The sequence below is a fragment of the Micromonospora salmantinae genome (genome assembly GCF_022230905.1).
GTDB lineage: Bacteria > Actinomycetota > Actinomycetes > Mycobacteriales > Micromonosporaceae > Micromonospora > Micromonospora salmantinae.
The window spans coordinates 629,587-687,257 of the sequence record NZ_JAKKFG010000004.1; the positions used below are offsets into that span (position 1 = coordinate 629,587).

General features: G+C 69.6%; 51 protein-coding genes (2 of these 51 only partly in view). 37 read left to right on the forward strand and 14 right to left on the reverse strand.

All coding sequences use genetic code 11. The annotated features are described in order from the left end of the window. A protein-coding gene (locus PSH03_RS05085) for a TetR/AcrR family transcriptional regulator (RefSeq protein ID WP_238688403.1) crosses the window boundary here: on the forward strand, positions 1-125 show its end. The gene continues 613 nt to the left of window position 1, outside the view; only the last 125 of its 738 coding nucleotides appear in the window; the start codon falls outside the window, past its left edge; its stop codon occupies positions 123-125. A 32-nt stretch (positions 126-157) separates the two neighbouring features. Here the strand turns inward: PSH03_RS05085 and PSH03_RS05090 are convergent, their stop codons facing one another. The 7 genes from PSH03_RS05090 to PSH03_RS05120 form a co-directional block, all read right to left on the reverse strand. Then, positions 158-817: a response regulator gene (locus PSH03_RS05090; protein ID WP_210780565.1), complete on the reverse strand. Its 660-nt coding sequence runs from the start codon at positions 815-817 to the stop codon at positions 158-160. Further along, a complete protein-coding gene (locus PSH03_RS05095; protein ID WP_210780564.1) occupies positions 814-1,974 on the reverse strand; it encodes a sensor histidine kinase in 1,161 nt (386 codons plus the stop codon). Before PSH03_RS05095 ends, PSH03_RS05090 begins: the two co-directional genes overlap by 4 nt. Next, on the reverse strand, positions 1,971-2,807 hold the full coding sequence (locus tag PSH03_RS05100) for a CPBP family intramembrane glutamic endopeptidase (RefSeq protein ID WP_238688404.1): 837 nt from the start codon (positions 2,805-2,807) through the stop codon (positions 1,971-1,973). The genes PSH03_RS05095 and PSH03_RS05100 overlap by 4 nt, the downstream gene beginning before the upstream one ends. 405 nt (positions 2,808-3,212) lie before the next feature. Then, complete coding sequence (locus PSH03_RS05105; RefSeq protein ID WP_238688405.1) at positions 3,213-4,001, reverse strand: hypothetical protein; 789 nt, start codon at positions 3,999-4,001, stop codon at positions 3,213-3,215. A gap of 384 nt (positions 4,002-4,385) precedes the next feature. Continuing rightward, positions 4,386-4,589, reverse strand: coding sequence for a transcription antiterminator/RNA stability regulator CspE (gene cspE, locus PSH03_RS05110; RefSeq protein WP_013283833.1), 204 nt, complete (start codon positions 4,587-4,589; stop codon positions 4,386-4,388). A gap of 354 nt (positions 4,590-4,943) precedes the next feature. After that, positions 4,944-5,504 (reverse strand): hypothetical protein, encoded by a 561-nt coding sequence (locus PSH03_RS05115; RefSeq protein ID WP_210780561.1) that lies wholly within the window; start codon positions 5,502-5,504, stop codon positions 4,944-4,946. A gap of 28 nt (positions 5,505-5,532) precedes the next feature. Beyond that, on the reverse strand, positions 5,533-6,780 hold the full coding sequence (locus PSH03_RS05120) for a S1 family peptidase (protein WP_238688406.1): 1,248 nt from the start codon (positions 6,778-6,780) through the stop codon (positions 5,533-5,535). A 668-nt stretch (positions 6,781-7,448) separates the two neighbouring features. Here PSH03_RS05120 and PSH03_RS05125 point away from each other — a divergent pair. From PSH03_RS05125 to PSH03_RS05135, 3 genes are all read left to right on the forward strand, one after another. Further along, entirely contained in the window at positions 7,449-8,177 is a 729-nt protein-coding gene (locus PSH03_RS05125) for a hypothetical protein (RefSeq protein WP_238688407.1), read from the forward strand. Positions 8,178-8,299: 122 nt separating this feature from the next. Continuing rightward, complete coding sequence (locus PSH03_RS05130) at positions 8,300-8,818, forward strand: SigE family RNA polymerase sigma factor (protein WP_238684233.1); 519 nt, start codon at positions 8,300-8,302, stop codon at positions 8,816-8,818. Further along, complete coding sequence (locus PSH03_RS05135) at positions 8,818-9,315, forward strand: hypothetical protein (RefSeq protein WP_210780556.1); 498 nt, start codon at positions 8,818-8,820, stop codon at positions 9,313-9,315. Before PSH03_RS05130 ends, PSH03_RS05135 begins: the two co-directional genes overlap by 1 nt. 96 nt (positions 9,316-9,411) lie before the next feature. On the opposite strand, the gene PSH03_RS05140 is transcribed toward PSH03_RS05135, so the two are convergent. Continuing rightward, positions 9,412-10,911: a serine/threonine-protein kinase gene (locus PSH03_RS05140; protein WP_238688408.1), complete on the reverse strand. Its 1,500-nt coding sequence runs from the start codon at positions 10,909-10,911 to the stop codon at positions 9,412-9,414. 206 nt (positions 10,912-11,117) lie between these two features. On the opposite strand from PSH03_RS05140, the gene PSH03_RS05145 reads away from it, so the two are divergent. Beyond that, positions 11,118-11,615, forward strand: a complete 498-nt coding sequence (locus PSH03_RS05145) for an LURP-one-related/scramblase family protein (RefSeq protein ID WP_238688409.1) — start codon at positions 11,118-11,120, stop codon at positions 11,613-11,615. 113 nt (positions 11,616-11,728) lie between these two features. On the opposite strand, the gene PSH03_RS05150 is transcribed toward PSH03_RS05145, so the two are convergent. Beyond that, positions 11,729-13,081 (reverse strand): FAD-binding oxidoreductase, encoded by a 1,353-nt coding sequence (locus PSH03_RS05150; protein WP_238688410.1) that lies wholly within the window; start codon positions 13,079-13,081, stop codon positions 11,729-11,731. 47 nt (positions 13,082-13,128) lie between these two features. Here PSH03_RS05150 and pdxR point away from each other — a divergent pair, with 47 nt between their 5' ends. After that, positions 13,129-14,553, forward strand: a complete 1,425-nt coding sequence (gene pdxR / locus PSH03_RS05155; RefSeq protein ID WP_238688411.1) for a MocR-like pyridoxine biosynthesis transcription factor PdxR — start codon at positions 13,129-13,131, stop codon at positions 14,551-14,553. 177 nt (positions 14,554-14,730) lie between these two features. After that, positions 14,731-15,408, forward strand: coding sequence for a hypothetical protein (locus PSH03_RS05160; protein WP_210780551.1), 678 nt, complete (start codon positions 14,731-14,733; stop codon positions 15,406-15,408). Between the two features lie 123 nt (positions 15,409-15,531). Here the strand turns inward: PSH03_RS05160 and PSH03_RS05165 are convergent, their stop codons facing one another. After that, a complete protein-coding gene (locus tag PSH03_RS05165) occupies positions 15,532-16,251 on the reverse strand; it encodes a TIGR03943 family putative permease subunit (protein ID WP_238688412.1) in 720 nt (239 codons plus the stop codon). Continuing rightward, positions 16,248-17,189, reverse strand: coding sequence for a permease (locus PSH03_RS05170; RefSeq protein ID WP_372494707.1), 942 nt, complete (start codon positions 17,187-17,189; stop codon positions 16,248-16,250). The genes PSH03_RS05165 and PSH03_RS05170 overlap by 4 nt, the downstream gene beginning before the upstream one ends. Before the next feature lie 719 nt (positions 17,190-17,908). Between PSH03_RS05170 and PSH03_RS05175 the strand changes: the two genes are divergently transcribed. Beyond that, positions 17,909-18,325: a Fur family transcriptional regulator gene (locus PSH03_RS05175; protein WP_203118058.1), complete on the forward strand. Its 417-nt coding sequence runs from the start codon at positions 17,909-17,911 to the stop codon at positions 18,323-18,325. A gap of 69 nt (positions 18,326-18,394) precedes the next feature. On the opposite strand, the gene PSH03_RS05180 is transcribed toward PSH03_RS05175, so the two are convergent. Together PSH03_RS05180 and PSH03_RS05185 are read right to left on the reverse strand one after the other, a co-directional pair. Then, a complete protein-coding gene (locus tag PSH03_RS05180) occupies positions 18,395-18,655 on the reverse strand; it encodes a type B 50S ribosomal protein L31 (RefSeq protein WP_238688414.1) in 261 nt (86 codons plus the stop codon). Further along, positions 18,652-19,947 (reverse strand): CobW family GTP-binding protein, encoded by a 1,296-nt coding sequence (locus PSH03_RS05185; RefSeq protein WP_238688415.1) that lies wholly within the window; start codon positions 19,945-19,947, stop codon positions 18,652-18,654. The genes PSH03_RS05180 and PSH03_RS05185 overlap by 4 nt, the downstream gene beginning before the upstream one ends. Positions 19,948-20,147: 200 nt before the next feature. Between PSH03_RS05185 and rpmB the strand changes: the two genes are divergently transcribed. The 23 genes from rpmB to PSH03_RS05300 all read left to right on the forward strand — a co-directional run bounded on the left by rpmB (position 20,148) and on the right by PSH03_RS05300 (position 41,165). Next, entirely contained in the window at positions 20,148-20,384 is a 237-nt protein-coding gene (gene rpmB / locus PSH03_RS05190) for a 50S ribosomal protein L28 (protein WP_210780546.1), read from the forward strand. Then, positions 20,384-20,551, forward strand: a complete 168-nt coding sequence (rpmG, locus tag PSH03_RS05195) for a 50S ribosomal protein L33 (protein WP_013287204.1) — start codon at positions 20,384-20,386, stop codon at positions 20,549-20,551. The genes rpmB and rpmG overlap by 1 nt, the downstream gene beginning before the upstream one ends. Continuing rightward, entirely contained in the window at positions 20,551-20,856 is a 306-nt protein-coding gene (gene rpsN, locus PSH03_RS05200; RefSeq protein WP_238688416.1) for a 30S ribosomal protein S14, read from the forward strand. Before rpmG ends, rpsN begins: the two co-directional genes overlap by 1 nt. A 53-nt stretch (positions 20,857-20,909) precedes the next feature. Continuing rightward, positions 20,910-22,382, forward strand: a complete 1,473-nt coding sequence (locus PSH03_RS05205; RefSeq protein WP_238688417.1) for a choice-of-anchor M domain-containing protein — start codon at positions 20,910-20,912, stop codon at positions 22,380-22,382. Between the two features lie 129 nt (positions 22,383-22,511). Continuing rightward, positions 22,512-23,606, forward strand: coding sequence for a WxL protein peptidoglycan domain-containing protein (locus PSH03_RS05210; RefSeq protein WP_238688418.1), 1,095 nt, complete (start codon positions 22,512-22,514; stop codon positions 23,604-23,606). A gap of 30 nt (positions 23,607-23,636) precedes the next feature. After that, positions 23,637-25,235 (forward strand): TIGR03773 family transporter-associated surface protein, encoded by a 1,599-nt coding sequence (locus PSH03_RS05215; protein ID WP_238688419.1) that lies wholly within the window; start codon positions 23,637-23,639, stop codon positions 25,233-25,235. After that, a complete protein-coding gene (locus PSH03_RS05220) occupies positions 25,232-26,815 on the forward strand; it encodes an anchored repeat ABC transporter, substrate-binding protein (protein WP_238688420.1) in 1,584 nt (527 codons plus the stop codon). The genes PSH03_RS05215 and PSH03_RS05220 overlap by 4 nt, the downstream gene beginning before the upstream one ends. Positions 26,816-26,826: 11 nt before the next feature. Further along, the gene (locus PSH03_RS05225; protein ID WP_502361687.1) at positions 26,827-27,807 is read left to right on the forward strand and encodes a choice-of-anchor M domain-containing protein; all 981 of its coding nucleotides are present in this window, start codon (positions 26,827-26,829) and stop codon (positions 27,805-27,807) included. 26 nt (positions 27,808-27,833) lie between these two features. After that, on the forward strand, positions 27,834-28,547 hold the full coding sequence (locus PSH03_RS05230) for an anchored repeat-type ABC transporter ATP-binding subunit (RefSeq protein ID WP_372494708.1): 714 nt from the start codon (positions 27,834-27,836) through the stop codon (positions 28,545-28,547). Further along, positions 28,547-29,464 carry an anchored repeat-type ABC transporter permease subunit gene (locus PSH03_RS05235; protein WP_238688422.1) on the forward strand — a complete coding sequence of 306 codons (918 nt, stop codon included), beginning with the start codon at positions 28,547-28,549 and terminating at the stop codon, positions 29,462-29,464. The genes PSH03_RS05230 and PSH03_RS05235 overlap by 1 nt, the downstream gene beginning before the upstream one ends. 63 nt (positions 29,465-29,527) lie before the next feature. After that, the gene (locus PSH03_RS05240; protein WP_238688423.1) at positions 29,528-30,184 is read left to right on the forward strand and encodes a choice-of-anchor M domain-containing protein; all 657 of its coding nucleotides are present in this window, start codon (positions 29,528-29,530) and stop codon (positions 30,182-30,184) included. Continuing rightward, on the forward strand, positions 30,181-30,834 hold the full coding sequence (locus PSH03_RS05245; protein ID WP_210780537.1) for a choice-of-anchor M domain-containing protein: 654 nt from the start codon (positions 30,181-30,183) through the stop codon (positions 30,832-30,834). Before PSH03_RS05240 ends, PSH03_RS05245 begins: the two co-directional genes overlap by 4 nt. A gap of 465 nt (positions 30,835-31,299) precedes the next feature. Further along, entirely contained in the window at positions 31,300-32,748 is a 1,449-nt protein-coding gene (locus PSH03_RS05250; protein ID WP_238688424.1) for a type III PLP-dependent enzyme domain-containing protein, read from the forward strand. Further along, entirely contained in the window at positions 32,745-34,064 is a 1,320-nt protein-coding gene (locus PSH03_RS05255; RefSeq protein ID WP_210780535.1) for a pyridoxal-phosphate dependent enzyme, read from the forward strand. The genes PSH03_RS05250 and PSH03_RS05255 overlap by 4 nt, the downstream gene beginning before the upstream one ends. A 1-nt stretch (position 34,065) precedes the next feature. After that, complete coding sequence (locus PSH03_RS05260; protein WP_238688425.1) at positions 34,066-35,259, forward strand: aminotransferase class V-fold PLP-dependent enzyme; 1,194 nt, start codon at positions 34,066-34,068, stop codon at positions 35,257-35,259. A 112-nt stretch (positions 35,260-35,371) separates the two neighbouring features. After that, positions 35,372-36,133, forward strand: a complete 762-nt coding sequence (locus PSH03_RS05265; protein ID WP_210780533.1) for a methyltransferase domain-containing protein — start codon at positions 35,372-35,374, stop codon at positions 36,131-36,133. Between the two features lie 122 nt (positions 36,134-36,255). Continuing rightward, positions 36,256-37,245, forward strand: coding sequence for a metal ABC transporter substrate-binding protein (locus PSH03_RS05270; protein WP_238688426.1), 990 nt, complete (start codon positions 36,256-36,258; stop codon positions 37,243-37,245). 1 nt (position 37,246) lies between these two features. After that, positions 37,247-38,017 (forward strand): metal ABC transporter ATP-binding protein, encoded by a 771-nt coding sequence (locus PSH03_RS05275; protein WP_210780531.1) that lies wholly within the window; start codon positions 37,247-37,249, stop codon positions 38,015-38,017. Next, positions 38,014-38,901, forward strand: coding sequence for a metal ABC transporter permease (locus tag PSH03_RS05280; protein WP_210780530.1), 888 nt, complete (start codon positions 38,014-38,016; stop codon positions 38,899-38,901). Before PSH03_RS05275 ends, PSH03_RS05280 begins: the two co-directional genes overlap by 4 nt. Beyond that, positions 38,885-39,724, forward strand: coding sequence for a metal ABC transporter permease (locus tag PSH03_RS05285; protein WP_210780529.1), 840 nt, complete (start codon positions 38,885-38,887; stop codon positions 39,722-39,724). Before PSH03_RS05280 ends, PSH03_RS05285 begins: the two co-directional genes overlap by 17 nt. Beyond that, a complete protein-coding gene (locus PSH03_RS05290; RefSeq protein ID WP_210780528.1) occupies positions 39,721-40,029 on the forward strand; it encodes an ArsR/SmtB family transcription factor in 309 nt (102 codons plus the stop codon). The genes PSH03_RS05285 and PSH03_RS05290 overlap by 4 nt, the downstream gene beginning before the upstream one ends. 57 nt (positions 40,030-40,086) lie before the next feature. Then, the gene (locus tag PSH03_RS05295; protein ID WP_210780706.1) at positions 40,087-40,431 is read left to right on the forward strand and encodes an ArsR/SmtB family transcription factor; all 345 of its coding nucleotides are present in this window, start codon (positions 40,087-40,089) and stop codon (positions 40,429-40,431) included. Continuing rightward, entirely contained in the window at positions 40,431-41,165 is a 735-nt protein-coding gene (locus tag PSH03_RS05300) for a cation efflux transmembrane domain-containing protein (protein WP_210780527.1), read from the forward strand. The genes PSH03_RS05295 and PSH03_RS05300 overlap by 1 nt, the downstream gene beginning before the upstream one ends. 230 nt (positions 41,166-41,395) lie before the next feature. Here PSH03_RS05300 and PSH03_RS05305 read toward each other — a convergent pair whose 3' ends face one another. After that, entirely contained in the window at positions 41,396-43,666 is a 2,271-nt protein-coding gene (locus PSH03_RS05305) for a glycoside hydrolase family 44 protein (protein ID WP_210780526.1), read from the reverse strand. 527 nt (positions 43,667-44,193) lie between these two features. On the opposite strand from PSH03_RS05305, the gene PSH03_RS05310 reads away from it, so the two are divergent. The 6 genes from PSH03_RS05310 to PSH03_RS05335 form a co-directional block, all read left to right on the forward strand. Beyond that, positions 44,194-44,742, forward strand: coding sequence for a hypothetical protein (locus PSH03_RS05310; RefSeq protein ID WP_238688427.1), 549 nt, complete (start codon positions 44,194-44,196; stop codon positions 44,740-44,742). A 222-nt stretch (positions 44,743-44,964) separates the two neighbouring features. After that, positions 44,965-45,438, forward strand: a complete 474-nt coding sequence (locus PSH03_RS05315; RefSeq protein WP_238688428.1) for a cytochrome P450 family protein — start codon at positions 44,965-44,967, stop codon at positions 45,436-45,438. Between the two features lie 79 nt (positions 45,439-45,517). Next, a complete protein-coding gene (locus tag PSH03_RS05320; protein ID WP_238688429.1) occupies positions 45,518-46,192 on the forward strand; it encodes a cytochrome P450 in 675 nt (224 codons plus the stop codon). Then, complete coding sequence (locus tag PSH03_RS05325) at positions 46,189-46,416, forward strand: ferredoxin (protein WP_210780523.1); 228 nt, start codon at positions 46,189-46,191, stop codon at positions 46,414-46,416. Before PSH03_RS05320 ends, PSH03_RS05325 begins: the two co-directional genes overlap by 4 nt. A gap of 559 nt (positions 46,417-46,975) precedes the next feature. Then, positions 46,976-48,094 carry a transporter substrate-binding domain-containing protein gene (locus PSH03_RS05330; RefSeq protein WP_238688430.1) on the forward strand — a complete coding sequence of 373 codons (1,119 nt, stop codon included), beginning with the start codon at positions 46,976-46,978 and terminating at the stop codon, positions 48,092-48,094. Between the two features lie 236 nt (positions 48,095-48,330). Continuing rightward, positions 48,331-57,671 carry the 5' portion of a Tc toxin subunit A-related protein gene (locus PSH03_RS05335; protein WP_238688431.1) on the forward strand. It continues 34 nt past the right edge of the window, so only the first 9,341 of its 9,375 coding nucleotides appear in the window; the start codon lies at positions 48,331-48,333; its stop codon lies off the right edge, out of view.

Below are 57,671 nucleotides of genomic sequence, written 5' to 3' on the forward strand. Positions count from 1 at the left end.
CCGACGTTCACCACCGGGACCGTGAGGTCGTTACCGCGTCTGCTGCAGAAGACGCGCAGGGCCGCCGAGAAGTCCTGGCAACAGACTCCGCGAACAAGGCGCGCGACTGCAACCGCCGGACCTAGTAGCCATGATCGCGAAGAAGTAGCGGGTCCGCTCAGGTCACCAGGCCCCGGCGGTACGCGTACACCACGGCCTGCACCCGGTCGCGCAGGTCGAGCTTGGTGAGGATGCGGGACACGTACGTCTTGACCGTCTCCTGGCTGATCACCAGGGCCGCGGCGATCTCGCTGTTGGAGAGGCCCTCCGCCATGAGCCGGAGCACCTCCAGCTCGCGCGGGGTCAGCGCGCCGCCGTGCGGGCCACCCTCGGCCGGGCGGATGCGGGCCGCGTACCTGCCCACCAGCTGCCGGGTCACCTCCGGGGCCAGCAGCGCGGCGCCCGTCGCCACCGTGCGGATGCCGTGGAGCAGCTGCGCCGGTGGGGCGTCCTTGAGTAGGAAGCCGCTGGCACCCGCGCGCAGCGCCTCGTAGACGTACTCGTCGAGGTTGAACGTCGTCACCACGAGGACCTTCACCGGCACGGGGACCCGGGCACCGGCCAGCAGGCGGGTCGCCTCGATGCCGTCGAGCACCGGCATCCGGATGTCCATCACCACCACGTCCGGCCGGAGCCGAAGGGCCAGGTCGACTGCCGCGCGTCCGTCGCCGCACTCGCCGACGATCTCCATATCGGGCTGGGCGTCGATGATCGTCGCGAATCCGGCGCGGATCAGCTCCTGATCGTCGCAGACGAGCACCCGGACCGGCGCGGTCACGACGGGTTCCCAGCCGGGATCCGGGCCCGCACGAGGAAGCCGCCGCCGGCCCGCGCACCCGCGCTGAAGTCACCACCGAGGACGGTGACCCGCTCGCGGAGCCCGGCGAGGCCGCGCCCGCTGCCGCCCGGGGACGCGCTGTCACCCCCGGAGCCGTCGGTGCTGATCTCCACGGTCGTCTCTCCTTCCCCGTGGTGAACGCGAACCCTGGTCCGGCTGCCGTGCGCGTACTTCAGCGCGTTCGTCAGCGCCTCCTGCACCACCCGGTACGCCACCACCTCGGCGCCATTGATGGCCACCGACGGCGTGCCCTCCCGGACGAACTCGACCGGCTGTCCGGCCTGCCGGGAATGGGCGATGAGGGCATCCAGGTCGCCGACGAAGGGCGTACGCGGATCGCCTGTGCTGTTGTGATCCGGGTTGAGCAGGTCGAGCAGCTGCCGCAGGTCGCCGACGGCCCGGCGGCCGGTCCCGGTGATCGCGGTCAGCGTCTGGTCCAGCTTGTCCGGGGCGTCCATCAGGTAGCGCGCCGCCTCGGCCTGCACGACCATCGCCGTCACGTGGTGGGTGACGACGTCGTGCAGCTCCCCGGCGATGCGCGTGCGCTCCGCAGTACGGGTGGTCTCCTCGACATGGCGGCGGCGTTCCGCCTCGGTGACCCGGTTCTGGCGCAGCCACGCCCCGATGCCCCACGCGAGCGCCAGCAGCAGGTAGAAGGTGGTGAACCCCGCGATGCCCTCACCCGATCCGAGCCGGTCGAGGGAGACCGCCAGGGGCACGTACGCCGCCGAGGCGAGACCCGCGACGGCCCAGCGGCGCCGTTCCAGGTGGGCGCCGGCGCTGATGAGCGCGATGGCCAGTCCCGTACCCGCGATGGTGTGGTAGCCGCGGAGCTGGTCGATCGCGAAGCCGAGCGACACCAGCATGAGGCAGGCGGCCGGCCACCGACGCCGCACGGCCAGCGGCAGGCACTCCAGGGCGACGACACCGATGGTCAGCGCGTCGTACGGGCGGTCCGGGAGGTCGCCGAGCTGCGTACCCTGCCGATCCAGGGCCGGGACCACCGTCGCGAGGGCGAGGGCTACGGCGATCGGGAGATCCCGGACCGTGATCGGCCACTGCTGCCACAGATCCGGGAGCCTCCGGAGCCTGATCACCGGGTGACTGTAGCGGTTGCCGGGGCCTGCGCCGAGCGGTGGCGGCGCGCGATGATGTGCCCGCGGCGCTTGGCCAGCCACAGGAACACCACGGTCAGCACCACGCCGGCCAGCACCGCGTACAGGCTGCCCTCCGGCCCGAAGTCGCCACCGCTCAGCGCGACCGGCCCCGACGTCGACGCCTCGAGCAGCCCCTTCGACTCGCCGTTGCCCGAGACCACGACGCTGAAGATGCCGCCGGCGGCGAAGTTCCAGCCGAAGTGCAGGCCGATCGGGACCCACAGGTTCCGGGTGGCGGCGTAGCAGGCGGCCAGCATGAACCCGGCCTCGATGGCGATGGCGGTCGCCCCCCACAGGGTGGCGTCCGGGTTCGCCAGGTGGATCGCGCCGAACACCACGCCGGTCAGGGCGAGAGCGATCCAGGTGCCCGTCCGCTCCTCGACAATGCGGAACAGCACCCCCCGGAACAGCAGCTCCTCGGTGACGGCGGCGGCCGCCATGAACCCGAGCAGACCCAGCGCTCCCGTCGGCGAACCCCAGCCCTCGACGCGGTAACCGTCGAGGAATGCGATGGTGGCGATGACGGCCGCGAACATGGCGAAGCCGATGAGCGTCCCACGGCCCAGCTTCCCGCCCCGGCCGTCCAGGCCGAGCTCGGTCGGCTCACGGTGCTCGGTGCGCCGCACGACCCACCGGTAGACGACCACGCCCAGCACTGCCGTCAACGCGCCCATCACCAGAGTGAGGAAGAAGTTGCCCTCGACGGCGGCGACGCACTGCCAGCCGACGAGGGCGGCGACGGCGACCGCTAGGAACTGTTTGACGAATCGCATCGCGACTCCTTCGTAGACCGTGGCCGGAGCGCCAGCGGACACGAAGAAACCTATGGTTTTGCGCCGCTGCAATCGTCACCGCACGGTGGACACTTGCGGGTAGCTCGCACGGGGGACAAGAGCTACATTCCGCGCCGGATGGCGGCGACTGACCTGGGCGATCGGGCGACGTACGCTCGAAACCCGCGGTGCGTCCGGGACGGTGATCGCCACGCCGCCGGTCGCAGTGCAGCACGGCGTTCTCGAAGGAGCTGTCCGTCCGGCTGCACATCGACGTTCGGCCGGGGCTGCTCACCAAACTGGACACCACCACGACCAACGTGGAGCTTGGCTCCCGCAGCAGCCTCTGCCAGACACGCCTGAGCCAGCACCTGAGCAGCCGGGCGGTCCGGGTTCAGGTCAGTTTCACGAGTCGCGGCTGTCGGCAGAGTGTCGACCAGGGAGCGCCCCAATCCGACCAAGGAGGTGAGCGACGGTCTGTCCCAAATCCGTAAGGCGGTAGTTCGTCGGGAACCGCGGTTCAGGCACGCCAACTGTGTTTTGCGCGTTGTGCAACTCATCCTCTTCCTCGCCGGAAAGGTGTTGCTGGCTACGTTCAACCGCTTCGACGAAATTCATTTTCACCAACTTCTGAACAAGGATTTGCGCAACGTGAGCAATGCCTATGTCTCGATTGGCTATGTCTTTTACTCGGAACTGCTCAGCTTCCGTCGTTGCCACCGACAAGCATCGCGCATCAACTCCTTCGAAATCCTCCAAGAGTGAAATCAGAATCCGCATCTCATCAGCTCTGGATCCATCCTTGGCTCCCAGAATGAAAGCTCGAGCAAGCACTCTGATCTTCCACTCGTCGGCTGTGGCGGTCGACGCTCCGACGGCCTCGCCCAGCAACTGCCGTGTCTTCCGATCAGATTGCTCTCCCGCAGCGAGGTCATCCACAGTTGACCCGCTCTCCGATTCAACGGCGTCGGTAAACTGCTGTACACCCTCCGCGGCCCAGAGACGGTAGACCAGCGACACCGATTCCTCCACCATGGAGCCCGCAAGCGCGCTGGCGGGAACGGCTGCGACGCCGAGCTCTGGTCTCTGGAGCACAGCTGCTGCGACTGTTAGAAGAGCTGCAACCGCAGGTGCCACGGTGTTTCCAGCGGCACGTTGGACGATAGCAACCGCTCGATCTTGCGCTTCTCCCATGCGTCTATTCTGCTCTGCCTGCGCCAGCCGATTCGCCCTGCGTTCGCCTGATGAGTGTGATTGCCTCCGGCGGGTATACCTCCCGCTCCAGACCGGATCCGACTCCGGTAACCAGGCTGCCCGCCCCCTGGACCCCGGGCAGCTTGGGGATGGCCGACGAACCACCGTCACCCGACGAGCACCACTCGGCAGGGCCAAGCCTGCGCGGCGGGATCCGACAACCAGTCAGACGGCAAGATCAACGCTGGGAGGCGGCCGTAAAGGTAGGTCCACCGAGCTGGCCGGGCCCCTGCCGATCAGACGATTTGCAATGCTGTGGTGGGCGCATGAAACGCCGAACGGCGGCCCGCTGAATCAGTCGGGCCGCCGTTCGCAAACTGTGGATCAGAGCGGGCGGATGTTCTCCGCCTGCGGGCCCTTCTGGCCCTGGGTGATGTCGAACTCCACCTTCTGGTTCTCGTCGAGGCTGCGGAAGCCGCTCGCCGAGATCGCGGAGAAGTGGGCGAAGACGTCGGCGCCGCCGTCGTCCGGGCTGATGAAGCCGAAGCCCTTGTCGGCGTTGAACCACTTCACGGTACCTGTAGTCATGTCTGCTCCTCGCAGGCTGTTGGAGACCGCACTGTGCGGACCCTTACGCCGCCGCGTTGATCACCCGCGTCGAAACGACACGAAAAACGAAGAAGCGCCTGGGTGGGTTCAGATGACCCATCAGGCGCTGGAAAACGTCTACGGAAATCAAAACTGCAACACGGCTACCGTAGCAGATGATCCGTCGTCCGTCCCGTTTGGGTGGGCGGACCTGGTCACCTGTCCGCTTCAACGATGCCGCCCTGGCCACAACAGTGAAGCGAACGTCGACCGGCCGTCGCTGCCACGACGACCGGGCGGGCCGGCAGTGCGGGGCCGGTGCCAAGAGCGCCGGCCCCGCTGTGGTCGACCTGGTCAGGCGCGGAAGAAGGTGCACTGGAAGGCAAAGTCGTCCACCCGCACGGCACCGCTGCCACCGAGCAGGGAGACCCGGACGAACACCTTGTTGGGACCGTTCGCGTAGCTGGCCACGTCGTGCCGCCGCCAGACGGTGTCGGTGATCCGGACGGTGCGCAGCGCGAGGTAGGTCCAGCTCGCCGGATCGATCACCTCGACGTTGAGCACCGCCGGCCCGCTGACCGCCCGGACGAAGAACCCGCCGCCGCAGGTGGTGGAGTGCCCGGCGGTACGCGGCCCCACTGTGAGCAGCTTGCCCACCCCGGACCAGCCACCGGTCGAGGTTGTGAGAATGGCGTTGTTCGAACCAGACCGGGCCGTCCCCGTGCCCAGTTCGAAAGCTCCGCTTCCGGCCCCGGAGCGATGGAACTCCCACACCGCTGCCGGGTTCCCCTCGAACCCGTCGGTGTGCTGCCAGAGGTCCGCCTGAGCGGGGCCGACAGCCACGGTCAGGGCCACCGCCGTCGCCATGACAGCCGCGGCGGTGAGGCGTACGGCTCTGGTGAATGCGGTTCTCATCGTTGTCTCCTTCGCTCGTCGCCGCTCGTCACGGCGCGCCGTAGATGACGACCTGGTACGCGTTGATCGCCTCTCCCACCGGCTGATGCCAGGTGCGCGGCGTGGAGTTGCACTGGCTGCCCTTCCGGTTGGCGTGCGAGTTCAGCCCGTACGCGGTGTTGGTGGCGAAAAGCGGCCCACCACTGTCGCCGCCGAGGGTGCAGATGTTGGTCTCGACCATCTGGCGTACGGTGCCGCCGGCGCCGTTGACCGTCACGTTGGTCTTGAGCACGGAGCCGCACCTGAATCCGGTGGTCCTGCCCGAGTTGCAGACCGACAGCCCACTCACTGCCGTCGCCCAACCGTGGATGCTGCGGCTCGTGTTGTTCCACAGGTTGATGACGCCGGTCGCCCAGACCGACGAACCGTTCATCCAGATGAGGCCGTAGTCGTTCTCCGGATAGTTGCTCTCCAGCGACGGCCCGACGTCCTGCCCGTTGGGCAGTGTCCAGTGCGGGTAGCCCTGAGTGCAGTGGCCGGCCGTGATGATGTAGTTGAAGGTGTAGTCGGTGGCGGTGAACCCGACCGAGCAGCCGCCCAACGAGTCCCCACTGGAGATCCCGACGTTCGGCTGGATCTGGCCGGCGCTGGTCTCGAACCGCACCGCCGCGCCGAACTTGCGCGCCACCGAGCGTTGCACGGCGTTCTTCGCCCCCGACGCCGGCAGGCTCACCACCACCTGGTTGGTCGCCGGGTCCACCCCCCAGGTCGTGTTCGGCTCACTCGCCGCGGCCTCCAGCGTCCGCTGGATGGACTGGAGTTGCCGTTCGCCACGAGCGACGACGCGCGCCTTCGCGCCAGCGGCGGTCACCTTCGCGGCAGCCGCGGCGTCGGTGACCGCGACGACGAGGTCGCCGTTGGACAGGTACGCGCCGCCCGAGCTGGCACCCAGCTCGGTGGTCAGCTGGTTGGCGAGTCGCACGTTGGCGTTCTCGGCGCTGATCAGCCTCTCGGCGGCATCGCGGCTGATACCCCGCTGTGCGGCGATCGCCTCGGCCATGTCCGCCGCCCCGCCGGCCCGGTCCCTGGCGACGCCGCCGCCGGAAGCCAGGGCTGCCCGGCCATCGGTGCGGACCGGATCCGCCGCGCCCCCGGGTTGGGCCGGTCGGTCTACCGGCCCGGCCGCTGCCGCCGTCGGGACGAAGGCCACCGACGCCACGACGGCGAGCGCCATCGCGAGCAGGGACCTGCGGCTTGGCCTTTTCTTACGCGGGTGGCTGACGACACGTTCTGACATTCACCGCTCCCATCACGAGGGGACTGGTCGGCCAGGTCAGGAGCCGGACGGCCCGGACCGGACGGCAATCCTCGCAATCGGGAGGGGGCCGCGAGTGGGATGTTGGACGCGGCTGGACACGGCTGGACAGGGCTGGACACCTGGCTCCGGTCGGCCGCCCGGCGGCTCTTCGGGATGTGTGCAGGCGAAGTCCCAAGCCATTGTCAGCACACTGTCGGGTTCGCCGCGCTCGAGCCCGAGGGCCTGGATCAGGCTCAGCAGCTCGTCGGGAGCCTCGCCCGCTTCTTCTACCAAGCGGCAATCGAAGAGAACGTCGTCGGATCCTGCCCCCCACTGACCCGTGCGACGATCCCGTGGTCGAGCCAGAGGATCAGTCCCTTGTCGCGATCGGTGATGCAGAACGACGCGTTGTCGTCAGCACGATGATGATCGATGAACTCCAGGAGCGCGCCGAGCGCGTCTTTCGGGCCGCCAGGGACTCACTCCTGCTCGTTGTCCGTGTCGTCGCTGGTGGGTGGGCTGTCAGCGACGCCGCGAAGGGATCGCCGGCGACGCCCGGAGGACGGTGAGCCAGGTGGCGTTGGGCGCGGGGTCGCCGGAAGATTGGAGAATCTTTCTGGTTGGCGGCAACCTGCGGGCGGTGGATCGCATGTACCCGGATGTAAGCGATGATCGCCACGATCCATAGGGGCCTGGAAATGTCTGCACGTCCTCTTCTGCTGCTGCCCGTCGCCACCGTCCTTCTTGGATTGTCTGCCTGTAGCTCCTCGCCGGCTTCTGGGCCTGGCCCAACCGCATCTGCTCCGACGTCGGCCGCTGCGGCCACTGGCACCCCCGGTGCGTCGGCCGCTGCGGCTGCCACGGCGGCCGACTGTCCCTCGGCGACGACCCTCCAGACGCTGGTCGAACTGCCGAAGGGCTCGTCTCTCACGACAGTGAAGTGCTTCAAGGACTGGGCGGCGGCCGATCCGCAGGGCCCGACCGCCGGCGACGGTGTCTACCTGTTCCGCTACGTGACCGGTACGGGCTGGAAGTACTACGACCAGGGCAGCGGGTGGGACTGCAAGGATCTCGGCCTCAGCGAGCCGGCGCCGTTCTGCATCTCGGATCCGGTGACGACGACGACCAAGCCGGTGAACAGCGCGGCCACGAATGCCACGTGCCCTTCGGCGAAGACTCTCGAGAGCCTTGTCGAGCTTCCGAAGGGCTGGACGTTCGGCGGTGTCGAGTGCGTCAAGGACTGGGCGGGAGCTGACCCGCAGGGCCCGAAGGCCGGTGACGGCGCCTATCTGTTCCACTTCGTGACCGGCACGGGCTGGAAGTACTACGGCGACGGCAGCGGATATGACTGCAAGGACCTCGGCCTCACCGAGCCGGCGCCGTTCTGCATCTCCTGACGGGTTGACCGCGGTCGGTTGCTGTGACGCACACCAGCTATGGTGTGCGCCACAGCCAACGGGCCGCATCGACGCCGCCGCTGCCTGAAGGACTTTGGGGTCGGTGGGGGGACGAGCACGGCATGGCGGACTCCATAGACGATCTTTTCTGTGAGTTCGTGCGGACCCGCTCCCCGGCGTTGCTGCGGACGGCGTTCCTGCTGACCGGCGACCGGCACCTCGCCGAGGACCTGGTGCAGGATGCGCTGGCCCGCACGCATCGGGGCCGGCGCCGGCTCAATGATCCCGGGCACTTCGAGGCGTACACCCGCACAGCCATGTACCACCAGCACGTGAGTTGGTGGCGGCGCCGCAAGGTAGCCGAGTCCCTGCCCGGCGAACTGGCCGACGTGGTCCAGCCCGGCAGCGACCATGCTCGCCGTACCGATCTCAAGCTTGCCCTGCACCAGGCTCTCGCCCAACTCACCCAGCGGCAACGGGCTGTGCTGGTGGCGCGGTTCTTCGAGGACCGCAGCGAGGCCGAGACCGCGGATCTGCTGCAATGCTCGGTGGGCACGATCAAGAGTCAGACCAGCAAGGCGCTGGCCCGCATGCGGGAGATAGCGCCCGAACTGCTCTCGGCCGTGATGGAGGAGGCCTGATGACCGACAACCTCGGGCCCCTGCGTCAGGCCCTGTCCGATCTGAGCGAGCACGGCGGCACCGCCGACATGTACGAGCGCGCCCTACGCAAATCGCGGCAGTCACAACGGCGCACAGCGCTCACCACCGGCGCCGCGGCCGCGGCGGTGGTGTTCGCCATCGGCGGTACGGTCGCCCTCGCCACCCGCCACCGGCCCGACCCTCCGACGGCACCCGCATCCACCCCCACCAGTGACGGACGCCAGAATCCCACCTGTCCGTCGACGCAGGCCCTCGGGACCCTGGTCGAGCTGCCGGCGGGCTGGTCTTTCGCTTCCAGGGGAGTGGAGTGCGTCGAGACGTGGGCGGCGGCCGACGTGCAGCGCCCGGACGCCAGTGGCGTCATCTATCTGTTCCACTACACGGCCGGCACGGGCTGGCGATTTCAGGACCAGGGCACCGGATGGGAGTGCAAGGACCTCGGCCTGACCGAGCCGGCGTCGTTCTGTACTTCCTGACCGCCTGCCTGGGAAATCCTCGGCTGAGGACAGCCGTCGGAAGCGAACACGCCAACCCGGTGGGCCTTCATGAACCTCAGAGCGGGAGTCGTCCGCTCACTGACGGGTCTCCCTTATCTTCGGCAGTGGCGTGCCGTCGTCGCACCGCGCCTTGATCTCGCTCCTGTTGCCCGCGGACAGCAACACCACCTGGATCTCCTTGACGGGCCCGGCGTTGTAGTCCTTGAGGCGGTAGCCGGGGGCAGGAGCGACGTCGACAACGCGAGCCTGATCGCCGGTGCAGAGCACAGTCACCACACCACCGAGTGCCCGAATGGGTGTAGCAGGCTTGGGGGAGGTCGGCGCCGGCGCGGCACTGGAGGGCCCGGTCGGCCGTTCGGCGCTGGGTGACGTTGTAGCGCCGGGGCCGGCCGTGGAACCGGCTCTGGCGACCGGTTCAGCCGGCCCAGCCGGAGCGGTCCCCGTGCGGCTTGGTCGTGAGACTGGTGCGGGCTCCGCGGACGTCTGCCGGGGAGCAGGTGCCGCAGTGGCAGACACGTCGAAGGCGGCGTCGGGCGGGGTGGCACCGTCACGCGTGGCGACCCCGCCCGATCTGCCATCGGCGGGTATGAACTGGGGGAGCAGGAGCGAAATGGTCCCTGCCGTCACCACGAGAACGGGGATCAGGACGGCGTTGGGGATGCGGCGGCGCCGACCGGGAGAGGGACCGGCGGGGGTGGGCGCCGACACCGGCGGGACGGGTGCCGGCTGCGCCGCCTGTTTCGCCCGCCGCTCGGCGTCATCGGCCAAACCGTGCAGGGCCGTGGCCACCTCCGCGGCGTCCGGTCGATCCGCGGGATCCCTGGCGAGGCAACGGTCGAGGAGGCGGTGAACCTCCGGTGACACTCCCTCGATATCAGGCAACGGTGCCGGATCGACGTACACGTGAGCGGTCAACATCTGCGTGGGGGTCTCCGCCGACCAGGGCAGTTCGTTGGTCAGCGTTCGGTACAGCAACAGTCCGAGCGCGTAGACGTCGGAGGCGGGCAGGACAGTGCCAGCGGCGAGCCGTTCGGGCGCGAGGTAGGCCGCGGTGCCCAACAGTCGTCCGTCCGCCTCCAGCTCCGGCCGACCGACAGTGGTGGCGATACCGAAATCGACCACCTTCACACCGGCCGGTGTCAGCATCACGTTGGACGGCTTGATGTCGCGGTGCACCAGCTTACGTTCGTGCGCGGCGGCGAGCGCCTCGGCGACCTGCGCGCACGTACGCATCGCGGCGGCCGGTGGCAGCGGACCGGCGGCAAGTCGCTGGGACAGGGTCTGGCCGGGCAGCAGTTCCATCACCACGTACGAGACCTGGCGGCCGGCGGCGTCGGTGTGCTCGCCGTAGTCGTACACACTCGTCACGTGCGGGTGCCAGAGGCCGGCAGCGGCCCTGGCCTCCGCCTGGATGCGTTGTCGTGCGCCTCGGGCGGTAGCGTGCGCGCCGGCCAGGACCTTGACGGCGACCGCGCGTTCGAGGACGCGGTCCCACGCCCGCCAGACGGCCGACATGCCACCAGTGCCGAGAGGGCTCTCGACCTGATACCTGTCGTCCAACAGATCACCGACCATCACTGGGACAGCTTGCCAGAGTGGACTCCCAGCGGCATGTCGGTCCAATCCGACGCTGGTCAGCGGCCGTCCCTTCGGCCCTACCCGCGTCACCAGCCCTCGCCCGGTCGACCGGGTTGGTACTGCAACGGCAGCAGCTGAGAGCGGCGGTAAGGGTCGGCCGTGCTCGGCCAGCACTTCCGTGTGGGGTGGGGGAGAATCGAATCATGTTTGTCATCAAGGAGCGGTTCTTCTCGATCGGCGACGACTTCGACGTGCTCGACGAGCACGGCACCAAGGTCTTCCACGTCGACGGCAAGGTGCTCAGCGTCCGCAACAAGGTCGTCATCGAGGACGCCTCCGGCCACGAGGTCGCGACGCTGCACCGGCACCTGGTGGCGCTGCGTCCCACGTACGAGATCCGGATCGGCGGCGAGAAGGCCGCGGAGGTCCGCAAGAAGCTGCTCACGCCGTTCCGCGACAAGTTCATCATCGACGTGCCGGGGCCCGACGACCTGGAGATGAAGGGTGACCTGCTCGACCACGAGTACGTGATCGAGCGCGGCGGCACCGAGGTGGCCTCGGTCTCCAAGCGGTGGCTGACGATCCGGGACACCTACGCCGTGCAGGTCACCGCCGGCGTCGACCCGCTGCTCATCATCGGCAGCGTCCTCGCGCTCGACCTGGCCATGAACCGCGACAAGAAGAAGGGCGACGACGACTGACCCCGTGGGCGGCAGCCGCATTGCTCGGGGTCGGGCTGGTGGCCGGGACGGTCTGACGCGTTCCTGGGCCGAGAACAGCCCGCAACCAGGCTGGGCAGGAGCAGCCGGCTGCGCTAATGGCTGTGGGGCCGGATGTTGTGGTTGAGGTGGAACACGTTGTGCGGGTCCCAGATCGTCTTGAGTGCGGTGAGCCTGGCGAGCTTGGCGGCCGGGTATGCGCGGCGTACCCCGCGTTGTCCCTCGTCGGCGGCGAGCGAGTTGACGTAGACGCCGTCGGCGTACGGGTCGAGCGCGGCTGCGGCACCGCGGGCCGCTGCCATCCGGATGTCGTCTTCGGATGGCTCGGCCCAACGGGAGCCGGCGCCGAACTCGAACATGGTGCCGCGGTGGCTGAACGCGGCGTCGGCGTCCGCGACGTCGGCGATGGCGCCGCCGTGCGCCTGCAGACCGACGTTGGCCAGGTGGGCGCCGGTGTGCAGGTCCGACGCGCCGCGCAGCAGGAACGCCTCGATCGCCGCTGTGGGGAACTGCCGCAGGTAGTGCGCACTGGAGTACCGGCGGTAGGCGTGGCCGCCAACGGTGTCGTCGCGTTGCTGAAGCTCCAGGTATGAGGGGGTGGTGACCCGTTCGGCGACCGGGCGGCCGAGCGCGCGCAGCGCCGGCAGCAACCGGTGAACCTGTGCCGGGTCGCCGACCCAGACGAAACCGACGGTGGCGAGAGGGCCCCTGCCCGTGCCGTGGACGTCGGCGGTGAAGGTCGCCTGCCGCGGCGCGACGGCGTTGAGGTCCCGCCAACCTTCGAGCACCGGTACGGCGTCCTCGGCGCGGAAGTCGAACTCGGCGACCAGGGTCCGCGTTCCGGTGTGGTGCAGTTGGAAGTCGAAGTCGGTGACGATGCCGAAGTTGCCGCCCCCGCCACGCAGGCCCCAGTAGAGGCCGGGGTTCTCGGTTCGGCTCGCGGTCACCACCTCCCCGTCCGCGGTGACCATCGTGTAGGAGACGACGTTGTCGCAGGACAACCCGTGTTGTCGGGCGAGCCAGCCCATGCCGCCGCCGAGGGTCAGGCCGCCGACCCCGGTGTGCGAGACGTTGCCGGCGGTCGTGGCGAGGCCGTACGGCTGCGACGCCCGGTCGAGTGCGCCGAGCATCGCGCCGCCCTGGACCTGGGCGCGTCGCCGGATCGGGTCGACCCGAACGCCGTTCAACGGGGTCAGGTCGATCATCAGGCCGTTCGCGGGGACGGCGAGGCCGGCCACGTTGTGCCCGCCGCAGCGCACCCCGATCTCCAGGTCGAGTTCGCGGGCCAGGCGCACCGCGGCCACCACGTCGGCGACGCTCGCGGCCTGCACGATCATCTGCGGGCGACGGTCGATCATGGCGTTCCAGACGGTGCGGGCCGCGTCGTAACCCGGGTCACCCGGGTTGAGGAGGCGGCCGTCGAAGCGGGGACTGGTCGTTGTGGGCATACGTCTGAGCCTGACGGAAATCGGTACACCCGGTAAGGTCCGATTCCATGGGTCGAATCAGGACCAATTCGAGCACGGCGGAGGACCTGCTCATCCATGTCGACCGGTCCGCGGCCGAAGCGCTGCACCGGCAGATCGCCGCCTCGATCCGGGACAGCATCCGGGCCGGCCGGTTGCGCCTCGGGACGTCCCTGCCGCCCACCCGCACCATCGCAGCCGATCTGGGCGTCTCACGTGGCGTCGTCGTCGAGGCCTACCAGCAACTCGTCGCCGAGGGCTACTTCACCAGTCGGGCGGGCGGCTACACCCAGGTCGCGGTGGAGCCGGTTCCGCCGTCGGCGGATCGGCGCGGCGGGGAGCGGCCGGCGGCCCGGATCGACTTCGGGTACGGCCGGACCGACGTGTCGTCATTTCCCCGGGCCGCCTGGCTGCGTTCGGTGCGAACGGTCCTCACCAGCACGCCGAACGAACGCTTCGCCTACCTCGACGGGCGTGGCGTACCCGAACTGCACGCAGCCCTGATCGACTACCTCAACCGGGTCCGCGGCACATCGGCCCGCCCGGAGAACGTCGTGATCTGCAGTGGCTACGGCCAAGGCGTCGCGCTGATACTCCAGGTGCTCGCGGCGCGCGGCGCGCGCAGGGTGGCCGTCGAGGACCCGTCCGCGGACGACGACGCCCGCCTCGCCGCGGCCGCCCTCGGCCTGGACGTGATCGGCGTCCCGGTCGGCCCAGACGGCATCCTCGTCGAGAAGCTCGAACGGGCCGACACGGACGCCGTCGTGCTGACGCCCTCGCACCAGTGGCCCACCGGCGGCGTCCTGTCGGCCACCGCACGGGCCCGGGTCATCGGCTGGGCGCAGCGCCGCGGCGCCGTGGTGATCGAGGACGACTACGACGCGGAGTACCGCTACGACCGCTCACCCGTCGGCGCCATGCAAGGGCTGGCACCCGACTCCGTCGTCTACTGCGGCACAGCGAGCAAGACCCTGGCGCCAGGGCTGCGTCTCGGGTGGCTGCTCGCGCCGTCACACCTGGTCGACGACATCACGGCGGCCAAGGTACGGGCCGACCGCGGCTCTCCCGTCATCGATCAGCTGACCTTCGCCGACTTCCTCACCCGCGGCGAATTCGACAGGCACCTACGGCGCATGCGCCCGGTCTACCGCCGCCGCCGCGACGTACTCCTGACCGCGCTGCGCGCACGCCTGCCCGAGCTGGAACCGGTCGGTGTCGCGGCGGGACAACACGTCGTCGCCTGGCTACCGCACGACCTCGACGAGGCATTGGTCGTGGCTGCCGCCGCCCGGCGCGGACTGGTCGTGCAGGGCGTCTCCCGGTACCGGCTGAGCCCCGCCGGACCCGGCGGGCTGATCTTCGGCTACGCGACCCTCACCGAACGCTCCATCACCGACGGGGTGGCAGCCCTCGCCGACGCTGTCGCAGAGGTCCGTGCGCAGATCTGCCGCTGACGGCGGCGGCCGGTCGGCGGCCAGGAGCGCCTGGGGTGCGACCGTCTTCATCCGCGACGTCGCTTCCGGCCGCCCTGCGTTACCGCGCAATGGTTGCGCGACCGATGCGGACTATCGACTGGCATCGGAGCGGAAGGTTAGGCTTCGCCCAGGCTTTCATCGAGGCTTGGAGATGTGGTGTCGCCCCGTACCGGTAAGCCCTCCTATCAGCTGTCCGCGCCTGACACGCGCCGCCGTCGTATGGCGCGTATTGCCGTCGTCGCAGCGACGATCGGGCTCGCGGCTGCTCTCGTGGGAGGTGCGGCCGGTTACACGGCCAATCAACCGGACGGCGTCGACGCGGCTGTCGCTGACCTACGCGAGGCCGAGGCGCAGCGCGATAGTCAGCAAATCGTCGAGCTGACGGCAACGGCCCGCAGCCTCCGTGCGGAGATCTCTCCCATTCTCAGCGCTCTGCGCGCGGAGACACCAACCGGTCAGCAGCCAGGCCCTGAGCAGGCGCGCCAGTGGCGACAGACCATGCTGCGGGCGGCGGAGCCCTTCGCGAATCCTCCGTCGGGCACTACCGCGACCAACGTGGCGCGTGGGGGGCTGAGTAGCGCAGTGGAGCAGGCGTCCCTGGCTGTCGAGTCGTATCTCCTCGCGGTCACCGGGCCGGCCACTCAACGGGCGGCTCTGACCGAACTGGCGAAGCGGCAGGCAGTCCAAGCGGCGGCCGCCTGGTCCATCGCGGCCACCCAGCTCGATCAGGTCAACATTGATGCCGGCCAAGGCCATCAGCATGTCTACCTGGACACCGGTCCCGGCGGAGGCGCCTTCACTCCCGACGGCGCGGCCGAGGGCTCTGGCGGGTGACCGATCGCCGGTAGGAAACGAGACCGGCTTGCGCGTGCTCGTCCGTTCTACTCGCCGGAGCCCTGGTCTCCGCGCCGCTTCGGCGGCCCACTCGCCTGGGGCCGTGCCCGGCGATGCGGAGGACTACTCGTACGGGTCCTTGGGGGCGGTCACCTGTCGCCAGGATTCGACGTCGATATAGGGGATCTCTTCGTCATTGATGGGGTCGCGGGTGACGCGGTCGGTGTAGCGGCCGGTGACCTGGATCCAGGTGTCGTTGGCCAGACCGGTGGGCACGTCACCGGCCAACCCGAGCTTGACGGGTCGGCCGTCGGCGGCGCAGCAGGACAGGATCATGCGGGCCAGAATCGGTTGTCCGTCGGGTCCCGGGGTGATGAAGCCGGTCAGTTGGACCCGCCGGTTACCGATCGACTGGCCCTTGTCGAACAGGGCGCGGGCGGCGTAGTCGAAGACACTGGTCGTCGCCGGATCGCCGGCAGGCAGGGGAGGGTAGTCGTAGCCGTAGTCCTGCTCAGCGGTGAGCGCGGTGCCCGCCTGGCCGGCGGCGTACGAGCCGAGGGCGGGCGGAGCCAGAAGTAACAGTCCAAGAGCGGGAAGGAGGAGCAGCCAGGCGACTCGTGGCTCGTGGTGGGCATGTTCGTGCCGGTCCTCGGGCGCATCGGCGTGGGGACGCAGTTCGTACCAGAGGGTCATCACCGCGACGGCGATCAGCAGCAGGCTGGCGGCGATGAGGAACGGTCGCAGCCCTTCCTTGACGTAGCGCAGGTAGAGGTCCGTCACGCTGGCACGCAGGACCGCGGCTCCGAAGAAGATCATGACGCAGGCCTGGGCCATCCGGTTCACAGCAGCACCATCCCGGTGATGACGGCGACCGCGACGGCGACCGTGAAGGTGGCCGGCGCGAATCGGGCGGCGAAGCGCCGGCCGAAGATACCGGCCTGCATGGAGATGAGTTTCAGGTCGACCATCGGACCGACCACCAGGAAGGCCAGTCGGGCGGTGAGGGAGAACTGCGACAGTGAGGCGGCGACGAAGGCGTCCGCCTCGGAGCAGATCGACAGCAGGACGGCGAGCCCGGCCAGGGCGAGCACGGACAGCACCGGCTGGTCGGCAAGGGTCTGCAACCACTGTTCCGGGACGACCACGTTGATGGTGGCTGCGGCCATCGCGCCGATGACGAGGAACCCGCCAGCGTGAGCCACATCGTGGCGTGCGGCGGACCAGAACGCTTCCCCGCGTCGGAGCCCGTCAAGGTCGGGTCGGCGGGGGAGTCGGATCCAGTCGGCGCGGCCCAGGCGCAGCCAGAGCCAACCCATGACCATGGCGACGATGAGGCTGGCGACCGCGCGGGCGAGGACCATCTCAGGGTTGTTGGGAAAGGCCACGGCCGTCGCGACGAGGACGATCGGGTTGATCGCCGGCGCGGCGAGCAGGAAAGCCAGCGCCGCCGCCGGTGTGACGCCGCGGCGGATCAGGGAGCCCGCGATCGGCACGGCCCCGCACTCGCAGCCGGGGAGGATCACCCCGGCGGCGCTGGCGACCGGCACGGCGAGGGCGGGGTGCTTGGGCAGAGCCCGGGCCCAGAACGAGCGGGGTACGAAGACCGCGATCGCCGCGGAGAGGAGCACTCCGAAGACGAGAAATGGTACGGCCTGCACCATCACTGAGACGAATACCGTCGTCCAGGTCGCCAGCGATGGCGCGGACAGCAGTCTCGCCAGGGGATCGCGCACAAAGATGAGCAGCAACAGCACGGCGGCGAGGATCTCAACCGAACCGATCCGGCCGGCGAAGGGAAACCGAGACCGCTGAGCGCGGTCGTGCTGAGCGGCGTCGAGGGTTGGCGCTGTGGCGTGTGCGTCGCCGGGCGCGTCGAGGGTTGCCGGGTCATCGGCGGCTGTGCTGGTGCTCGACGAGGTGGTGGGCTCGGATGCGGCCACGCCGTCCCCTTCTCTGCTCTGGGCATGTGGATGTAACGGGCGCCAGTGCCACCTGCCGGGATCTCGCCGTCGATCCCCAGACACGGGAGGCGGGCATTCGTGGTGGCGAGGATCAGGGGATGGCAGGGCACCCGTGACCAAATCCTTCGTGGTGTTGGTAGTCGTTGTCGATAGGTGCCACGACGTTGTGATCTGTCCGTGACATCGTCGGCGTGCCCCTGCTGGTGAGGACGAGATCGGCCGCCGTGGCCGCGCCCGCTTCCCTGACCAATTCGGCCGTCGTCGCTGTCCGCGCGATCGAGGCGTCGTTAGCCGCCCACTGTCGGTCGTGGCGACTGCCTGTCGTTTCTGCCGACCGGTAACAAATTCGGTTTTCATTATCGCGCACTTGGAGCTGGCGCTCCCCGCAACGGGCTGATCCGTACTGCCTCGCGGCGGGCGAATCGGCAGGTCAGGAGCAGGTACGGCGGCGGCGATGCTCGGCGACGCATAATGGTCCGACCGGCAGCGAGGCGACGTGCCGGAAACGGCAGGCCGACGGCGGCCGAAATCACGGGAGGATGGCGGCCACGGTGAACCAGGCGATGCCGAATGTAACCCGGAACACCCGACAGCGGGCAGAGGTGCTGGCACTGTTGCGCGAGGTGGAGGGCTTCCACTCGGCGCAGCAACTGCATCAGATGCTGCTGGCGCGCAAGGCAGGGGTCGGCCTTACCACCGTCTATCGGACGTTGCAGCTGCTGGTAGATGCCGGCGAGATCGACTCGACTCGGCTGCCAGGCGGCGAACAACTCTTTCGCCGTTGCAGCCAGAGCAAACACCACCACCACCTGGTTTGCCGCGACTGCGGGCGCACGGTCGAGGTGGCCGGGCCGGCCGTGGAACGGTGGGCCGACCAGGTTGCCGCGCAACACGGGTTCGTCGACGTCGGCCACACCTTGGAGATCTTCGGCACCTGTGCCGAGTGCGTGCGCTGAGCGATCAACGGATCGTTTCTCGAGGCCAGGGCGGGCGCCGGTCGGTCCTGTCGACCGGCACCCCGATGGTCACGTGCCCTGCGGCCCGCGACGGGCGTACTTCTGACGGAACTTCTCGACGCGGCCTGCGGTGTCAAGCAGGCGTTGCTTGCCGGTCCAGAAGGGGTGGCTGGCAGACGAGATCTGGACGTCGATGACGGGGTAGGTGTTGCCGTCGGTCCATTCGATGCTCTGGTCGCTGGTGGCGGTGGAGCGGGTGAGGAAGGCGAAGTCGGCGCTCTTGTCGCGGTAGATGACGGGTCGGTAGTCGGGGTGGATTCCGGGCTTCATGCGGGTCGCGCTCCTTCGGTGTCGGTGTCGGCCAGTTCCTCGGTGTGGAGGGGGAAGCAGCCGGCGAACGGGTCGTGGTAGCTGCGCCAGGCTTCTTCGCCGTCGGCGAGTTCGGCGTCGGTGAGCAGGCAGTGGGCGAGGGTGCGGTGCAGCTCGACGGGGTCGACGTCGAGGCCGATGAAGACCAGGTGTTGGTGGCGGTCGCCGTAGTAGGGGTCCCACTCCAGGGCGGCGGCGAGGCGGCGTTGGTCTTCGACGTGCTCCCAGCGGTCCTCGGGCAGGCTCACCAGCCAGTGTCCGAGCGAGCCCATGGACAGACCGCCGCCGGCGAACTCCCAGGCCACCACGGTGTCGGGTTGGGTGGCCAGCCAGAGGTGACCCCGGGAGCGGATCATCTCGGCGTTGACGTCTTCGAGGACGTCGTGCAGGCGTTGCGGGTGGAACGGGCGGCGGGCGCGGAAGACGGTGGAGACCACACCGCAGTCGGATTCCGGCTCGTGTGTGCCCAGCGTGTAGCCCTGTAGGCCGCGGGCGAGCAGCCCGGGGGTCTCCGGTCGGTGCCGGTGGGTGTGGCGTAGTTGGCGGGTCAGCGTGCTGGCGTCGACGAGGTCACCGTCGACCCGGATGTGCACCGCCCAGGGCGCCATGCGCTGCAGCAGGACTGACAAGCGGCTGGTGTCGAAGGCACCTTCTCGGGACTGGCCCCAGAGCAGCAGGGTGTCGGCGTACTCGATCTGGCGGACCACGACGTCGGCGAGGGCGCGGTCGTCGTTGTCCGCGGCCTGGATGCCGAGTGCGGTGAGGTCGTCGGTGCTGGCGAGGCCGTCGAGGAGGTGTTCGGCGTCGAGGACGGTGACGTAGGAGTCGACGCGGATGAGCGCGGTGATCGGTGCGCCGTCGACGAGGCAGTGGACGCAGGCGGCGGCGACCGCCTCCGGTTCCACCACTTCGGGCAGCATCAGCACCAGGTCGCGGCCTGGATGGCTGCGGGCGAGTCGGACGAGGGTGGGCAGCACGTCCTCGCGCAGTGTGCAGGAGGCGCAGCCGTGCCTCAGGTTGACCTGCTCATCCTCGATGATGCCTGCGCCGGAGCGAACCACCCGACGCACGACGCCGTCGCGGATCCCGGTGAGGTCGTGCCGCACCAGCAGCAGTGACTCGTCGGCGGCGAGCAACGCCCGGGCGACGGCGAAGGTCGCCGCTGGCCAGAACCCGGACAGCACCGTCAACGACGGGCGGGTGTCCGCGTCCGTTCTGACGACGTGGGTCGGGGCCTGTGGTGACGACGACATCGCACTCCTCTCGAGGCTAACTGAAAACGATTGTCATTCTAAGCACACGGAGGTTGGCGAGGCGAACGGCGGTCCCGACGGGCGCGGCGGGTCCTGACCGAGGCCGTCGGCAGCGACCCGGGGTGGGTCTGACCGAACGGGTGATGTAGAACTGAAAACCGTTGTCGTTATCGTTTGTCCTGAGCAAGGGAGCGTGCACTGTGTCCCGACGTTGTGACGTCACCGGCGCGAAGCCGAGCTTCGGCAACGCCGTGTCCCACTCCCACCGGCGCACCCGCCGCCGGTGGAACCCGAACCTGCAGAACCACCGCTACTGGCTGCCGTCGCAACGGCGATGGGTCAGCCTCACCCTGACGACGAAGGCGCTGAAGACCGTGGACCGCAAGGGCATCGAGAAGGTCGTCGCCGAGCTGCGCGCCCAGGGGGTGAAGCTCTGATGGCCCGCCAGACCGATGTGCGACCGATCGTGCGGCTGCGCAGCACCGCTGGCACCGGCTACACGTACGTCACCCGCAAGAACCGTCGCAACGACCCGGACCGGCTGGTCCTGCGCAAGTACGACCCGGTCGTCCGCCGGCACGTCGAGTTCCGCGAGGCCCGCTGATGGCCAAGAAGAGCCTGGCCAATCGGCAGGCGCGTCGCGAGGAGCTGGTGGCCCGGCACGCCGAGGGGCGGGCGAATCTGAAGCGGCTGGTCGCCCATCCGGACACCGACCCGGAGGTACGCGCCGACGCGGTGCGCCGGCTGAGCCGGCTGCCGCGGGATTCCAGCCCGGTGCGGCTGCGCTCGCGCGACCAGATCGACGGCCGCCCGCGCGGGGTGCTCACCCGGTTCGGGTTGTCCCGGGTGAGGTTCCGCGAGCTGGCTCTGCGTGGCGAGATGCCCGGGGTACGCAAGGCGTCCTGGTGATGTCAGCACATGTACCACCGCGCGCAGGTACGCGCGGTGCTGAAAGGGGAGGTATGAATGCGACTCTGAGGGCTCGCGGTTTCGCGGCCCTGGTTGCCGGGGCGGTGGTGGTCGCCGGCACGGTGCTGGCGCCGACCGCTGCGTCGGCGGCCGAGAAGGTGGTGTTGCCCAAGGGGCACACCGATGCTGTCGACGTGCACTACGAGGATGGCGCGCTGTCGTTGAAGGTGCACGACGACACGGTCAGCCCTTCGGTGACGCGGGATCCGGCGGACGTGACGTTCCAGGTTCTGCCGGAGGCGGCGATGGCCGTTCCGGACGATCCGCGGTTCGCCTTCCTCGGGCCGGCGGGCAGCCAGGTCTGGTTGCTCCCGCTGACCCAGGATCCGGATCTGCTCTGGCCGGGTTGGAACACCACGACGCTCAGTTCGGGGGTGTTCGAGGGGAACACGGTGCGGCTCAGCCTGGTCGATGTGCAGGGGCCGGGCGCGGTCACCCTGTTCACGCAGGACTCGTTCGGCGGTCCGATCATCAAGCTCCGCGCCGACGACGGCCTGCCCGACGCGATCGACGTGCCGGTGCACACCCACGCGCACTCGAACTGGGCGTTCGGCGCGCTGGGCAGCTACACCCTGACGTTCCAGGCCGACGCGACGTTGACCAACGGCACGACGGTCAGCACCGGGCCGGTCGACTACTCGTTCGTCGTCGGCGAGCTGTCCGGCGGTGGGCCGGAGGTCGGTCTGTCGGTCAGCGGTATGGCCGACGAGTACCAGCCCAACGACACGGTGAGGCTCAACGCGGTGCAGACGCCGCAGAGCGAGCTGGACCACTACCACTGGTTCAGCAGGTGCCCCGGCACGGACGACTGGGCCATCATCGCGGGGGAGGCGGGAGCGAGCTACTCGTTCACGGCCACCCGGGAGCTGAACGCCTGCGAGTACGTGGTCAAGTTGTACGGCGACGCCCACGAGGTGGTGGCGACCAGCGAACCGGTCGCCCTCTGGGTGGCGTTCCCGCCGGAGGAGCCGGGCACCTCGCAGACGATCACCGCGTCGATCGACGAGACGCAGGGTTCTCTGGTGATCAGCGTCAACCCGGACGACCGTGCCGTGGTGCTGCCGCCCGCGCAGCTCACCGCCGGTGGTGACCGGTGGGAGAGCAACGGTGAGCTCCGCCCGGTCACGGTGACCGACACCCGCGCCGGCCGACCGGGGTGGAGTGCGTCCGGGCAGATCCCGGCGGACTTCGCCGGGCCGGACGGTGCGACGTTCAGCTCCGGCTACCTCGGCTGGAACCCTCGGGTTGTCGCTCAGGGCTCCGGGCAGGGTGTCGTCGCTGGTCCGGAGGTCACGCCGTACGTCGTCGGGTCCGGCGGCGGTCTCGGTAACAGCGCGGTGCTGGGAGCGGCGCCGGGCGGTGCCGGGCGGGGCACCGCGCAACTGGGCGCGGGTCTGCGGCTGAGCCTGCCCACCGAGACGGCCGCGGGGACGTACTCCGCGACCCTCACCCTCACCGCGATCTGATCGCCCGAACCCGTCCGGTGGCCCGGCGCTGAACCGTGCCACCGGGCGGTCGCGGGGTGGGTGGGCCGTTGCCGCGACCCGCCCACCCCGCTTCACTCCTCGTACCCAGGAACGGAACCCATCCCCACCATGCGCCTGTTCGCCGCCATCGCCACCGGCATCGCCCTGCTCGGCGCGGCTCCGGCACCGCCCACGCCGGCGCCCCCGGCACCGCCGACGTCTGCCGCGACGTGGGGGGTGGCGCCGTCGAGTGCGAAGGGCCCGAACGGTCGGCCGGCGTTCACCTACAAGCTCGATCCCGGCGCCACGGTGACCGACTACGTCGCGGTCACCAACCACTCGGCGCGCCCGCTCACCCTGAACCTCTATGCCAGCGACGCCTTCACCACCGCGCAGGGCGGGTTCGACCTGCTGGCCGGTGGTCAGAAGCCCACCGACGTCGGCGCCTGGGTCCGCTTCGCCGGTGGCACCGTGACCATTCCGTCCACGTCCCGCCTGGACATCCCGTTCACGCTCACAGTGCCTAACAACGCCACGCCCGGGGACCACGCCGGCGGGATCCTCGCCTCGCTCGCCGCCACGGCGCCGGACGCGCAGGGCAACCAGGTCGCCGTCGACCACCGCGTCGGCGCGCGGATCTACCTGCGGGTGTCCGGCGAGCTGCAACCGGCGCTGACCGTCGAGGACCTTCGGGTACGGCACACCGGCTCGCTCAACCCCCTGGCCGGTGGCAGGCTCACCGCCACCTTCACCGTCCGCAACACCGGCAACGTCCGGCTCACCGGGCAGCCCACGCTCGCCGCGTCCGGCCCGTTCGGCCTCGGCCGGCACGCGGTCGACGCGCCGGCCCTGCCGGAGATCCTGCCCGGCGGCGAACTGACCACCACCGTCCGCATGACGGGCGTGCCCCCACTGTTCCGGCTGAGCGCGAGCGCCGCTGTCACGCCTGCCGCCGTGGGCGACCAGGTCCTCGATCCGCCGCCGCAGAGTGGCACGGCGCGGGCCTCCGTCTGGGCGGTGCCCTTGCCCCAACTGGTCCTGCTGGTCCTGCTCGCCTTCGTCGGCTGGGCGTTGGTCGCCGCCCGGCGGCGGCGGGCCCGACAGATCGCCCGGGCGGTAGCCGTCGCCCGGGAGGAGGGTCGCGCCGAGGCCAGCCGGCAGACCGAACGGACCTCGGACGGCCGCGAGGCCGCGGTCCCCGCCGGGCACGACGTCAATGAATGAACTACTACGAAGCCGTCTGGGGAGCAGGCAATGAGGATGAGAACCATGCGTGCCGGTGCCGCCGGTCTTGCGACAGCCGTACTGGCGTTGGCCCTTGGGGGTGCGCCGGCGGCCGCGGAACCGGCCGCGGTCAGCGCCGCCGGCGCGGACCTGGTTTCCGTCGCGCTCGACGGTGGCTCGATGTCGCTGCGGCTGCGCGACGCCGAGCAGGTGTCCCGCGACGTGGCCGGACACGACCCGGCCGAGGTGGTGCTCGGCCCGGCCGGCGGGCTCGCCGGCCGAGTGCCGGCAGGCAAGGGCTTCGCCTTCCTCGGTTCGCCGGGGCACGCCGTGTGGTCACTGTCCGCCGGCGACAGCGGGTTCCCCGCGCTGGACACCACCGGGGTACGCCCCGGCGTCGTCACCGACGACACGGTGGGTCTCACCCTGCGCACGGTCGAGGGTCCGGGAACGTTCACCGCGTACACCCTGTCCGGCCTCGGCGCGGCGACCCCGCTCTTCGGCAGCGGCCCGGGGTTGAAGCGGACGGTGCGGCTGCCGGTGGCGACGCGTACCGGCGGGGGGGTCTGGGCCTTCGACGCAGCCGGTGACTACCGGTTGACCCTGACCGGCTCGGCCACGCTGCGCTCCGGCCAGAAAATCAGCGCCGAAGCGACCTATCAGGTTCGGGTCCCCGCGATCAGTCCGGTCGAGCAGGCACCGCCACCTGCTCCGGCCAAGTCGGCGACGCGCCCCGACGGGCAGTCGGCAGCGCGCGCACTCGCCGCACCCCCGGTTGCGTCGAAGCCCGCTTCCACGCCGAAGCCCGCCGCGGCCGCACCGGCGGCCCCGAAGGCGGCGGCCACCACCGCCACGGGTGCCCGTCAGGTGATTGCCGACGGGCACGTCGACATGGGCCCCCAACTGTCCGGGGACAACTGGACGATCCGGATCAAGGACGACCGGACCAGCCCTCCGGTCTGGCGGGAAACCGCCGACGTGGTCCTCCAGGTCAAGGACAACGCGAAGATCACGGTGCCCGCCGGCGCCGACTTCCTCGGCAAGCAGGGCGACGCCGTGTGGTTGCTACCGCAGTCCCAACAGGCGGGCATCGTCTGGCCTGGCTGGAACACCCAGCACGAGTCCGTCGTCTCGGGGGTGAAGGGAAACGTCACGTGGACGCTGAAGGGCGTCAACGGGCCCGGTCGGTTCGCCCTCTTCCTGACCGGCTCGTTCGGCAAGGCCGACGTCTTGTTCGACTCCGCCAAGGCGTTCCCGCAGCAACTGAGCGTTCCGCTGAACACCCACGCGCACGGCAACTGGGCGTTCACCAAGCCCGGCCTGTACCGCCTCGCCGTGCAGATGAACGGCACCACCAGCGCCGGCAAGGCGGTCACCGACACGAAGACGCTCACCATCGCCGTCGGCGACAGCACCGACCCGAACAGCGGCTTCGGCTCTGGCGGTAGCACGGGGGATGGCGGCGACAATGACGGGGGAAACCAGGGCGGTGCTGGTCGTCTCCCGCGCACCGGTGCCGGCTGGGTGCTGATGGCCGGAGCGGTTGGCATCGTTTTCGTCGCCGTCGGGGTGCTGCTGGTGCTGCTGACCCGTCGCCGCCGCGCCGGCCTCGCGACGGCAGACGCATGAGGCCGCTGGTCGTGGCGCGGCTGCGGCAGGCGATCCTGCCGCTGGTGATCGTGGGGCTGATCGCCGGCTGCCGGTCGGAGGTGGCATTGACCGCCGACGACGACCGGGTCCAGGTCATCACGACCACCGGCATCCTGCGGGACCTGGTGAGCAACGTCGGCGGGGGGCGGGTGACCGTCACCTCCTTGGTGCCCGACAACGCCGACCCGCACAGCTACGAGCCGTCGCTGCGGGACGTCCGGGATGTCGTCTACGCCGACGTGGCGTTCAGCAACTACCTGCTCCTGGAAGAGCAGTCCGTCATCAAGGCGCTGGACGCGAACCTGCGCGACGGCGTACCGAACATCTCGCTGGCCGAGGGCGCGGTGAAATACGCCGCGGAGATCATCCCCCTGGTCGAGGACGTGTCGCTGGACACCATCTGGTTGGGCATGCGGGTACGCGGCACCGGTGTGGCCCAGGGGGCGAACCGCGCCTCCGACGTGCTGCTCACCGCGACCGCCGCGGACGGGCCGGGCCGGGTGCGGGCGTACCTGACGGAGTCGTTCGGCAATCCGTCGTTCTACGTCGACTCCGGCGACGGGTTCGACGCCGCCAATGGCTACCGGGACGACACCGCCACGCTGCCACCCGACGCCCACACCCACATGAGCTGGGCGTTCACCAAGCCCGGCGTCTACCGGCTGACCATGCGGGCGCACCTGGCGGTGACCCCCGAAACCGCGCCCGTGCCCCTGGGGGAGCAGGTGTTCACCTTCGCCGTCGGGGTGGACCCGCACTCGGTGCCAGGGATGGCGGGCGCGGAGGTGCTGAACTCCGGCCACGCCGACGTCACCGTCGACCTCGACGAGCGGCGGCTCTACCTGTTCGCCGACCCGGAGGGCAGCGGCGAAGCCAACCAGCGGGTGTACGACCCAGCCAGGACCGTGATCGAGGTGCCGAACAAGGCACTGCTGGAGGTGCCCGGTGACCGCAGGTTCCGGTTCCTCGGCCGGCCCGGCACCCAGGTCTACCAGCTTCCGCAGGCTGTGCTCGGCAAGCACGTGCACGGCGAGATCGACCCGCACCTGTGGCAGAACGTCCGCAACGCCATCTCCTATGTGGAGCTGATCCGGGACACCCTGATCGGCGTCGACCCGCGAGGAGCGACGGACTACCGCACGAACGCCTCGGCCTACATCCGGAAACTGGAGACGCTCGACACCCAGGTCCGCGACACCATCGCCCGCATCCCGCCCTCACGGCGCCACCTGGTCAGCACCCACGACGCGTTCAGCTACCTGGGCCAGGCGTACGGGATCCGGATCTCCGGCTTCGTCACCCCGAACCCCGCCACCGAGCCGAGCCTCGCCGACCGCCGCCGGCTCACCGAGACGATCCGCAACCTGAAGATCCCCGCCGTCTTCCTGGAGCCCAACCTGGCGGCCCGATCCACCACCCTCACCGAGGTGGCCCGCGAGGAGGGGCTGCGGGTCTGCCCGATCTACGGCGACACCTTCGACCGGGACGTCACCACCTACCTCGACATGATGCGGTTCAACGCCGAATCGCTGCACGACTGCCTGACCACGGACAAGTGATGGAGGAGCCAGTGACGGCAGGACGGGCGCGAAGCCGCCCCCACACGACCAGCGCCATCCTGCGATGCGCGGTGGCCACGCTCATCGTGCTGGCCACGACGCAGACCCCGGCCCGCGCCGAGGAGCCGACACCGGGCCTCAACCAGTCGATCGCCGCCGACCAACCCTTGGCCACCGGCCGGGCGGAACTCGCCACCGGGCACGTCGACCTCGGCCCCCGCTACGTCGACAACCAGTGGACGCTGCTGATCCACGACGGCACGCAGGCGCGACCGGTGTGGCGCAACCCCGACGAGGTCCTGCTCCGGGTCTCCGACGCCGCGCTGCAGACCGTTCCCGACGACCCGACGTACGCCTTCCTTGGCGTCGACGCCGGCAAGCGGGTGTACGTGGTGCCGCAGACCCAGAACCAGAACGTCGTCTGGCTCGGCTGGAACACCCAGGACCCCAGGGTGATGCAGACCATCGACCGTGGCGTCACCCTGATCCTGCTCGGCGTACGCGGACCGGGGAATCTGACGACGTATCTGCAGTCGGGCAACTTCGCCGCACCCCAACCGCTGTGGCGCTCCGCCGACTCCACAGCGCAGCCGTTCTGGGCCGAGGTCAACACCCACACCCATGCCAACTGGGTGTTCACCGCGCCCGGCGTCTACCTGGTCGCGGTGCGGGCGTCGGCCGACCTGGTCAACGGTGAGACGGTTTCGGCGACCCGTACGCTGCGCATCGCCGTGGGCGACACCACCAGCGCCGACGAGGCGTTCGCCGCCACCGCGGACCTCCCCACAGCAGCCGGGCAGGCACCAACCGGGGAGGACCGAGCCGCGGACAACGAGCCTGCCGGCAGGCCCACGCCACTGCTGCTCATCGCGCTGGCGGGCGCGGCCGCCCTGCTCGCCGTCGGACTGGTCCTCCTGCTGCTACGCGGACGCGGCGCGAAGCGCCGAGCCGAACAGGAACGTGCCGCCACGGTGTCGGAGGGCCAGCGGTGAGAGCGCTCGACATCGAAGGGTTGGACGTGGACCTCGGCGGCCGGCCGGTACTGCGGGACATCCGGCTGCACCTGGACCGGGGCGAGTTGGTCGGGCTGCTCGGGCCCAACGGCGCCGGGAAGACCACCCTGCTCCGCGCCGTCCTGGCACTGACCCGCACCCGCGGCGGCACCGTGACTGTGGAGGGTAAGCCGTCGCGTCCCGGCCGTTCCGAAATCGGATACGTTCCCCAGCGCCACGAGTTCACCTGGGATTTTCCCATCTCGGTCGAACAGGCCGTGATGAGCGGTCGGACCGGCCGCATCCGCCTGCTCCGCCGGCCTGGCGTCGCTGACTGGCGGGCAGTCGGCGACGCACTGGACCGCGTGCAGCTGACCGGGTTGCGTCGCCGGCCGGTCGGTGAGTTGTCCGGCGGGCAACGTCAACGCGTCCTGGTCGCCCGAGCCCTCGCGCTCGCGCCGCGCATCCTGCTGCTGGACGAGCCGTTCACCGGACTCGACATGCCCACGCAGGAACTACTGGGTGACCTGTTCACCAGCCTGGCGGCAGAGGATCGCGCGGTTCTGATGACCACTCACGATCTCGTCGCGGCAGTGGACTCCTGCACCCGTCTGGTCCTGCTCAACGGCCGGATCATCGCCGACGGGCAGCCGGCGGACCTGCAGGACGCCGAGTTGTGGACGAAGACCTTCGGAGTGAGTGAAACCTCCCCGCTACTGAAGCTCGTGAGGGCAACCTGATGTCGATCACCGATTTCCTCACCGACCTGCTCAACCCCGACCTCGCGTTCCTGCCCAAGGCGCTGGCGATCGCGGTCATGTCCAGCATCGTCTGCGGAGTCGTCGGCTGCTACGTCGTCCTGCGCGGCATGGCGTTCATCGGCGACGCCGTGGCGCACGCGGTCTTCCCGGGAATCGCGGTCGCCTTCGTTCTGCAGGGCAGCCTGGTGCTCGGTGGCGCCGTCGCCGGTGTCGCCACCGCCCTGCTGATCGCGATCTTCTCGCAGAACCGGCGGGTCAAGGAGGACTCGATCATCGGCGTCTTCCTGGTCGGCGCGTTCGCCCTCGGCATCGTGATCATCTCGCAGGCCCCCGGATACGCCGGGTCGCTGCAGCAGTTCCTCTTCGGCTCGATCACCGGTATCCCGGACCGGGACCTGTACGTCGTCGGGGGCACCGGCCTGGTCATCCTCGGCCTGGTGCTCGCCCTGCACAAGGAATTCGTCGCGGTCTGCCTGGACCGGGAGATGTCCCGGTCCATGGGGCTGTCGGTCTTCTGGCTCGACATCGTGCTCTACGTCCTGGTCACTCTGGCCGTGGTGATCTCCCTGCAGACCATCGGCAACATCCTCGTCCTGGCCCTGCTGATAACCCCCGCGGCGGCGGCCCGTCTGCTCACCGACCGACTCGGCGTGATGATGCTGCTCGCCCCGCTGATCGGCGGCGTTGCGGCGACCGTCGGGCTGTACCTGTCCTGGAGCTACGACACACCGGTCGGCGGCACCATCGTCCTGGTCGCCACCGCGGTCTTCCTGGCCGCCTGGCTGTTCGCCCCGCGGCACGGCCTCCTGACCCGACGGTGGCGACGCCCCGGCGGGCAGGAACTCGGCGGCGACGTGCATCCGAGCCCTCGTCCAGCCCTATCGCAAGCAAAGTAAAACGACTATCGTTTCCATTAAGCGCTGGTCCACTCGGGACCTTCGCGGGAGAGGAGTCTCTTCGTGCGCAGCACCATCCGTCATCTACTGGCGTCGGGTGTCCTGGGAGTGGCACTGGTCGCCACGGCCCTGCCCGCCCAGGCCGGCCCCACGTCTGCCGTGGTGTTCAACACCGGCCATCTCGACCTCGTCGACCTGGCCTACGAGGCCGGCACGCTGGAGGTCGGCATCCATGACGAGGGCAACGACATCGAGTACGGCGCCGACGAGGTCAAGCTGATCGTCAAGCGTCAAGCCAAGGTCACCGTCCCCGCCGACCCCGCTTTCTCCTTCCTGGGCACCCCAGGCGTGTCCCCGGTCTGGGTCCTGCCGCAGATCGAGAACACCAACCTGATCTGGCCGGGCATCGCCGCCGAGGAGATCGACGCCGGAGTCTTCGCAGGCGACGCACTGACGCTGTCCGTGACGTCGGTTACCGGTCCCGGCCAGCTCGCGATCTACACCGAGAACGCTGTCGGCCAGCCAACCATCCTGGCCGATAGCGGCGACGGTCTGCCGGACGCCATCACGGTCACCGCCGGTGACCACACGCACGCCAACTGGGCGTTCGACGAGGCCGGCACCTACCGGGTGACAGTGCGCGCCACCGGCACCCTGGCCGCCACCGGCCAGCAGGTGACCTCCGCCCCCGCCACGCTCCGCTTCACGGTCAAGGCATGAACGCCATGCGTACCCGCAACCGGTTCTTCGCCGGCCTCATCATGACGACCGCACTCCTCGTCGGCACCGCTACGCCCGTCGCCGCGGCGCCGGTGGTGCTCTCCAGCGGTCATGTCGACGTGATCGACGTCGACTACGCCGCCGGTGCGCTCACCGTCAACGTCCTGGACGGAACCGGCACCACCAGCGTCGAACGCAACCCCGCCGACGTGCTCTTCCGGGTGCCGAACACCGGCAAGATCACAGTGCCCGGTGGCGCGGCTTGGTCCTTCCTCGGCACCGGAGGCCAGGCGTGGGTCCTGCCGCAGTCCAGCAGCGCCGGGCTGCTCTGGGCCGGGTGGAACACCACCGAGGTGCCCAGCGGCATCTTCCAGAACAACCGGGTCACCTTCAAACTCACCAGCGTCTCCGGCCCCGCGGGCTTCAGCATCTACACCGTCTCCGGTGGCACCCCCACCGTGCTGTTCGACAGCGGGAACGGCCTGCCCGACAGCCTCAATGTCACCTACAACACCCATGCCCACGCCAACTGGGGCTTCGACGCCGCCGGCACCTACGCCGTCACCTTCGAAGTCACCGGCAAACTCGCCTCCAGCGGCGCCACCGTCAGCTCAGGCGCCAAGACCTTCACCTTCGAGGTCCTTTCCTGACCCGTCCCACCGCGGTTGATCTGCCAACTCCTTGTCAGTATCCGCCCCGGTAGGACCGGGTGTGCCGTGGCGGATCCGATCGGCGCGGCGCCTACTTCTCGTAGGCGCCGCGCGCCGACAAGTGCCACCAACTCCGACCTTCGCCATTGGCGTGCGCAGGTCGAAGGCTGAACCCCGCTCCGGCAGCGCCTGCCAGGATTGTTCAGCGTGCCCCGGTGCGGCGGGGAAAGACAATGGCCTCACGCGGTGGTCGTCGATTCTGCTGGATTGTCGACGCCCATATTGACGAACATCGTCACACATGCGCAGTCGTGTATGTGGCGGCGAGGTGTTCAGTCGCGCCTCTGCCGCCTCTTGGCGGGCGTCAAAACATCGGTTACGTTGAAGCAGGCCGTCGTCACAAAGGGTTTTTCGGCGCGAGGGGTGGCGACGTCCGTGGCGCCACGACTCACCTGAGGAGTCGCATTGCCCCTTCACCTGGCTCCGCAAATCGATCCGACACTACGGTCGGCACTCGACGAAACCGTCCTGTTGACACAATTGGCCGACGCGATGGGATCCCCACTGGGCGTGGTTCTACCGCAGCAATTGGCGGAAAACGTCACCGCATTCCGTTCGGTCTTTTCCGACCACCGTCTCTCCGGTCAGATCTATTACGCGCACAAGGCCAACCGATCCAGTGCCCTGGTGCGCGAACTCGCCGCCACCGACGCGGGCATCGACGTGGCGTCACTCGCCGAGCTGCAGCACGCGGTCGGTGCCGGCTTCGCGCCGCAGCGGATCATGGCGACGGGGCCGAAGAACGAGGAGTTCCTCTGGCTGTGCGCCCGCACCGGAGTCACCGTCAGCGCTGATTCGATCGGCGAGTTGGCGGCGCTCGCCACACTGGTCAGGGATTGGTCGTTGCCGCGTGTACGGGTGATGGCGCGACTGTCGGGCTTCACTTCAACAGGCGTGCAGTTCAACAGTCGTCGCAGCCGCTTCGGGGTGTCGGCCGCTGCGGTGGGCGAGGTTCTCGACGTGATCGAGAAACACGTCGAAGCCCTGGACCTGGTCGGAGTGGCGTTTCACCTCGACACGATTGGGCTGCCGGAAAAGGCTGTCGCGTTGGAGGGCTGCCTCGGCGCCCTCGACGAGTGTCGCCGACGAGGTCTGCGGCCCTGGTCAGTGGACATCGGCGGTGGGTTCGGCGTGAACTACCTGGCTGACGGGGCGCAGTGGGAGCAGTACACCTCCGCCCTCACCGAGGCGGTGCTCGGCAGGCGGGCGCCACTGACCTGGAACGGGCACGGTTACGGGCTGCGCGCCGAGGGCGGCCACGTCCGCGGTTCGCTGAACCTGTATCCCGCTCACCGGCCCGTCTCCGGACCCGCGTACCTCGATCGGCTGCTCGGAACAGCCGCGCCCGAGCAACGTCGCCCACTCGGGACACTGCTGTTGGACAACATGTACGACCTACTCGTCGAGCCGGGTCGGGCCCTGCTCGACCAGTGCGGCCTGGTCCTGGCCAGCGTTCTCGAAGTCCGCGACGAGGCCAACGGCGACACCATCGTGCGCCTGGACTGCAACGCACGCGATGTCAGCCTTGAGGAGCACGGAGTCCTGATGGACCCGGTCGTCGTGCACCGCACGACCCCGGCCGCTCCGGGACCTGCGGCGGTGTACCTGTTCGGCAACCTCTGTCTCGAAGCGGATCTCATCACCCGACGCAGGGTCTTCCTGCCGTCCCGGCCCCGCCCCGGCGACCTGCTGGCCTTCGTCAACACCGCCGGCTACCTGATGGACTTCAGCGCCACGCACGCGCTGCGTCAGCCGATCGGCCGCAAGGTCGCGCTGTACCGCGACGACGGCGGGTGGCGATGGTGCCTCGACGAGCAGTACTGGCCCGTTCACCATCGTGCGGAGGCACCATGAGGTTCGAGAGCATGACCGAGGCCATCGGCAATACCCCGCTGGTGCGCATCGACCCCGCCGTACACGGTCTGCACAACATCGACCTGTACGCCAAGATGGAGCTGCTCAACCCGTTCGGCTCGCTGAAGGACCGCGCCGCGTGGAACATGGTCCGACCTCTCCTCACCCAGGCCGTTGAGAGTGGCGACACCGTTGTCGAACTGTCGAGCGGCAACACGGCCAAGGCCCTCGCCGTCATCGCCGGGATGCACGGGCTCACCTTCAAGAGCGTCACCAACCGCATGAAGGTCGCCGAGATCAAGGACCTGCTGCTGCTGCTCGGCGCGGAGATCGACGAGCTGCCCGGGCAGGCCGAATGCCTCGACCCCACTGACACCGACGACCCGCTGACCCGGATGTACCACCGGCTCGCCGGATCGAGCGGCGGCTACCTGCACACCGACCAGTACTTCAACGAGCTCAACGTCGACGCACACCTGAACGGCACCGGCCCGGAGATCCTGAAGGACCTCGACGGCCGAGTCCCGGACTACTTCATCGCCTGCGTCGGAACGGCCGGCTCCTCCACCGGCGTGGCGGCTGTGCTGCGCCAGCACAACCCCGACGTACGCGTCGTCGGGCTGGTGGCGCACAAGTCCGACTTCATCCCGGGGATCCGCACCATCGACGAGGTGCACGAGGTCGGCCTCTTCGACCCCGACGTCTACGACACTGTGGAGACCATCACCGCTGACGACGCCATCGACGGCCTGCTGACACTCGTACGCCGATGTGGCACGCTCGCCGGGCCTACCGGCGGCGGCGCCTACCAGGGCGCCGTACGCCATCTGCGCGGCGTCGACGCGCAGCTCACCGAACGCCGCACGGCGGTCTTCATCGTCTGTGACCGCGTCGAGAGCTACATGAGCTACCTGCGGGAGCGGCGCCCCGAGCTTTTCGGTCGGCCACCGCGGCGCAACTCCGTCCGCACGGTGACCGACGCGGACGTGCGGCAGGCGGCGACAGTGGATGTGGCGGAAGCCGAGCGGTGGATCGCCGAGCGCCGAGGGCTGGTGGTGGACCTGCGCAGCCCGTTCGCGTACCAGGCGTTGCACATCGACGGCTCGATCAACATCGTCGACGAGCTCTTCGCCGAGCTGCTGCATGGCGGGCTGCCGTTCGGCCGCCGCCAGCCGGTGCTGCTGGTCTGCCCGGTGGGGGAGAAGTCCGCCCGCTACGCCGCTCTGCTGACCCGGATGGGTCATCCGGACGTACGCTCTCTCGACGGCGGGATCATTGCCTGGCGGGACGCCGGCGCCGAACTCGTGCGCGACTGACATGGACGTTCTCACCGAGCTGCGCCCGTGGCAGGAGACGTTGCGCGCTCAGTTCCCGCTCATCGCCGCCAACCCCGACGTCGCGTACCTGGACAGCGCCGCCACCTCGCAGAAGCCGCAGGCGGTCCTCGACGCCGTCCTGACCTATCTGACGACGGGCAACGCCAACGCCGCCAGGGGCACCTATCCGTGGGCGAACCGGACCACCACCCGCATCGAGCAGGCCCGCGACCGGCTGCGCCGCTTCCTCGACGATCCGGCACCGCAGCGTTCGGGTGTGCATTTTGTCAGCGGCACCACCGAGGGTCTGCGCGCCATCGCCCGCGACTGGCTCGCCCCGCAGTTGCGCGACGGCGACGAGATCATCGTGCCGTTCGCCGATCACGCGGCCAACAACGCACCCTGGCTGGAAACCGCGGAGCTGCTGCGTCACCAGGGCCGCCTGTCCGTCGCCGTACGGGCAATGCCCTACGACGCCGCCCATGACTACGACATCGACCGGCTCGCGGCGATGATCAATGTCCGTACGCGCCTGATCGCCGCGACCCACGTGCACCACGTCTACGGCAACGACATGAACGTGCACAGGCTGCGCGCGGCCGTCGGACCGGACATTCCCATCTGCCTCGACGCCGCGCAGGGCGTGGGGCACCTGCCGCTGTCCACGGCGACGACCGATGTCGACTTCGTGGTGTTCTCCGGGCACAAGGCGATGGCCCTGCCGGGCAGCGGCGCGATCTGGGCGCGCAATCAGCGTGGTCCGACGTACGCGCCGGGCGGCTGGAACGGTTCACCAAACACCAGTGGCATCATCAGCCTTGTCGCCGCACTGGACTGGCTCGACGCCGCCGGCCTGGATCGCATCGCCCGGTGGAACACCGCGCTCGGCGCGCGGCTCACCGACGGGCTGCGCACGCTGCCCAACGTTGAGGTGCTGGGCTGTCAGAGCAGCCTGGCCGCCGACACCCCGACGCAGCAGCGCCAGGGCATCGTGGCCTTTCGCCACCATCTGATCGGCTCGAACGACCTCGGGTTCATCCTGGCCGCGCATGGCCTGCTGGTCCGCGCGGACGGTCACTGCCAGGGCGACCAGGGCGAGAAGACGGCATCCGTACGGGTGAGCCTGCACGTCTACAACACCGCCGAGGAGGTGGACCGGCTTCTGTCGGTCTTGGCGGAGCTCGACCTGGATTGACCGACACGCACCGCGATATGCCGGTTCTTCGGTGTCGGATCACCTACGCTGTCGGAAATGGCTTCCGTTATCGTGTGGTCATCCTGTCCGCGCGTCGTCCCGGAGTGCACCAATGGCAACGACCGCCCGCGCGCCCGCCGCCCTGCTGGACCGCGCGCAAGCCGTCCGGTGGCGTGAGAGCTGGGCGCAGGTCATGGGGGGATTCGTGCCGCACCTCGCCAGCCTTGAGGAGACGCTGTGCAGTGTCGCCGAGGCTGTTCGTGGCCGGGCGCCCACGCGGGTGCTCGACCTGGGTGGCGGACCGGGACTGCTCGCCGAGCGGATGGCCCGGCGGTGGACCGATGCCGCGATCACCCTGATGGACATCGATCCCGTGCTGCTCGCGCTGGCGCGCGGTGCCCTGGCCGGTGAGGTGCGGACGCTGGAGGGGGACCTGTCGACCCCGCGCTGGGTGGACCGTGCGGGTGGCGGCTACGACCTGGTCACGGTGGTCATGACCCTGCACTACCTGCCACCGGCGCAGGTCCGTGCGTTCTACGCCGACGCCCGTCGCTGCCTGGCGCTCGGCGGGCTGCTCATCGTCGCGGACCTCATGCCCGACGAGGGGCTTCCGTCCCTGATGGGCGCCTTGAATCCGGCCCCGGGCGAAGCCGTCGCGGAGCTGGCCTGGGCGCGGTGGTGGAACGACATCGCAGAGATGGACCTGCTGCGCCCGCTGCTGGCGCAGCGGGCGGCGATCTTCGAGAACCGCCTGCCGGCCGAGTTCACCGCTCCGGGTTCCTGGCACACCACCGCCGCCCGCGAGGCCGGATTCGGCGAGGCCGGGATCCTCTGGCGATGTGGCAGGCACGCGGCGCTGGCGGCCATGGCCTGAGGGTCGACCGCCCGGGTCCCCGGACGCTGCGGAGACAACACATGCACGTGTGGTCATCTCGCTATTAGACGATACTTAGCGAAAACGATTACCGTTCCGCATCTCAGGAATGGAGTGTTTTCGTGAAGCATGGACAACGCACGATCATCGCCGCGGCGACCGCCGCCGCGCTTGTTCTTCTCAGTGGTTGTGGCTCGGGAGACGATGCCGCCAAGGGCGGCAGCAACGCCTCGTCCGGCACCGGGCTCGCGGTGGTCGCCACCACCCCCGAGGTGGCCGACTTCGTCCGCACCATCGGCGGCAGCGACGTCACCGTCACACAGATCATCAAGCCGAACGTGGACCCGCACGACTACGAGCCCACCCCGGCCGACATCCAGGCGATCGGTAAGGCCGCCATCGTCGTCAAGAACGGTGTCGGCCTCGAGGAGTGGCTCGACCAGACCATCGAGTCGGCCGGCTTCAAGGGCACCGTCGTCGACTCCAGCCAGGGCGTCACGCTGCGCGAGGGTGGCCACGAGGAGGGCGAGGAAGGCCACGAAGAGGGCGAGGATGCGCACGAGGGCGAGGAGCACGACCCGCACATCTGGCACAACCCGCTGAACGCCAAGACGATGGTCGCCAACATCGAGAAGGGCCTCGCCGCGGCCGACCCCGCGCACGCGGCCGCCTTCGCGGGCAATCTGAAGACCTACACGGCCGAACTCGACAAGCTTGACGCCGACAACGAGGCCGCCTTCGCCAGGATCCCTGCCGATCAGCGCAAGCTCGTGACCAACCACGACGCCTTCGGCTACTACGTCGACCGGTACAAGCTGCAGTTCATCGGCTCGGTCATCCCCAGCCTCGACACCTCCGCCGAGCTGAGCGCGAAGCAGCTCAACGAACTCGTCGCGAAGATCAAGGCGACGGGTACGAAGGCCATCTTCGCGGAGACGTCGCTGCCGCCCAAGAGCGCCGAGGCGATCGCCAACCAGGCCGGCGTCAAGGTCATCGGCGGTGAGGACGCCCTCTACGGCGACAGCATCGGCGCCGAAGGCACCCCCCAGGGCACCTACCTCGGCGCGGAGCGGCACAACACCCAGGTCATCGTCACGGCTCTGGGCGGCTGACATGGACGATGTCGCGGTGGCCGACGCCGCCGTTCGCTTCACCGAGGTGAGCGTCGGCTACCACGGCACGCCCGTGCTCACCGACGTCAACCTCGAACTGGTCCCCGGGCAGCGCCTGGCCCTGATCGGACCGAACGGCGCCGGCAAGTCCACGCTGATCAAGTCGATCCTCGGCCTGGTGCCGGTCCTCGCCGGCACGTCCACCGTGCTCGGGCGTACGCCGGCCCAGGCCCGGGCCCGCACGGGATACGTCCCGCAGACCGACTCCCTCGACGCCGACTTCCCGGTGACCGCAGGCCAGGTCGTCATGATGGGCCGCTACCGGCGAATCGGCTGGTGGCGGCCCACCCGCAACGCCGACCGTCGAGCGGTGCACGAGGCGCTCGACCGCCTCGGCCTCGCCGATCACGCGAGGACCCACTTCGGCGTGCTCTCCGGCGGCCAACGCCAGCGGGTCCTGCTCGCCCGCGCCATCGCCGCCGAACCACGGCTGTTGCTGCTCGACGAGCCGTTCAACGGCGTCGACGCGGTGAGTCAGGAAGCCATTGTGTCCGTCCTTCGCGAACTCAGCGCGGTCGGGACCACCCTGGTGCTGAGCACCCACGACCTGACGGTCGCGCACGAACTCGCCGACGCGGTCTGCGTGCTCAACGGGCGACAGTGGGCGGTCGGCCCGCCCGACGAGACGTTGACGGCCGATACGCTGCGCCGGGCGTACGGCGGACACGCCGTCGAGCTGAGAGACGGCCGGACAGTGCTGGTGGAACCGTGATCGAGCCGTTCACCGTACCGTTCATGGGGCGCGCCCTGGCCGAGCTCGCGCTGCTCGCCCTCATCTGCGGACCGGTCAGTGTCTTCGTCTTCGCCCGCCGCCTGTCGTTCGTCTCCGACGCGCTGACGCACACAGTGTTTCCCGGCGTCGTCATCGGGTTCCTGGCCGGGGGCATCGAGGGCATCGTCGTCGGGGCGCTGGTCGCCGGCGTCGTGACCGCTGTGGTGCTGACACTGCTCAGCCGAGGCGGGGCGCTGTCCGACGACGCGTCCACCGCCGTGGTGCTCACCGCGATGTTCTCGATCGGCGTGGTGCTCGTGTCGCGGCGCTCCTCGTACACCGCGGATCTGACCTCGTTCCTCTTCGGGCGCATTCTGACGGTGACGCCGCGCCAGATCGCGGAGACCGCCGTGCTGGCGGTCGTCATCCTCGGGCTGCTGCTCTTCAGTGCCCGCGCCCTGATCTTCCGGACCTTCGACCCGGCCGGAGCGGCCGCCGCCGGCTTCCGGGTCGCCTGGCTCGATCTGTTGCTCAACATCATCGTCGCGCTCGTCGTCGTCGCCGCGGTGCGCGCCGTCGGCACCATCCTGGTGGTGGCGCTGCTCATCGTGCCGGCCGCAGCCGCCCGCATGCTCACCACACGCCTGTCGCTGATGGCGGTGATCGGCACCGTCCTCATCCTCGTCGCCGCATACGGCGGTCTGTTGGCCAGTTGGACGGCGTCAGTCGACTACGGCATCTCCCTGACCTCGGCCTCCGCCGTCGTCCTGCTGCTCGTGCTCGCCTACCTGCTGCTGCTCCCGCTGGGAGCGCTGCGGTCGAGGCACAACCGCGGGCGGATCGTCTCCGACGCAAGGAGGTCCCCGCATGAACTGGTGGGATGACGCGCTGCACCGGGCCACGGCCGAGGTGCTGCTCGCCGGCGCGCTCGCCGGACTCGTCGGCGTTCACGTCGTGCTTCGCCGGCTGTCCTTCTTCACCATGGCACTGACCCATGCGACGTTCCCCGGGGTGGTGGCCGCCTCCATCATCGGCGTCAACATCGTCATCGGCGGCGTGGTCGCGGGGGCGATCGTCGCGCTGGGCGTCGCCGCGCTCAGCCGCCACCGAAGCCAGAACACGGCTGCGGCGACCGGCGTCATGCTCTCCGGTGGCTTCGCGCTCGGCGCCGGGCTCGTCGCCACCCAGAGCGGCTTCAGCCGAGACCTGACATCGTTCCTCGTCGGATCGATCCTCACGGTCAGTCCGCAGGATCTCGTGACCACCGCGGTGGCGCTCGTCGTCGTCGCGGCCGTCCTGCTGGTCTGCGCCCGTCCACTGCGCTACACCGGCTTCGACCGGGCCGGCGCACAGGCGGCCGGCTTCGCGACCGGTGTCTGGGATGTCGTGCTGTTGCTCGTCATCCAGGTGGCGGTCGTGACGATCGTCCCGGCGATCGGCACGATCCTCGCCCTCGCCCTCATAGTGGCACCGGCGGCGGCGGCGCGCCAGTGGTCGCACCGGCTGAGCATCATCACCGCCCTGGCCGTCACGTTGGGCGCTCTCAGCGGGCTCGGCGGCCTGTACGCGTCGAGCCGCTGGGACGTCGCCGCCGGCGCGAGCATCACCCTGACCGCCACCGCGATCCTGGCCCTGTCGACAGTGCTGGCCCGGCTGGTCAGATCCCGGCCCACGGCGACCGCCCGCCTGCGGGCGTTCCCCGCATGAGCACCGCACCCCTCGACGAGACGAGGCGCGCCCTGGACCGCGCGGTGGTCGTGCTGCGCGCCATGGCGTACGAGCACCGGATCCATATTCTCGTGCTGCTGCAGGACGGCGAACAGACGCCGGCCTCGCTGGCGGAGGCGATGTCCGCGGACTCGACGCTCATTGCCCGCCACCTGCGGTATCTCAAGGAGGCCCGGTTGATCCGGCGCAAGCGTCGCGGGCGAGAGGTCACCTACACGCTGCAGGGGGAGGCCACCAGGCGACTCATCACGGAGGTGCTGCACCACGCCGAGCACTCGGCCTGAACATCGCAGGCGCACGACGGCTACTTATAGTTCAGCATCGCGTTAATTCAGTAGATGATGTACTGTCGTGTGGTGGAGACGTTGACGCACGGGCAGGTCCTGGCTCGCTTCGGTCACGCCTTGTCCGACCCGGTCCGAGCCCGGCTCCTGCTCGCGCTGCGCGAAGGCCCCGGCTATCCGGCAGACCTCGCCGACCTGCTGGGCACGAGCAGGCAGAACCTGTCCAACCACCTGGCCTGTCTGCGTGGCTGCGGCCTTGTCGTCGCCGTACCCGAGGGTCGCCGGTCGCGCTACGAACTCGCCGACGCGCGCCTCGCCCATGCCCTGGGGGATCTCCTCGGTCTCGTCCTCGCGGTCGACCCGGCCGCCTGCCCGAGCGCCGAAACCGAGGGCTGTTGCTGATGAGCCTGCCGCTCATGCCGTTGGCCGCTGGACCGCCGTCGGCGCGACGGACGGTGTTGATCCGTCGGGTACGGCTGTTCGTGGCCGTGACCATCAGCTACAACCTCATCGAGGCGACAGTGGCGATCAGCGCGGGGACGATCGCCTCGTCGACCGCGCTGATCGGCTTCGGCCTCGACTCGATCATCGAAGTCGCCTCGGCCGCCGCGGTGGCGTGGCAGTTCTCCGGCGCCAACCACGAACGCCGCGAACGCACCGCCCTGCGCATCATCGCCATCTCGTTCTTCGCCCTCGCCGGCTACGTCAGCGTCGAGTCCGTACGCGCGCTGCTCGGCACCGAGCGCCCCGAGCACTCCACGGTCGGCCTGCTGCTCGCGGCCGTGTCGCTGGCGGTCATGCCGATCCTGTCCGCCGCGCAACGGCGCGCCGGCCGCGAACTCGGCTCCGCCTCCGCGGTCGCCGACTCGAAACAGACCCTGCTGTGCACATACCTGTCCGCCGTCCTGCTCCTCGGATTGGCAGTCAACTCGCTGTTCGGCTGGTGGTGGGCCGACTCGGCCGCCGCGCTGGTCATCGCCGCAGTCGCGGTCAAGGAAGGCCGGGAAGCCTGGCGTGGCGGCACCTGCTGCGCTCCGGTCACGGTGCCGCGCGAACCCACCGGGTCCGGCTGTACTGACGGCTGCTGCACCCCGAGCAGGGCGAGGGCCCACCGGGAACGGGGAAAGGGGTCTTGAGCGTGGGCCTCGTCTACCTGGCGCCGCACCTCACGAACTGACGCAGCGCATCGAGTGTCGCCGGGGCGAGCACGTTCGAATTCGCGGGGTCGGTCAGAGCGGCGAGTAGCCGGTAGGCGGCATCGGCTTGGCGGACGACCACGGCGGCGCTGTAGGCGCGCGAGCGAGGGGGGCCGGGGTGCCGCTGCGCCCCGGCCCCTCGCTCCGATACGGAGTGGAGGGTTCTCAGCTCACCCGCAGCGTTGACCGTTGAGGTTGAAGGCGGTTGGCGCCGGATTGGTGCCGCTCCACGTGCCGTTGAAGCCAGTGCTGGTGGACGCGCCGGAGGCGAGTCTGCCGTTCCAACTCATGCTGTCGGCGGTGACGCTCGTTCCGTTCTGTTTCCAGGTGGCCGACCAGCCCTGGCCGACCTTCTGGCCGGTGGTGGGGAAGTCGAAGGCGAGTTTCCAGCCGTCGATCGCGGTGGTGCCGGTGTTCTTGATCGTCACGGTCGCGGTGAAGCCGCCCGGCCAACTGTTCGCCGTGTAGCCGACCGTGCAGCGGACGGTCGGGGCGGTGGGCGCGGTCCGTACGGTCAGGCCGGGGGAGGCCGCCGAGACGTTGCCCGCCGCGTCGCGGGCGGTCACCACGAAGGTGTACGGGGTGTCCGGTGTCAGCCCGGTCACGGTGTACGTGGTGCCGGTGGCGTTGCCCACCTTCACGGTCCCGGCGGTGTCGACCCGGTGCACGTCGTAGCCGGTGACGGCGGTGTCGTCGGTGGACGGCGTCCAGGCCAGCGAGATGCTGTCGCCGGTGATCGTGCCGGCGGTCGGCTTGCCCGGGGCGGTCGGCGCCTGGGTGTCGCCGGGCGTGGTGTCGCGCGGCAGCACCAGGTGGGTGATCGAGTTGGCCGGGAAGGTGGCAGTGAGGCCGCCGGTGGTCACCGGCTGGTCTGCCTCCCGCACGACGCCGGCGAGGTCCGCTCCGCTGTAACGGTAGACCTGAGCGGTGCTGGCGGAGGCGCCGGTGAGGGCGACCGGGCTGGTGAGGTCGTCGCCGGTCTTGTTGATGACGACCACTGTGAGGGCCTTGTCGGCGCTCCGCTCGGCGGCGTACACGGCCAGTTTGCCCTGGTCGGCGCTGGTCGCCTGGACGGAGGTCTCGCCGAACGCGCCGCCCTTGCCGTCGTAGTTGCGGTAGACGCGGAAGGCGTTGGCCACCGGCTGGTCGGCCTCGGGTGCGGTCCAGAGGGTGGCCAGGTCGAGCCCTTCGCGGCCGAAGATGCCGAGGACGTCAGCCTGGGCGAGCGCGCCGTTGAGCGACCCGTGGCCGCCCCAGTTGTACTCGGTCATCGCGACCTTCGTGCCCGGGTAGTGCTGGTCGACCAGCTCGCGTAGGCGCGGGATGTACCGGACCGGACTGTTGATCCAGCTCTCGTCCACGTAGGTCGGGTCCCAGAGTTGGCGGGTCGAGCGCAGTCGCAGCGCCTGGGTGTCGGCGTCGCCGGCCGCTTCGCCCAGTACGCCGGACTGCTGCGGGTAGAGGTGGACGTCGAAGTAGTCGAGGATGCGTGTGCCGTGCTGCTGCTCGTACTCGCGCATCCGGTCCAGGTACCACGGGCCGAGGTCCTGGCCGCCGTGCGCGGCCTTGTCCGGCGGGTTCGACCAGCAGCCGGTGCGCGAGCAGGTGTCCTGGTCGAGGCCCGAATAGAGGATCGAGTTCAGGCCCCAGCCGACGGGACCGAGCGTCTTCGCGCCGGGGTCGGCAGCCTTGATCGCGGCGGCGTACTCGTAGGTGCGGTCGCGTAGCTCGTCGTAGCCCAGCCCGGCCGGGCGGACGTCGCGGTGGGTGGAGTGCCACAGGTCCGGCTCGTTGTCCAGGTTGTAGAACTGGACCCCGCCGTCGGCGGCGGCGCCGAACTGCCCCTTGAGGTGGTTGACGAAGTCTGTGGCGTACTCCGGACCCACGGCGACGCTGGTGTCCTCCGGATCGTTGCCGGTGACAGGTGACCCGTCCGGCTTTATGCCGTTGCCGCAGTCCGGTGCCCACTGGTCGGTGGACTGCTGTGGGCCGTACTTGGCGACACTGAAGCCACACGCCCGCGACCGGTCCTTGGCGATCCAGCCGAGCAGAGGCAGTGTCATGACAGTGGCGGCGCCGTTGGCCTTGTTCTCCTGCACGAACCGGTCGGTCTCCGAGCCCTCCGGAAGGTCGGCCGGACTCGGGTTGTCGTTGGGGATGTTCTCGAAGTACCAGTCCGACGCGCGGTTGGTGGTGTCGGCTCGGAAGTTGTAGCGGGTGGTGGCGTTGCCGCCGTAGCGGTGCACCGGCAGCCGCAGGTCGCGGGCGAGAGCCTGGTCGGCGAAGTTCATGCCGTAGACGTACGGGCTGATCTGGTGCCGGGCGGCAGTGGTGTCCACGGCCAGCGCCGGGCCGGCCGCGGCCAGGGCGGGCTCCGGCAGGGCCAGACCGCCGAGGGCCGTGGCGAGCACGACCGGAAGTAGAGCTGTGGTGGGACGCACGAGCATTCCTTTCGCAGAGGAGCTCGACGATGGGAGCGCTTCCACAGCGTTGCGCTTTCCTGGCTCCGAGTCAACGCCGCAGGGTGGTCCACTGCTGGCCGACCGAATGCAAGCGTCACATATAATGACGCCCGTCAATGTGGTTGTGCCTGATGCGGTGGTGCCGGAACAGCCCGGATCGCCGCAGTGCGGAGGCAACCGCGCCGCAACGGTGCGAGCGGGAGCATCTCAGCGTCGCACGGCCGGAAAGTTCCTGCTGGCCCGGCCCCTGTGGCGGGAACCAGCCGTCTTGGAGGATGACAGTGCGCAGATTTCTCGCGGTGTTCAGCGCCGCCCTGATCCTCGGCGCCGCAGTCGGCAGCGTTCCGGCCGGCGCAGCGGGGGCCTCCCCGCCCTCGTGCCCGCGTGGCCTGCTTTTCTGTGAGGACTTCGAGCGACTGCCTCCCGGGGGGCCCAGCACGGTGAACTGGGGCGTCGACACCCGGAACGGCACGCTCACCGTCGAACGTGCCCGTCGTGGCAACCAGGTGCTGCACGTCCACACCGTCGACAACGGACGCGCCTTCCTGCGCGTCGACGACTTCGCCGCGCCGGGCAACCGCTTCTACGGCCGCATGCGCCTGCGCGTCGACGCCTTCCCCACGGCCCCGGACTGGGCGCACTTCACGCTGGTGGAAGCGACCGGCACCGGCAGCGCGGAGGTCGTCCGTCCGATCGGTGGGCAGTACGCGCCAACGGTTCCCGGAACCTTCTGGGGGGTTGGCGCCGACGGCGGTCCGACCGGCGACTGGACCAACTGGCGGGAGTCCGCCCCGGTCGTCGAGGACACCTGGCAATGCTTCGAGTGGAAGATCGACGCGGCGGACAACCGCGTCGCGGTGTGGATCGATGGCGTGGCGAACCCGGAGCTGACCGCCTCCACGAGCGACCACGGTGGCAACGATGTTCCCTTCGTCCTCCCGACGGTCGACACGGTGAAGATCGGCTGGCAGCTTTACCAGGGCGGCACGACACCGGGCGAGTTTGATCTCTGGATCGACGACATCGCCCTTTCGAGCAAGCGGCTCGGCTGCTGATCCGGGGCCAGTCCCGATGAATGTCCCTGCCGGGGGGCGGCTTTGCTGCCGCACCCCGGCGGCGGACCGGCCTCCATGGCGATCATCGATGCCTCCCGCTACGATCCGACATCGACAGACTACTGAGCGTTGATGTGTGCTGTCCGCGCGTCCTGGACGCTGGCAGTCCGGCGCCGGACGAACCGGCCTGAGGATCACGCCGTCTCGACGAAGGGGACCCGGATGACGGAGAGCGCGCAGACCACCGAGAGTCGAACCGTTCCGCCGGCCCGGTCGTACCCGTTCAGTGTGCCCGACCGCCTCGTCGTCGATCCGACCTACGGCGAGCTGCGCGAGAACGAGCCGATGACCCGGGTGAAGCTCCCCTACGGCGAGGAGGCGTGGCTCGCCACCCGGTACGAGGACGTCCGTACGGTCCTCGGCGACGTGCGGTTCGGCCGCGCCCCGGCCGTCCAGCGCGACGAGCCCAGGCTCACCCCACGCCAGCAGTACAGCGGCATGCTGACCCTGGACCCGCCCGATCACACTCGGCTGCGCCGGCTGGTGGCGAAGGCGTTCACGGCACGTCGGGTAGAGGCGCTGCGACCCCGAACCCAGGAGATCGCCGACGCGCTGGTCGACGACATGATCCGGCTCGGTTCTCCGGCCGACCTGGTGGAGCACGTCGCCACGCCGCTGCCGATCCAGGTGATCTGAGCTGCTCGGGGTCCCGTACGCCGACCGCGACCGCTTCCACATCTGGTCCGAGGCGATCGTCTCGACCACTTCCCTGCCCATGGAAACGATCCAGGAGTACCTGAACAATCTCTGGGGCTACATCGGTGATCTGGTCGCCGAGCGCCGCCGCGAGCCGGGGATCGACGACCTGCTCGGCGCGTTGGTGCGGGCCCGCGACGAGAATCAGGATCGGCTCAGCGAGACCGAGCTGGTGGAGCTGGCCGGAGGGCTGCTCGCGGCCGGCCACGAGACCACGGTGACCCAGATCCCCAACTTCGTCTACGTGCTGCTGCAGAATCCGGACCAGCTCGCTCGGCTGCGGGCCGATCCGTCGCTGGTGCCGGCCGCGGTCGAGGAACTGCTGCGGTACGTGCCGCTCGGCGTCGGCTCCTCCTTCGCCCGGTACGCCAAGGAGGACGTCGAGGTCGGCGGTGTTCTGGTCCGGGCAGGTGAGCCGGTTCTCGGCTCACTGTCATCGGCGAACCGGGACGGTACGGTCTTCGCCGACCCGGACCGGCTGGATCTCGATCGCGAGCAGAACCCGCACCTGGGCTTCGGGCACGGCGTACACCACTGCGTCGGCGCGCAGTTGGCCCGCATGGAGTTGCAGGTCGCCGTCGCCACCCTCGTGACCCGCCTGCCCGGATTGCGGCTCGCCGTACCGGCAGCCGAGCTGGAGTGGAAGCGGGGCATGTTGGTGCGGGGTCTGCTCGGCATGCCGGTGGCCTGGTGAGTACCGCCTGGCGGATCGGGGTGGACTCGAGCCGGTGCATCGGCACGAGCATCTGCGCCGGTACCGCGCCCGAGCACTTCCGCCTGGTCGGCGGCCAGTCCGCGCCGCTGGCCGACGTCGTCGCCCCGGCCGACGTCATCCTCGACGCCGCCGACTCGTGCCCGGTCGAGGCGATCACGGTCCACGACACCACCGACGACCGGCTGATCGCACCGCAGGATTGACCCGAGATCGAGCCCGGCCGTCTGCGCCCACGAGCTGGGCAGGTGCGGAAGTTTCGGCAGATCAGCGACGAGACGGTCGCTCTGCCGCGGCGGCTCTGCTGACGGCTTGCGCCAGCACTCCGATCCGGTTCGCCTTCGCCGACCAGGGCTTCGCCGCCGTCTGGTCGACTGGTGCCGCAATCTCCTCCGGGCGGTGCTCGACGGCCCGCTCAATCACTGACTTGGAAAGAGGGCAGTCAGAAGCGGTTTGCGTATCTCGCGGCGGCCAGTGTGGCGAAGGCACTAAACGAGACACCGGTCGACGGACTTCTGCCGGGAGTTGGAACAAACTTCGATCAGGATCAGTCGTCTATCGGACCTATTCCGGGGACGGCTGGCCTCGTTCATCAAGCTCCGGTCATGCGAAAATTCACTCGCCGTACCGCGGATTGTCAATGAGCGACACGTTCCAATAAAAGACATACACGAGTTTCATTCGTCATGAGGTCGGCGTACGGGGGCACCGACATGTCGTGGCCACCTGACCAGGCAGTGCACCAGCGGCACGAGGATGATCATCATGACCCAAACGACAACGGCGAACAGTACCTCGACCGAACCCGCCCCCTTGCGCCATTCGATCAGCAGGCAAATTTTCTGGCTACTGCCCGTCGCCTTGGCCTCGGTCGGAATCTGCGTGTTGTTGTTTCAAAAAGAAGCGTGGGGTGCGAACGCCGCGGCCATCATCAGTGTGCCGATCAACATCGCGGCGATCGTGGTGACGATCCTGGTCGACCGGGGCGCATTCAAGACTCCCGCCCTCCGCAAACCGGGTGGCAAGTCGTGGAGGATGAAGGGCGCTGTCTACTTCACCGCGGGCACCCTCGTCCTCAGCGCCGCGTTCTGGTGGTTCCAACGGGAGCCCGATCCGTTCGACTACATGTCGGGCGAGGTCCGGATCGGTTACAACGCGTTCGAGTACGAGGGCTGGCACACCGACAAGGACGGCGGGACCGGGTTCGATGTCGCACTGGCCAACGAGATCCAGTCGCACTTCGCGGACGCCCACCTGAAGTGGGTGGACCTGGGCACCCTGGACAACCGGATCAACGCGTTACACGGGAAGTGGCGTGCCACTGACCGGAGCCCGCTCCAGGAACCCGTCAAACTCGTGATCTCCAATTTCTCGATGACACCGGAACGAGCCGAGGTGATCGACTTCGCCGGACCCTACTTCGTCGACACCCAGGGCTTCCTCAGCCGGAGCGATGCCAAGACCATCGCGGCGATCCCCCGTGGCAAGGTGTGTGCCATCAAGGGCTCGACCACCTTCAGGAGACTGGATCAGATCAACTGGAATCCGGTGCCGGCCGACTCCATCGCCGAGTGCATCAACAGATACAAGAGCGGGGAGATCGATGCCGTGTCGGGCGACCGTTCGGTCATCGCCGGATACGCCCGAGCGGTTGGCGTGAGTCCACCGATCCCGCTGGGGTACGGATCGGAGAAGTACGCCATCGGCATACCGAACAACATGCCACGGCTGTGCGGCGAACTCAGCAAGGTGATCACCGACTTCCTGGAGTACGGCTGGCAAGCCAATTTCGACACCACCCTCGGAACCCTCGGCCTGTCCGAGTCACCACCACCGCAAGCCGTCGACCCCTGCCAACCGGCAGCGCCGTGGCTGGACCGGTAGCACCGCCCTCACCGTCCCGCGATCTGCGCCGTGAGGGTGAGGGTGCTGTCCCGGAAAGACCCTGCTTCGCCACCGGCCGTACCGGCAGTGCCCGCTGCCGTTCAGCCAGACGGCAAGGCGGATCTTGGACACTGCGATGCTGTGTGCTCCTCTGATCCGCAGGATGCCAGGTAGCCCCCGGTCGCACCGGCGTCAGACAGCCGCCGTCGCCGGCTGCCGGGCGATCGGAGATGCTCATGACCACCCCGATGGGCTCGCGCCGGCACCGCCCCAGCGACGACGTCCGGCGGCTGCACACAGCGCTGCTGCGGATGCCCGCCGACATCGCCACCGACGAACTGGTCGACGCCCGGTACGGGCCGACCACCCGGCGTGGGGTGGCCGAGTTCCAACGGGCGCACGGGTTGCCGGTGACCGGCACGGTGGACGGGGCGACCCGCGACGCGGTGCAGATGGTGCTGGCCGAGCCGCCGTCCCGGTTCGTCGTGGTGGGTCGGGTGCGTTGGGTCGATGGGCAGCCGGCGAACGCTTTGACGGTCGGCGCGTTCGACCGGGACCTGCGGCACGCCGAGCAGCTCGGCGAGGCGACCACCGGAGACGACGGGCTGTATCGCGTCGACTATTCGCGGGAACGGTTCACCCGGTCCGAGAAGCAGTCCGCCGACCTGTTCGTCCGGGTGTCCGCTGGTGATCGTCTCCTGTCCGACCCGCCGCTGAGCGCGGTGCTGTTCAACGCCCCCGAGCTGGCCGTGCTCACAGTGGATCTGTCCGGTGGCGGGGACCGGGAACGCAGTGAGTACGAGCGGATCCTCGCCACGATCGTCCCGTTGCTCGGCCAGATCCCGCTGTACGAGCTGCGGCAGGACGACGAGGCCGAGGACGTGACGTTCCTGGCCGCCGAGACCGGACTGCCCGCGACGGCGCTGGCGCACTTCGGTGTGGCGCAGAAACTGGCCGCGTCCTACAAGCTGCCGGCGGTGTTCGGTTACGCGCTGTTCGCCGAGCGGACGCTGTTGACCACGAGCCGCACCGGCGCCGCGCTCGCCCGGTTCGACGTCGATCTGAACACCGAGCTGCGGCCGCTGTACTACGACATCGCCCTGCTCGACGAGCACCTGGTCCGGAACGCCGTCGCCGACGCCGTGCGCCATCGGTTCGTTCCCGAGGACCTGCTCGGCGAGCTGGACCGGATCCTCGACATGCTGGCCCGGGTACGGCCGGAGGCCAAGGAGTACGTCGCGCAGGAACGACCGAAGGTGTTGTACGGGCGGGTGGAACGGTTCCTCGCCGACGGCGCGCACGAGCGTGTCCAGAGTCTCCTTGCCGCTGACGCCGCCGGTGACCTGCCCGGGCTGATCGCCCGGCTGGCCGACGCGGCGGCATTCCCCGACCGGTCGGCCGCCGAAGCGGCCGGCGCGGCGAGCGTGCTGGCCGAGGTGCTGGGCTACGACGAGACGATTGTCGACCGGGTCCGCGACCGCGAGGGGATCGAGGGGGCGGCCGACGTACGCCGGCTGGCCCGGCTGGCACCGGCGGACTGGCGGCGGGTGTTGGGGGACAGCGCCACGGATGTCCGGGTCGCCGGTCAACCGGTCCGGCCGGAGTTGATCGACCTGCACGCCGGCGCGCTGGCTCGCAAGTTGGAGAGACGCTATCCCACCACGGCCTTCACCGCCCAGCTCGAACGCGACGCGGGCGCCGCAGCCGAACGGTCCGACGGCAGCGGCGATCGGCCCGACCCCGGTCGACGGGCTGACCCCGACGAACAGCCCGGCAAGAACGAACAGCCCGGCGACGACGAGCGGGCCAGCGCCGCCGAGCGCGCCTTCGGTGGGCATCGGGACGTGGTGCTCGAACTGCTCACCGCGAATCCGGACTTCGACCTAGCGACCGGCAACGTGGAGCGGCTGCTGCGGGACCACCCGGAGCGGCTGCGGACCGGGCGGCCGGCGCTCAAGGCCGCGCAGCGGATCTTCAAGCTGGCGCCGACCTATCGGCAGACGACGGCGTTGCTGGCGGCCGAAGTGCCGTCGGCGGCCCGGATCCACGCCCTCGGCGAGACGCGGTTCGTGGCCACCGCCGTGGACACCGGCCGGTTCACCGACGAGCAGGCCCGGTCGGTGTATCGCCGGGCTGTGGACGTGCACGTGGCGAGCGGGCTGCTGGCCGGGGAACTCCAGAGCGCGGCGCGGGCGCTGCCGGTCCGGGCCCTGGGCGGCTCGGCGGCCCCGGACCTCACCCCTGTCAGCGCCGACTTTCCCAACCTGAGCAGCCTGTTCCAGCTCGCCGACTCCAGCTACTGCGAGCCGTGCCGCAGCGTGCACAGCGCCGCCGCGTACCTGGTGGACGTCCTTCAGTTCCTCGGCAACCGGCTGGTGACCGACGCCGATACACCGGGTCCGGCCACCAAGGTTGCCCGGGACGTCCTGTACGGTCGCCGGCCGGACCTCGGTGACCTGGATCTGAGCTGCGAGAACACCGACCTTCCGCTGCCCTACCTGGATCTGGTGTGCGAGCTGCTGGAGGAGGCGGTGGCGCCGGACGCGGGCCTGGCGTTCGGGGGCCCGCTGAGCGGCGGCGTCGATCCGGTGGAGGCGCCGTCGGCCGGGCTGCTGAGCCTGTTGCAGGGCCAGGGATGGCCGTTCACCGACCGTTCCCTCGTGTACGAGCCGGACCTGGCCGGGGCCCGCGTGGTACGGGACATCGGCGTGGTGGCCAAGGCGACCCCGGACGGGGCCGGCGGGTGGCTCGTGCGCCGATTGCGCCAGACCACCGGCACCGCGCTGGAGTTGGCGGCCGCGCCGCAGTACGTGAATGCCGCCGCCTACACCCTGCTGGCGGGCAGCCGGTACGCGTTCGCCCTGCCGTTCGACCTGGCCCACGAGGAGACCCGCAGCTACTTCGCCCAGTTCGACATCGCCCGGGCCGACGTGATGCGGGCGCTGCGCCGGTCGGCGGGCCCGAGCGACGAGGCCATCGCGGCGGAGGAACTGGGGATCAGCGACGCGCAGCGACAGTTGGTGGTCACCGCCGACCCGGCCGCTCAGGACGACATCTGGAACACCGCGCCGCTCGGCGCTCTGGGCGGCATCGCCCGGGTGGACAACTTCCTCGCTCGGGCGCGCCTGGACTATCGGGAGTTGACCGAGCTGCTTTCGCTGGCCTGGGTCAATCCCGGGAACGCCATGTTCGTCAAGCACCTGGACACCGGCTCCGACCTCAGCGCAAAGCGGATCCAGCAGCTCACCGACGCGCGCCTGGACCGGATGCACCGGTTCCTGCGCCTGCTGCGCGCGCCCGCCTGCACCGGTTGGACGCCGCCGTTGCTGGACCGGGCGATCCGAGCCGACGCGCTGGGCGGTGGCGCCCTGGACGACGACCTCCTGGTCGCGGTGGCGGCGCTGCACCGGCTCGCGGCGCGGCTCGGGCTGCCGTTGCCCGAGGTGGTCGACCTGTTCGCCCCGCTGGACGGGTCGCGGTACGCCGAGGTGTTCCGCAACACCGCGAACGGCCCGGTCGTCGAAGCGTTCGAACCGGCCAACGTGCTCGCCAACGAGCAGGCGGAGCTGACCACACCCGGCTCGGGCGCTCCGCTGTCGGCGCACGAGGCGTACCTGGCGACGTGCCTGGGGGCAACGACGGCGGACACCGCGCTGCTGGTGGCCGACCTTCCGGCCCCGGCGATCGTCAGCAACGTCGGCCTGCACGCGGTGTACGCCGGGACGATGCTGGCCCGGGCGCTCGGGCTCACCGCCACCGAATACCTGATCATGAAGGATCTGATCGGGTCGGATCCGCTCACCGCACCGGCCACCGCGCTGGCCTTCGTCGAGCGGTTCGACGCCGCCCGGGCCGGCACCGGCATCCGCCCGGCGGATCTGCGGTACCTGCTCCGACACGTTGCCGACGACCTGGCCGCGCGGGACCTGCCGGACGAGACGCTGACCGCGGTGCTCACCGGGTTGCAGGCCGGCTACCAGAGCGGGTACGCGGCGACCCGACCCGCTGTCGACCCGGCGGCGCCCCCCGAGGAGAACCTGCCGGGTATGCGTGCCCTGCTGGCCACCGTGCCCGGGATGACCGAGGCGGACCTGGCCGGCTTCGCGTCGATCGTGGACGGTGGTTGGACCGACGCGGTGACCACCCCGGCGCAGTTCGTCGACGCGAAGCTCGCCGCCCTGGTGGACACCACACCGATAACAGCGGCGATCGTGGCCAGCCCCACCGAGGCCCAGCAGACCACGCTGCTGCTGGCCATCACCACGGCCCTGTCCAGCTCGGCGTACACCCGTACCAAGCAGGAGCTGGCGGTGGCGGCGGTGGCCGACACCTTCGGGTTCTCGCCGGACGCCGCCGCCACCGTGCTGGCCGGCGCGGAGCTGACCCGGCCGCTGCTCGCGGTGCTCACCGACGACGCGCTGGTGGACCTGGTGAACGAGCCACCGGCGCCGCCGGCGGTCACCCCGGCCGGGTTCGACGAGCAGTACCGCGCGCTGCGCCTGCTGCACGTGCTGAGCCGGCTCGTCGACCACCTGACGGTGCCCGATTCGGACCTCGGCTGGCTGCTGACGAACGCCGGGTCGCTCGGCTGGCTGGCCCCGGACCAGGTGCCCTACCAGACCGGCCGCCCGCCGGCCCCGTTGGCCGACTGGATCCGGTTGGCCGCCGGGGTCGAGCTGGCCCGCACCTACCCGCCGGTGGCGAACCCGTTGGACGCGGCCGCGCCGTGGACGGTGTCCGGGCTGTTCGACCTGGTCCGGGCGGCCGGCACCACCGCCACGCAGGTCCACACCCATCTGGCGCAGCTCGGTGGCTGGGACGCCGCGGTGCTGGCCGACCTGGACACCCACCTCGAACTGTCGGCGATGGACCTCACCGCGTACCGGTCGCCGGCGACGATCCAGCGGTTGGTCCACGCGCTCACCCTGCTGCGCCGGCTGGGCCTGCCGGTGGCGGCGGCGGTGCCGCTGGGCCAGCCAGTCACCACGGCGGCGGGGGCGGCCACCATGCGGCAGGCCCTGAAGGCGCGCTACGCCGAGGCCGAGTGGTTCGGGGTGCTCCAAGGGGCGCAGGACCGGCTGCGGGTGGCCAAGCGGGACGCGCTGGTGGCGTACCTGTTGGCCGAGAACCCTGGGCTGCGCGACACCAACGACCTGTACGACCACTTCCTCATCGATGTCGAGATGGGCGCCTGCATGGCGACGTCGCGCATCGTGCAGGCGCACGCCACCGTTCAGTTGTTCGTGCAGCGCTGCCTGCTGGGCCTGGAGCCGGACAGCGTCGCGGCGGTCACCGAGGATCCGGGTTGGGACCAGTGGAACTGGATGGCCAACTACCGGGTGTGGGAGGCCAACCGGAAGATCTTCCTGTATCCGGAGAACTGGATCCTGCCGGAGTTGCGGGACGACAAGTCGGAGCTGTTCACCGAACTCGACGACCAGTTGCAGCAGGACGAGCTGACCGACCTGGCGGTGGAGAACGCCACCATCACGTACCTGGAGAAGCTGGACGACCTGGCGCACCTGGACGTGATGGCCTGCTACTACCAGCACGACAGGCATCTCATGCACGTGTTCGCCCGCACCCGGGGCGGCGACCCGACGGTGTACTACCACCGGCAGTTCGAGCGGGAGCGGTACTGGACGCCGTGGCGGCGGGTGCCGCTGGACATCGCTGGCGACCACCTGCTCGCCTTCGACCGCAACAGCCGGCTCACACTGGCCTGGCCGGTCTTCACGCAGGAGACGGACACGGCGCAGACCTCACAGATTCCGGACCCGGACGGCATTCCGCCGGGCGGCACGGAGACGGAGCGGCCGCGCCGACGGTGGCGGATCCAGCTGGCCATCGGCGAGCGGACGCAGGACCGCTGGCAGCCGAAGAAGATCTCCAAGGACGCGCTGTACTACCCGGCCAGCGGCTACCGGGAGGACCTTCCGGCGGCGGACGAGTTCACCTGCTTCGCGTACGCGGCCGGCGCGGCCGGCCAGGCGATCAGCGTGCTCACCGGCACCGAGTTCGTCGGCTCGTTCGCGTTGACCGGCTGCCGAGGCTATCCGGAGCCGGTGCCGGGCGGCGGCTCCGGCAACCTGCTGCTGTCGCCGGTGTTCAAGGACACCGAGCTGCTGGCCGAACGCTTCACCGAACTGGTCTCCCGGACACAGAACGACCTGGCGATCAGCACCCCGCTGATGGGCGCGTTCCAGACGCTGGTGGCGCAGACGCCCGGCCGGTTCCGGGTGACGTACCCGATGCAGATGTCGTTGCTCGACTGGATCGTCATGCTGCTGGGGCTGGCGCAGAGCGTCCGAGGCACCCACGACCGCCGGCCGGTGCTGCCACTGGGCACCCTGATGCCGTACTTCTACGGCGACTACGACCGTGGTTACGTGATCATCCCGGGCTTCTACGACCGGCGTGCCGAGGACCCGGCGGATCGGATCGAGAAGACGTACAGCGACGTGGACGAGTTCGCCCGCGACGTGTTGGCGCTGCTCACCGAGTACCTGCGTCGATACGCCGAGGACCCGGCGCACGACCTCGCGGCCGCCGTGCAGGCGATGACCGAGGACGCCGAGTACCACCGGCTGGTCGCCGAGTTCGAGGTCTACGGCACCCTGTCGTACGGGGTGAGGTTCGCGAACTTCTACCACCCGCTGCTGTGTTTCCTGCGGGCCACTGTCTACCGCTCGGGCGTGCCGGCGATGCTGAGTCGGACCACCCAGCTCACCAACACGGGCTTCGACTTCGCTGCCACCTACCAGCCGGCGCCGGTGGTGGTGTCGCCGTACCCGGTGGAGGACCTGGACTTCGCCGCCGACGGCGCGTACGCGGGCTACAACTGGGAGCTGTTCTACCACCTCCCGTTCGACATCGCGCTGCGGCTCAACCGGGACCAGCGGTTCGCCGAGGCGCGCAACTGGTTCCACCACATCTTCAACCCGGTCGGCACCGCCGACGGCGCCTCCGCCCCGCAGAAGTACTGGGTCACCAAGCCGTTCTTCCAGACCGGAGTGCCCGAGCTGCTCAACCAGCGGATCGGCGACATTCTCACGGCGATCGCAGCCGACCCGTCGGGGGCCAGCATCACCGACCTGAAGTTCGCTGTGGAGCAGTGGCGGGCGAAGCCGTTCAACCCGCACGTGGTGGCCCGCAGCCGGCCGGTCGCCTATCAGCTCGCCGTGGTGGTCAGCTACATCAAGAACCTGGTCGACTGGGGTGACCAGTTGTTCCGGCAGTTCACCCGGGAGTCCGTCACCCAGGCCACCCAGCTCTACATCCTGGCCGACAAACTGCTCGGGCCGAAGCCGAGCGTGGTGCCGCCGCTGGTCAGCCCGGCGCCGGCCACCGTCAACCAGCTCCAGGCCAAGGTGGACCTGTTCGGCAACGCGCTGTTGGACCTGGAGAACCTGATCCCCGACCTGGACCTGCTGCCGCACGGCGGGGCGGAACTGCCCAGCCCGCTGAGCTACTCGGCGCTGTACTTCTGCGTCCCACCCAACGAGGAGATGCTCCGGCTGTGGGACCTGATCGCCGATCGGCTGTTCAAGATCCGCAACTGCCAGAACATCGACGGCGTGGAGAGCATGCTCGCCCTGTTCTCGCCGCCGATCGACCCGGGGGCGCTGGTCCGGGCCGCCGCCGCCGGCATGTCCGTCTCGTCGTTCCTGGCCGGGCTCGGCGCACCGCTGCCGAACTACCGGTTCCGGGTGCTGGCCCAGAAGGCCACCGAACTCGTCGGGTACGTCGGTGAGCTGGGCGGCGGGCTGCTCGCGGCAATGGAGAAGCGGGACGCCGAGCAACTCGCCCGGCTGCGCGCCGGCCAGGAGATCGCCCTGCTCGACGCGGTACGGGCGGTGAAGGTCGCCACCATCGCGGAGGCCGAGGGCAACGTCGCGGCGCTGGAACTGAGTCGCAAGGTGGTGGAGGAGCGGCAACGCTACTACGCCGGCCGGCCGTACATGAACGCCTGGGAGATCACCGCCACCGCTTTGTCCGGGGTGTCGCTGCTCGGCGAGACCGCGATCGCGGTGGGCTACATCCTCTCCGGCGGGCTGAAGCTGATACCCAACTTCACCGCCGGCGGCGCCGGCTTCGGTGGCTCACCCACCGTGACCCTCACCCTCGGCGGGGACAAGGCCGGTGCCGCCGCCGACTCGGCGGTGATGACCCTGGAGGCGATCGCCCGGGCCCTGGACAAGGCCGCCGGGATGGCCGCCAACCAGGGCGGCTACCGCCGCCGGATGGACGACTGGGAACACCAGGCGGCGCTGGCCGGTCTCGAACTGACCCAGCTCGACCAGCAGCTCCTCACCGGGCGGCTGCACGTGGCCATGCTCACCGACGAGCTGGCGGCGCACGACCGGGAAGCCGACAACGCCCGGGCCACCGAGGAGTACCTGCGCGGCAAGTACACGAACACCGAGCTGTACCAGTGGATGGTGAGCCGAGCCAGCTCCGTCTACTTCGGGGCGTACCAGCTCGCCTTCGACGTGGCGAAGAAGGCCGAGCGGTGCTTCGCCCACGAGCTGGGCAGCGAGGCCACGTTCCTGCAACCCGGCTACTGGGACAGCCTGCGCAAGGGGCTGACCGTTGCGGACGCGCTGCGCCACGACCTGAAGCGGATGGAGGTGGCCTACCTCGACCGGCACAGCCGCGAACGCGAGCTGACCCGGCATGTTTCGCTCGCACAGCTCGACCCGGCGGCGTTGATCGAGCTGCGGGCCACCGGCAGTTGCGTGGTCAACGTGCCGGAGGCGCTGTTCGACCTGGACCACCCCGGGCACTACTTCCGCCGGCTCCGCACTGTCAGCCTGTCCATCCCGTGCGTGGCCGGCCCCTACACCCCGGTCACCGCGAAGCTCTCCCTGATCGGCAACCGGTACCGGACCGACACCGCGGCCCGGCAGGGCGCCACCAGCGCCAAGGACAAGTACACCGAGGTGCCCGGCGACGAGCGGTTCGCGTACAACGTGGGAGGGATCGAGTCGATCGCGACCAGCAGCGGCCTCAGCGACAGCGGCATGTTCGAGCTGAACTTCGCCGACGACCGCTACCTGCCGTTCGAGGGCAAGGGCGCGATCGGCACCTGGCGCCTGGAACTGCCGACGGCAGTTCGCCAATTCGACTACGACAGCATCAGCGACATCATCCTGCACCTGCGGTACACGGCCCGCGACGGCGGCTCGACGCTGCGCGGCCTGGTCGAGGACTCCCTGCGGGAGGCGCTCAACGAGATGCTTGTCGACGCCGGTCGGACGGGGCTGTACCAGGCATACAGCCTGCGCCACCACTTCCCGGACGAGTGGTGGCAGCTCACCCAGCAGCAGAGCACCGCGCTGACCGTCGGGCCGGAGCACCTGCCGTACCTCGCCCGCGACCACCAGCCGGTGGTGGACCAGGTGACCTGGTACGCCCGGGTGGACGGTGATCCCGGGACGTACGACCTCACGGTGGCCGCTGACCCGGTGACGTTGAACCGGGACGCCGACCTGCGGCAATGCGTGGGTCAGTCCGATCCGCTGGTTCTCGGCACCCCGGTCACGCTGGCGGCCGACCCGGACGGCCTGACCGACCT

Bases quoted from the DNA above. Each gene is read 5' to 3' on its own strand.
- PSH03_RS05180 (WP_238688414.1), bottom strand. From the start codon at position 18,655: ATGAAGCCCGGAATCCACCCCGACTACCGACCCGTCATCTACCGCGAC.
- PSH03_RS05245 (WP_210780537.1), top strand. From the start codon at position 30,181: ATGAACGCCATGCGTACCCGCAACCGGTTCTTCGCCGGCCTCATCATG.
- PSH03_RS05130 (WP_238684233.1), top strand. From the start codon at position 8,300: ATGGCGGACTCCATAGACGATCTTTTCTGTGAGTTCGTGCGGACCCGC.
- PSH03_RS05285 (WP_210780529.1), top strand. From the start codon at position 38,885: ATGAACTGGTGGGATGACGCGCTGCACCGGGCCACGGCCGAGGTGCTG.
- PSH03_RS05320 (WP_238688429.1), top strand. From the start codon at position 45,518: ATGGAAACGATCCAGGAGTACCTGAACAATCTCTGGGGCTACATCGGT.
- PSH03_RS05215 (WP_238688419.1), top strand. From the start codon at position 23,637: ATGAGGATGAGAACCATGCGTGCCGGTGCCGCCGGTCTTGCGACAGCC.
- PSH03_RS05115 (WP_210780561.1), bottom strand. From the start codon at position 5,504: ATGAGAACCGCATTCACCAGAGCCGTACGCCTCACCGCCGCGGCTGTC.
- PSH03_RS05140 (WP_238688408.1), bottom strand. From the start codon at position 10,911: ATGGTCGGTGATCTGTTGGACGACAGGTATCAGGTCGAGAGCCCTCTC.
- PSH03_RS05260 (WP_238688425.1), top strand. From the start codon at position 34,066: ATGGACGTTCTCACCGAGCTGCGCCCGTGGCAGGAGACGTTGCGCGCT.
- PSH03_RS05265 (WP_210780533.1), top strand. From the start codon at position 35,372: ATGGCAACGACCGCCCGCGCGCCCGCCGCCCTGCTGGACCGCGCGCAA.
- rpsN (WP_238688416.1), top strand. From the start codon at position 20,551: ATGGCCAAGAAGAGCCTGGCCAATCGGCAGGCGCGTCGCGAGGAGCTG.
- PSH03_RS05300 (WP_210780527.1), top strand. From the start codon at position 40,431: ATGAGCCTGCCGCTCATGCCGTTGGCCGCTGGACCGCCGTCGGCGCGA.
- PSH03_RS05120 (WP_238688406.1), bottom strand. From the start codon at position 6,780: ATGTCAGAACGTGTCGTCAGCCACCCGCGTAAGAAAAGGCCAAGCCGC.
- pdxR (WP_238688411.1), top strand. From the start codon at position 13,129: ATGGGTCGAATCAGGACCAATTCGAGCACGGCGGAGGACCTGCTCATC.
- PSH03_RS05125 (WP_238688407.1), top strand. From the start codon at position 7,449: ATGATCGCCACGATCCATAGGGGCCTGGAAATGTCTGCACGTCCTCTT.
- cspE (WP_013283833.1), bottom strand. From the start codon at position 4,589: ATGACTACAGGTACCGTGAAGTGGTTCAACGCCGACAAGGGCTTCGGC.
- PSH03_RS05315 (WP_238688428.1), top strand. From the start codon at position 44,965: ATGACGGAGAGCGCGCAGACCACCGAGAGTCGAACCGTTCCGCCGGCC.
- PSH03_RS05175 (WP_203118058.1), top strand. From the start codon at position 17,909: ATGGCGGCCACGGTGAACCAGGCGATGCCGAATGTAACCCGGAACACC.
- PSH03_RS05255 (WP_210780535.1), top strand. From the start codon at position 32,745: ATGAGGTTCGAGAGCATGACCGAGGCCATCGGCAATACCCCGCTGGTG.
- PSH03_RS05105 (WP_238688405.1), bottom strand. From the start codon at position 4,001: ATGGGAGAAGCGCAAGATCGAGCGGTTGCTATCGTCCAACGTGCCGCT.
- PSH03_RS05210 (WP_238688418.1), top strand. From the start codon at position 22,512: ATGCGCCTGTTCGCCGCCATCGCCACCGGCATCGCCCTGCTCGGCGCG.
- PSH03_RS05290 (WP_210780528.1), top strand. From the start codon at position 39,721: ATGAGCACCGCACCCCTCGACGAGACGAGGCGCGCCCTGGACCGCGCG.
- PSH03_RS05330 (WP_238688430.1), top strand. From the start codon at position 46,976: ATGACCCAAACGACAACGGCGAACAGTACCTCGACCGAACCCGCCCCC.
- rpmG (WP_013287204.1), top strand. From the start codon at position 20,384: ATGGCCCGCCAGACCGATGTGCGACCGATCGTGCGGCTGCGCAGCACC.
- PSH03_RS05145 (WP_238688409.1), top strand. From the start codon at position 11,118: ATGTTTGTCATCAAGGAGCGGTTCTTCTCGATCGGCGACGACTTCGAC.
- PSH03_RS05100 (WP_238688404.1), bottom strand. From the start codon at position 2,807: ATGCGATTCGTCAAACAGTTCCTAGCGGTCGCCGTCGCCGCCCTCGTC.
- PSH03_RS05205 (WP_238688417.1), top strand. From the start codon at position 20,910: ATGAATGCGACTCTGAGGGCTCGCGGTTTCGCGGCCCTGGTTGCCGGG.
- PSH03_RS05135 (WP_210780556.1), top strand. From the start codon at position 8,818: ATGACCGACAACCTCGGGCCCCTGCGTCAGGCCCTGTCCGATCTGAGC.
- PSH03_RS05220 (WP_238688420.1), top strand. From the start codon at position 25,232: ATGAGGCCGCTGGTCGTGGCGCGGCTGCGGCAGGCGATCCTGCCGCTG.
- PSH03_RS05150 (WP_238688410.1), bottom strand. From the start codon at position 13,081: ATGCCCACAACGACCAGTCCCCGCTTCGACGGCCGCCTCCTCAACCCG.
- PSH03_RS05275 (WP_210780531.1), top strand. From the start codon at position 37,247: ATGGACGATGTCGCGGTGGCCGACGCCGCCGTTCGCTTCACCGAGGTG.
- PSH03_RS05295 (WP_210780706.1), top strand. From the start codon at position 40,087: ATGTACTGTCGTGTGGTGGAGACGTTGACGCACGGGCAGGTCCTGGCT.
- PSH03_RS05235 (WP_238688422.1), top strand. From the start codon at position 28,547: ATGTCGATCACCGATTTCCTCACCGACCTGCTCAACCCCGACCTCGCG.
- PSH03_RS05185 (WP_238688415.1), bottom strand. From the start codon at position 19,947: ATGTCGTCGTCACCACAGGCCCCGACCCACGTCGTCAGAACGGACGCG.